Source organism: Amycolatopsis sp. NPDC047767, from assembly GCF_040704195.1.
Classification (GTDB): domain Bacteria; phylum Actinomycetota; class Actinomycetes; order Mycobacteriales; family Pseudonocardiaceae; genus Amycolatopsis.
This window is the reverse complement of the sequence record NZ_JBEYSJ010000016.1, coordinates 1-55,067: the sequence shown is the minus strand read 5'-3', so window position 1 is coordinate 55,067 and position 55,067 is coordinate 1. Positions and strand designations below refer to the sequence as shown.

Sequence of the window (55,067 nt, the reverse complement as noted above, 5' to 3'; positions counted from 1 at the left end):
TTCCCAGTTCGGCAGCGCCTGGGCGGTGCCGCCGAGGCGCCCCGCGCCGGACGTCGTGGTCAGGACGAGCGGCGCCGTCTCGAGGTACGCGCGGCCGCCGTGGTCGAGGTTGTCCGAGTGCTGGTCGTGCGAGAGCAGCACGGCGTCCACCGCGCCGACCTCGGCCGGGCTCGCCACGGGCCCGGTCGTCTTCACGAGCACCCGGTTGCCGATCGGGTACTCCCCCTGCTGGTCGAACGTCGGGTCGGTCAGGAACCGCACCCCGCCGTAGGTGATCAGCGACGTGGGTCCGCCCAGGTGGCGCAGCGAGAAAGTGGTCATGCCGCCATCCTGCCTCGACGGACCGGCGATCGGTGAGTGGCAGTGAAGTCGTTCATCGATGAGATCCTGCCAGCTACTGTGGAGCCGTGCAGAAGATCGCGCTGGTGCTGTTCGACGGGGCTCGGCTGTTCGACACGGCCGTGGTCGACGAGGTGTGGGGCGCGCGCAGCGGGCCGGAAGCCGAGCTGCGCAAGTGCTCGGCCACGAAGGACCCCGTGCGGCTGACGGGCGGCGCCACCATCACCCCGGAACGGACGTTCGCCTGGGTGCGCACGGCGGACGTCGTCGTGGTGCCGGGCCTGGCGAACGTCGATGCGAAGCCCGCACCCGAGCTGCTCGCCGCGTTGCGGGCGGCCCACCGGGCGGGCGCGCAGGTCGCGGGCCTGTGCCTGGGCGCGTTCGTGCTGGGCGCGGCCGGGCTGCTGGACGGGCGACCGGCCGCCACGCACTGGCGGTTCACGAGCGAGCTCGCGCGGCGGCATCCGTCGGCCCAGGTCGACCCCGGCGTGCTGTACGCGGGCGGAGACGGCGTGTGGACGTCGGCCGGGGTCGCCGCCGGGATCGACCTGTGCCTGCACCTCGTGCGGCTCACGCAGGGCGCGGACGTCGCGGCGGGGATCGCGCGGACCATGGTCACGGCGCCGTTCCGCTCGGGTGGGCAAGCGCAGTTCATCACGGTCCCGACGCCGCCCCGCGACGAGGAACCGCTGGCCGCCGTGCGGGAACGCGCGTTGCGGGAACTGCGGCGGCCGCTGACGGTCGCCGAGCTGGCTGCCTGGGCGTCGATGTCCGAGCGCACCTTCGCGCGCCGGTTCGTGGCCGAGACGGGCACCACGCCCGTGCGCTGGCTGCTGGACCAACGCATCGCCCGGGCGCAGCAGCTGCTGGAGAGCTCCGACCTGCCCGTCGCCGAGATCGCCGGCTGTTGCGGGTTCGGGTCACCGGTGTCGTTCCGGCAGCACTTCACCCGCCACGTCGGGGTCGCGCCCAGCCGCTACCGCGCGGACTTCCGGCCCTCGACCACGACGTCGGACCGGCCCGCCCTGGCTTCCGCCGGAAATCGGACGACGTAAATCTTCCCCGGCTCACCCACCTCGGGCGACGTTTCACGAGAAGTGACCACACCGTCACCACAAGTCGCCGAACTGAGGGAATGCCGAACCGGAGGTATGGTCTGCCGGTCGGCGTAGGGAGGTATCGGCCTGGGCTGTGCGACGTAGCACACGGTGGGCTCGCAGCCTGCTGACATACGCCCGCTTGGTCTATACCATTCGAAGGTCAGTGATCCACTACCATGCGGTGGTCCGGGATCACGGCGGCGCAGCCCACGAGGGGGACCCCATGCCCGCCATCAGGCGAAACATCGTGCCGCTCAGGTACTCCGACCCGAGCGTGGTCGCCTACGTCCGCAGCCCGACCGACTGGCTCGTGTCCAACTGCGGCTGGATCCGCGGCCGGTCGGGCGTGCTGCTGGTCGATACGTGCGGCACTGAGCGGGACACGCTCGACCTGGTCAAGGACGTCCGCAAGTACTCGACCGTCGAAATGCCGCTCACGCTCGTGCTCACCCACGCCCACGGCGCGCACCACAACGGCGCCGGCGTGGCGTTGCGCAACGGCGGGCGCATCCTCGCCGCCGAGTCGGCCGTGTCCGCGGTGCGGGCGGGCCCGCAGCGGTACGAGGACACGTTCGACTGCAAGAACTGGGGCACGCTCGAAGCTCCGAAACCCGAGGCCGTGCACGCCGTCACCACGCCGCGCGAGGTCGACCTCGGCGGGGTGGTCGTGGAGGTCGTGCCGTTCCCCGGCGTCGCGCACACCGACGGCGACCTGGTGGTGTTCGAACCGAAGACCGGCACGCTGTTCACCGGCGACCTGCTGTCGGTCGGCTCCACGCCGATGGCGATCCACGGCTCGATCCCCGGCTGGCTCGACGCGCTTTACTGGCTGGACAAGACTTTCCCGACCGTCCGCACGTTCGTGCCCGGCCACGGCGCGCTCAGCCACCCCGGCAGCTTCCCGGTCGCCGTGCTGCGCACGTACCTCAACTGGCTGCTCGACGCGACCACCCCGGAAACCCCCGACTTCGACGAGCTGGCCACGATCGCCCGCCGCCGCTGGCCGAACTGGAGCAATCCCGAGCGCCACGTCGGCAACCTCATGCGCGCCCACGCCGACCAGCACGGCCGCCCGCTCCAGGAGAAGACCGCGCTGCGCGCGATCCTCGACGCCGTGGGCGGCAAGATCGACCTCGACGCGCGACTGGGCCTCTGAGACGACTGGGCCCCTGAGCGCTAAGACCCGGTCATCCTCCGCCGCAGCCCCGAAGGCGTCACCCCGTACTCCGCCCGGAACGCCCGCGAAAGCCACGGCTGGTCCGTGATCCCCCAGCGCGCCGCCACGGCCGCGATGCTGCGCCCCGCCAGCAGCGGGTCGGTGAGATCACGCCGCACGGCCTCGAGCCGCAGCTTGCGGACGGTGCCGCCGAACGTTTCGCCGGAGTCCTCGAACAGGCGGTGCAGCGAGCGCGGCGACATGTGCAGCGCGGCTGCCGCCGTCGCCGGCGACAGGTGCGGGTCGGCCAGGTGCACGCGGACGTGGTCGAGCACGCGCTCGCGCAGCGCCAGGTTCGCGTGGCCCGCCGGGAGGTCGGCGCCGCTGCCGAGCGTGGCCGCGAGCAGCGCCACGGCGGCTTCGCGCAGGCGCACCGGCGAGCCGTCGGACAGCTTCTCGCGCTGGTCGAGCGTGCTGCGCAGGCAGGAGGCGAAGACCTGGCCCACGCCGCTGCCGGTGATGAACCGGCGCTCCATCATCGCTTCGAGCGCGGAGTCGGGCAGGCCGAGCGCGGCGCGCGGGAACGTCATCACCGCGCAGCGGAACGCCCCGCGCATCGTCAGCTGGTACGGCCGCCGCAAGTCGTAGAGGGCGAAGTCACCGACCTCCAGCGGCACCCGCCGCCGGCCCTGCTCCACGAGCGCGCCGCCCCGCTCGATCAGGCAGATCTTCAGCCGCTCGACGTGGTCCGCGCGCACGCCGCGGGCGGTGCGGCGCACGATCTGCGTGGTGCCGCGCACGTCGTAGATCCCGACGTCGCCCAGCTGCATCGCGTCGAGGGTGCCGAGCGGGAGCAGGCCGTCGTGCCGTTCGGCGTGCAACCCGGCGAACGCCCCCGCGAGCTCGTGGCTCCACGCGTCGGCCTGAAGGCTTCGCCCCATCGGCATCTCCCAGGTCGTTCTGGGTGCAGTCGAGCCAGCATACGCCGAGGAACAACAAGTCTGGCGCGCTGCGACAACTGTTGTGTAGAGCTTCGGTCCACCCTGTGTTCGCGCCGCAACTCCGGCGGCGCCCAAGTGGCCGAGGAGTTTTGCAGGTGAAGCACGTACACGACGCGCTGTTCATCGGCGGCGAATGGACCGCACCATCCACCGACGCCACCACCACCGTGCTGTCGGCGAGCACGGAGGAAGCCATCGGGCAGGTTCCGGAAGCGGGACCCGCGGACGTCGACAAGGCCGTGGCCGCCGCTCGAGCGGCGCTGCGCGACCCGCAGGGCTGGGCCCATTGGGAGCCGGCGAAACGCGCCGACGTCCTCGACCGCTTCGCCGCGGTGATGGCGGAGCGCAGCTCGGAGTTCGCGCAGCTGGTGAGCGCCCAGAACGGCATGCCGATCGCGAGCCCCGCGATGCAGGCGGAGACCGGCTACCCGGCCGGGCTCCTGCAGATGTACGGCGGGATCGTCCGCGAGCAGCCCGTCGAAGAGATCCGTCAGGGCGCCTTCGGCGGCAACGTCGTCGTCCGCCGCGAACCGGTCGGGGTCGTCGCGGCGATCGTGCCGTGGAACTTCCCGCAGACGCTGCTGTTCTTCAAGCTTGCGCCGGCGCTGGCGGCCGGCTGCTCGGTCGTCATCAAGCCCTCGCCGGAGACGGTGCTCGACGCCTTCCTGCTCGCCGAGGTCCTCGCGGGCCTGGGCCTGCCGCCGGGGGTCGTGAGCATCGTGCCGGGTGGCCGCGAGCTCGGCGCATACCTGGTGAAGCACCCCGGCGTCGACAAGGTCACGTTCACCGGCTCGACGGTGGCGGGCCGCGCGATCGCGTCGGCCTGCGCGGAGCTGCTGCGCCCGGTCACGCTGGAGCTGGGCGGCAAGTCGGCGGCGATCATCCTCGACGACGCGGACGTCGCCGGGAGCGTCGAAGGCCTGTTCGTGGCCACGATGATGAACAACGGCCAGACCTGTTTCCTCGGCACCCGCGTGCTCGCGCCGCGCAGCCGCTACACCGAGGTCGTGGACGTGCTCACGGACATGGCTTCCGGTGCCGTGGTCGGCGATTCGCTCGACGAAGCCACCACGATCGGCCCGATGGCCAGCTCCGCGCACCGCACCCGCGTGGAGGGCTACATCGCGAAGGGCAAGGCCGAAGGCGGCCGCGTGACCACCGGCGGCGGCCGGCCGAACGGCCGGGACGTCGGCTGGTTCGTGGAGCCGACGATCTTCGCCGACGTGGACAACTCCGCCACGATCTCGCGCGAAGAGATCTTCGGGCCCGTGCTGTCGGTGATCCCTTACGCCGACGAAGCCGACGCCGTGGCCATCGCCAACGACTCCGACTTCGGGCTCGGCGGCACCGTGTGGACCACCGACGCCGAACGCGGCATGGGCGTGGCCCGGCGCGTCGAGACGGGGACGATCGGCGTCAACACCTACCTGCCCGACCCCGTCGCGCCGTTCGGCGGCGTGAAGGCCAGCGGCATCGGCCGCGAGCTGGGCCCGGAGGCGCTGGGCAACTACCAGCAGTTCAAGACGATCTACCGCGCCTGACGCCACCACCGAGCGGGCCTCCCCGGGCGATCCCGGGGAGGCCCTCTCGGCGTCAGTGCGAAACGCGTCAGCCGAGGTACTTCTTCAGGTCGTCGAGCACGTGGTCGGCGCCGATCGGGCCGAGGCCGAGGAACCACACCTCGTCGGAGACGCGGATGGCGTGCTGCGACTTCACCGCGCTCAGGCCGGCCCACAGCCCGCTGCCCGTCACGGCTTTCTCGTCGGCGTTCGGGCCCGCGCCGTAGCTGGAGTAGAAGATCCAGTCGCCGTTGGCCTCGTCGATGCGCTCACGCGAGATCTGCTTGGCCAGCTCGTTGATGTGCTGGTTGTCCGGCCGCTGCAGGCCCACGTCCTTGAAGATCACGCCGATGAACGACAGGTCGCCGTAGATCCGGATGCCCGTGGAGTGGAAGCGCAGCAACGAGATCTTGGGGTTGCCCTTGATCCCGGCCTTCACCTCGTCGGCCTTCTTCTGGTACGCGTTCAGCGCCGCCACGGCCTTGTTCTCCTGGCCCAGCGCCGCGCCGACCAGCAGCAGGTTCTCCTTCCACGGGAAACCCGGGCGGATGCTGAACACCGTCGGCGCGATCTTCGACAGCTGCGGGTACAGGTCGTTGGCGCGCAGCTTGCTGCCCAGGATCAGGTCCGGCTGCAGCGAAGCGATCTTCTCGAGGTTGAGGTTGTCGGTGTTGCCGATCGTCGGGATGCCCTTGGCACGGTCGGCGAGGTAGCTGGGCACCCCGGTCTGGCCGGCGGTGGTGGCCATGCCGACGGGCGTGACGCCCAGCGCCAGCACGTCGTCGAGCTCACCGCTGTCGAGCACGACCACGCGGGCGGGCGCCTTCTCGATCTTCGTCTGGCCCAGGGCGTGGGTGACCGTGCGGGGGAAGACGCCGGGGCCGACGTCGGCCTTCAGCTTGGCGGTCTCGGTGTCGGCGGTGGAGAACAGGCGGCCGCCGGTGGCGACGTCCTTGTCCCCCACGCCCGAGGTGGTCGTGTTGGCGGGCTGGCTGCACGCGCCCAGGAGTGTGGCGGCGGCGAGGACGCCGACGACCTTGGTCCATCTGGCCATCGTGGGGTGTTCCTTCCTAGGGCTGTGTGGTGGGAGCGGCGGCGTGGTGGCGGCCGATCGGGACGACCATGGGGGTGCCGGACACGGGATCGGCGATGATCCGGCAGGGCATGCCGAACACGTCCTCCACGAGCTCGGCGGTGAGGATTTCGCCGGGCGCGCCCTCGGCGGCGATCGACCCGTTTTTCATGGCGATGAGGTGATCGCCGTAGCGGGCCGCGAGGTTGAGGTCGTGCAGCACGATCACGACGGTGGTGCCGTCGTTGTGGTTGAGGTCCGCGAGCAGGTCGAGCACCTCGACCTGGTGGCTGATGTCGAGGAACGTCGTGGGCTCGTCGAGCAGCAGCAACGGAGTGCGCTGGGCGAGCGCCATCGCGATCCACACGCGCTGGCGCTGCCCGCCCGACAGCTCGTCGACGGGCCGGCCGGCCAGCTCCACGGTGTCGGTGGCCAGCATCGCGCGCGCCACGGCGTCGTCGTCCTCGTCGTTCCAGCGGCGGAACACGCCCTGGTGCGGGTAGCGGCCGCGGCCGACGAGGTCGGCGACCGTGATGCCCTCCGGCGCCGTCGGCGACTGCGGCAGCAGGCCGAGCACCCGGGCGACGTCCTTGCTGCGCAACGAAGAAATGCGCTCGCCGTCGAGGTACACCGCGCCGGCCGAGGGGGCGAGCAGGCGAGCCAGGCCGCGCAGCAGCGTCGACTTACCGCACGCGTTGGTCCCCACGATCATGGTGACCTTGCCCTCGGGGATGCGCACCGAGAGGTCCTTCACCACGGTCACGGGCCCGTAGCCGAGCTCGAGACCTTCGGTGTGCAGGGTGGGTGTCGTCGGTTTCACGCGCCTTCTCTCTCAGACTCGGCCGGCCCGGTTCGCCGTGGCGAGGAGGTACAGCAGGTACGGCGCGCCGACGGCCCCGGTCACGACACCCACCGGCAGCTGCGTGCCGAGCAGGTGCTGCGCGACGAAGTCGCCGAGCAACGTCACGAGCGCGCCGGTGAGGGCAGGCGCGACGAGGCCGACGCGAGCGCCGCCCACGAGCCGCGTCGCCACGGGGTTCGCCACGAACGCCACGAAACTCACCGGCCCGGCCGCCGCCGTGGCGAATGCGGCGAGCGCGGTGGCGACGAGGAGCAGCAGCAGGCGCATGCGTTCCACGCGCAGGCCGAGCCCGGCCGCGGTGTCGTCGCCCAGCTGCAGCCCGGTGAGCGCGCGGCTCAGCAGCACGGCGGCCGGGCCGAGCACCGCCAGCGCGATCGCGAGTGGCACCACCTTGTCCCAGCTCGCGCCGTTGAGGTTGCCGGTGAGCCACACCAGGGCCTGCTGCGCCAGCGTCACGTCGGCCCAGGTCATCAGGTACGACACGATGCTGGCGAGCACCGCACCGACCCCGACGCCGATGAGCACGAGGCGGTAGCCGTTGACGCCGCCGCGGCGCGAGAGCACGTAGATGATCACGCCGGTGAGCAGCGCCCCGACGAACGCGGCGGCCGACAGCACCGGACCGGACACGCCGAACAGGACCAGGCAGATCACCGCGGCGGCGCTGGCTCCCTGCGTCACGCCGATCACGTCGGGGCTCGCGAGCGGATTGCGCAGCAGGCGCTGGAAAAGCGCACCGCCGAGTCCGAACGCGACGCCGACGAGCACCGCCGCGACGGCGCGCGGGAGCCGCAGCTGGGTGACCACGTAGGCGCCGCCGCCCGTGCCGTCGCCGAAGAGGATGCCGGGCAGCTGTCCCCAGGGGACGTTGAAGTCACCGACGGCCAGCGACAGCGCGAAAACCAAGACCAGCAGCACGAAAAGCACGATCGACACGAGCCACACCCGCGCCGAGCCCTGGCGGCGGGCGGCCGAGACCGCCTTCAGCGCGTCGGCCAGCTCCAGGGGCGGCTTCACACCTTCACCAGCTTCCGGCGCCGCACCAGGACGATGAACACGGGCGCGCCGATCACGGCGGTCACGATGCCCACCTGCACCTCGGCCGGGCGCGCGATCACGCGGCCGATCACGTCGGCCACGAGCAGCAGCAACGGTGCCAGCAAAGCGGAGTACGGCAGGAGCCAGCGGTGGTCGGGCCCGGTGATCAGGCGCGCGACGTGCGGCACGGTCAGCCCGACGAAGGCGATCGGGCCGGCGATGGCCGTCGCCGATCCACAGAGGACGACCACGGCGAGCGCGCAGATCGCCCGCGCCACGGCGACGTTCTGCCCGAGCGCACGGGCGACGTCCTCGCCCAGCGCCAGCGCGTTGAGCATCCGCGCGGCCACCAGCGCGAGCACCACGCCGACCACGATGAACGGTACGGCCTGCGTGATCGTCGACGCGTCGCGCCCGGTCAGCGAGCCCACCTGCCAGAAGCGGAACTGGTCGAACGTGGTCGTGTCGGTGAGCAGCAGGCCGCTCGTCACCGACTGCAGCGCCGCCGTCACCGCCGCGCCGGCGAGCGCCAGTTTCACCGGCGTGGCACCGACCCGGCCGAGCGCGCTGATCCCGTAGACGACCACCGCGGCGGCGGCCGCACCGGCGAAACCGAACCAGACGTATCCGGTGACGGTGGTGATACCGAGCGTGCTGATGCCCAGCACCACGAACAGCGCGGCGCCCGCGTTCACGCCCAGCAGGCCCGGGTCGGCGAGCGGATTGCGGGTGGCGCCTTGGATCACGGCACCGGACAGTCCCAGTGCGACACCCGCGAGCACACCGACGAGCGTGCGCGGCAGGCGCAGCTCGTGCACCACGAGGTGATCGGGATTCGAGGCGTCGTAGTGGAACAAGGAGTCGAGGACGGTGCCGAACGACAACCCGCGTGATCCGACGGCGATGCTCAGCACGGCGGCAAGCACGAGCGCCACCAGGAGCACCACGAGCCCCGCCGTCAGCGAGAGTGTTCTCGGGCGGGCTCTCTCGGCCACAGTCGGTTACCTTCACTCACAGGACATTTAGGCTTGGCTACCCTACCCCGCGCGCGGCGCCGTCGTCGTGTGGCCATCACCACGGTCCGCGCGTGTCATCCCTGCTACATCGGCCGGTGATTTCGCCGTGCTGGGCGGAACTTCCCCGTGAACGCCGAAAGGGGTCCGTCACGGCGGTGACGGACCCCTTTTCCGGAAGCTCGGCTCAGGCGTTGGCCTTCTTGCGCGGCGCACGCTTGCGGGCCGGCTTGGCGGGAGCCTCTTCGACCTCGTCGATCTCTTCTTCACGCTCTTCGTAGGCCTTCACGATCTCCGCGGGGAGCCGGCCCCGGTCGGACACCTTGAAGCCGTTGGCCTCGGCCCACTCCCGCATGAGGCGGTTGCGCTCCCGATCGGCGGCGGACGACGTCGCCCGCGGCGCCTGCCCGGCGGCCATGCGCACCTTGCGGCCCCCGACGCGGCGGGACGCGGTGACGTAGCGGGCCAGCTCATCACGAAGCGCGGCGGCGTTGTCTTCGGACAGATCGATCTCGTAACTCACACCGTCGAGGCTGAAGGGGACGGTCTGATCGGCAATGCTGCCGTCGATGTCGTCCACCATCTCGACGTGAACCTTCTGCGCCATGGTTCGTCGTTCCTTCACCTTCTACAGGACGTGCCTGGGGGAACCCTATCGTGTCGACTAATGTCGCGCGGTGCTGGACACCCATTCCTCTCTGGACAGCGCGTACTCGACATCGCCGTGTTCCGCGCCTTCCAGGTATTCCGGCCACTCGAGGAAGAACGTGCGCACGAGCCCGAGGCCCGCCTTCTCGAGCACCCGCCGGGAACGGGTGTTGACCGTCATCGTCGTCGCGACGACCCGCTCGGCCCCGAGTTCCGCGAATGCCTTGCCCAGCACCGCTTGCAGCCCTTCCGTCGCGAACCCGCGCCCCCACACGGCGGGCAGCAGGCGGTATCCGACTTCGGGCCCGCCGGCTTCGAGACCGCGGCTCGTGGCCGGCCGCACCGAGAACCACCCGGCGAATTGGTCCGTCCCCGAATTCACGGCGGCGAAACACCCGAACCCCGCGGGCAGATCCCGGTATTCCGCGAGGAAACCCGGAAGTGTCGTGCCCTCGACGACTTCACGCGACACCGGACGGCCGTCGTCGACGAAGCGCATCACCTCGGGATCACCGTGGAGATCGGCGAGTGCGCCGCCGTCGGCGGGCGTGAACCGGCGCAGCCGCAGTCGCGGCGTTTCGGTCCACGTGGCCATGGCGGGGATTGGACCAGTGCGCACTGCCCGAGCGCAAGAGGCATTTCCGAACTGTGGCCGCCCGCGGGAAAATCGCCGCGAAAATGCGCTCAGCGGCGCGTGAAGCCGCCCAGGCGGTGCGGGAAGAAGGTGATCGGCACGCCCGCGCCGGCCAGGTCCCGCAGCATCGTCAGGATCGCCTCGGTCGGCGTGCCGTGGACGCGGATGCTCGTGGTGGCCGTGAGGTTCTCGCGGAACTCCGGGTCGGCGTGCTCGGAGAGCACGCGCAGGTGGTGCTCGAACGAGTCGGTGTCCGGGTGGATCTGCACGAACTCGACCTCGGTGCCGTCGGCGCTCGCGTACTCGTGGAACGCGATCAGCCGCGGCTCGTGGCCGTCGACGAACCGGGCCCAGCCGGGCGCGCGGCTCTTCTCGGCGTCGAACCTGCCGGGGACCACACTGTTGGTGGCGATGAAGACGAACGGTCCGGTCACGGTGACCACCTCCGTCCATTATCCAACCAGTTGGTTACTTATCGCGCCACTGCGACCGCCGTCGCGTCGGACACAGCGGGCGGGCCCGGAAACGGCCGAAGGCCACCGGGTTCGGGAACCCGGTGGCCTTCGGAACTGGGGTACTACTGGTGTTCGGTCCTACGCGGTGTTCAGTGGTGGCCGTTCTTGACGACCGCGCCCGTCTTCGGGTCCAGCGGCAGCTTGCCCGCCTGCGGGTACCAGAAGTTGAACATGTTCCACAGGCCGCCGGCGCGGGAGTCGAACGACGAACCGCCGACCCGGCCGGTGAACCAGTTGTCCTCGATGAACTGGAGAACCGAGGTCTGGTCCGTGCGGGTGTGGTCGACGAAGTTCACCTTGCTGTAGGGCGAGATGACCAGCATCGGCAGGCGCGGGCCGTAACCACAGCGGTCCGCCGTCGTGCCCAGCTTGGTCTTGGTGCCGGTGCAGACCGACGAGTCGTTCGCGGCGTCCTGCGACCCGTTGATGATCGTGGACTTCTGGTGGTCGTACCAGCCGTCCGAGTCGTCGTAGGCGAGAACGATCGCGGTGGACTTCCACTCCGGTGACTGCTGGATCTTGTTGATCTCGGTGGCGACGAACTGCTGCTCGTCCAGCGGGTCGGAGTTGGCCGCGTGGGCGTCCTCGTAGGCCGGGGCCTTGAGGTAGCTCACGGCGGGCATCGAGCCGGCCTTCAGCGAAGCGTCGAAGTCGCTGATGTCGTACTGGTGGTTGGCCTGGTCGGTCTGACCGATGGCCTGCACCGAGGACGGCGGCAGGTGCTTCGGGTTCGAGGTCGACTTGTAGTACGCGAACGGGTTGTGGTGGGGGTTGTAGTCCACCACGGGCATGCCGCCCACGTTGTTGTGCTGCGCACCGCAGACCGCGAACCCGTTCTGGGTGCCGGTCGGCTTGAAACCACCCTGGAACCAGCCCCAGGTCACGTGACGCTGGTTCAGCATGTCACCGATGTTCTTGCCCTGCAGCGAGGCGAGGTTCTCGGTGGCGGTGTGGTTCTTGTCCGAGCAGTCGTCGTACGCCGGGTCCGGGTCGTTGATGACCGTGCCGATCCCGTTCTTGTCCGGGGAAACGACGACGTACGAGTCGGTGGTCGGCTGGTGCGTCACCGAGGTGAGCGCCTGCGCCCCTCCCGTCTGGCCGGAGACCAGGTTGAGCGCACCGGGGGTCGACGGGCCGAAGTTCGTGTTGTAGGAGTTGTCGCTCATCGCATAGTTCTGAGCGTAGTTCCACAGGCCCGTGACGGTGTTGCCGTCGTAGTAGTCCATGACCAGGCCCGGCTCGCCGAAGAGGATCGGCTGCCCCGTGCACTTGTCGGTCTCGGTCTTCTCGACGAACTTGTCCATCTTGCCGCCGTTGAACGCGGCCTGCTCAGCACCGTAAGCGTGGTTCTGGTCGCAGGTCAGCGCCTGGTCGGGGGAAAGACGCTTCGGGTCGTAGGCGTTGGGATTGTTGGTCAGCAGCTTCTTGTCGAGGCCGTTGACCTTCGGGGTCTTCTTCGCGGCCTCGAACGGGGTGCCGTCCTGGTTGGTCGCGTTGGGGTAGGTGCCGAAGTAGTGGTCGAACGAGACGTTCTCGCCGAAGATCACCACGACGTGCTTGATCGGGGTGAGCGTCGGCAGCCACGACGCAGGCAGGGTGTGCAGCGCCTGGGCATCTGCGGTCGACGCCGCGGAGCCGGTGACGATCGCCAGCGCGGCGGCCGATGCGAGCGCTCCCGCGCCGATCAGCCGGCGTGAACGGCGACGCCGTCTGCCGATTCCTTTGTCCACTGGGGAATCCTCCTGATCTCGGTGACCTTGTGGTGGGAATTGCACTTTCGGGAGAACGGTCAGGCGAGCAACACCCGGCCGTAGTGGTCGTCGGGACCGATCACCCCGGGCAGCGCCAGGAAGTACCCGCCGCCGAACGGGGAGATGTAATCGACCAGCGGCTCGTCGACGAGCCGCTTCTGGACCGCCTCGAACTGACGCTCGAGGTCCTGCTGGTAGCAGGTGAAGATCAGGCCCATGTCCAGGTTGCCGTTCGTGTCCACGCCGCGGTCGTAGTTGACCGCGCGGCGCAGGATCCGGCTGGAATCCGTCTCCGGCTTCCGGGGGTTCGCCTTGCGGATGTGGCTCGTGAGCGGGATGACGGTGCCGATGGGGTCGTCGGCGTACTTCGGCACGTCCTGCTCGTCGGCGCCGTCCAGCGGCGCGCCGGTGTCGCGGCGGCGGCCGAACATGTTCTCCTGCTCGGTCAGCGACACGCGATCCCAGAACTCGACGAGCATCCGGATCAGCCGCACGACCTGGTAGGTACCGCCCTTGGTCCACGCGGGCTCGCCGCTGCCGTCGCCGAGCCAGACCAGCTTGTCGTACTCGGCCTCGGTCGGGTTCGCGATGCCGTCCTTGAAACCCATGAGGTTGCGCGGGGTGCCCGAAGGCCGCGGCTGCGAGGAGAAGCCGTTGATCTTCCAGCGCAGCTGCATGCCGCCGCGGGTGGCGCGGGTGATGTCGCGCAGCGCGTGGAGCACGGTGTCGGTGTTGTCGGCCGAAAGCGTGAGCGACAGGTCGCCGTGGCACTGGGCGGCGTCGAGGTCGTCGTTGGGGAACATCGTCATCGGCTTGAGCTTCTTCGGCTTGACCGCCGCGAGGCCGTAGCGCTCGTCGAACAGCGACGAGCCCACGCCGAGCACCACGCCGAGGTTGCCCGCCGGCACGACCGGGCCGAGCACGCCGGAATCGGCGGGCGGCGCGGTGATGCCGAGCGCCGCGGGGGCGCCGCCTGCGGTGAGGAAGCGCGCCCGCTCGGTGATCTGCTTGAACAGGTCCGCCAGCTCGGCCTTGTTGTCGGCGACGACGTCGAACGAGGCCACCACGCTCTGCGCGGGCGGCCGGCGCACGATCGCGGCCTGGCGGTCGCCGTGGAACGCGACGGAACCGGAGCCGGTGTCGGCGGCGCTCGCGGCGACCGAGCCGACCCCCACGCCCGCGGCGGCGGTCAGGCCCGCGCCGACGACGGTGCGGCGCAGGAACGTCCGGCGGGAGGACTCCCCGGGCAGGGCGGGCTTGGCGGGCTTGGCGGTCACGAAACCCTCCTGGGTTCGGCGATGGCCGCGATCGGGGCGAGCCGCTCGGTGAGCTCGCTGACGTCGGCGTTGATCTTCTGGCGTTGCGGTGTGGTGAGCGCCGAGACCGGCGTCCACGAACCGTCGGGCTTGCGGGCGCCGTCGAGAGTGGTTTCGGTGCGCTTCATCCAGCTGTCCACATCGGACAGCTGCGGGTAGCGCGGGGCGAGCACCGGGCGCAGGACGTCGAGCACGGTCTGCACGCCGTCGAGGTTCGCCCGCGCGGTGGCGAGGTTGGTGCCGCTGCCGTAGTCGGTCTTGGCGGTGAGCTCGAACTGCAGGGCGTTCTCCACGATCTCGTGGGCGCGCAGGCCGAGGTCGTTGGGGTCCACCTGGCTCTGCGGGAAGGCCGTGCGCAGGTCCTGGACGTCCGTGGCGAGCTTGTCGACGACGCCGCCGAGCGAGCCCATGTCCTCGTTGTGCCAGAGGCCGTATTCGAGGCGGTGGAAGCCGGTGAAGTCCGGGTCGGAGGTGCCGCCGGGCAGGCCGGCGGTCGTGCCGTTGATGGCGCCGTCGGAGTCGCCGAACGCGTCGTACGCGGCGCCGAGGCGCTCGTAGGTCAGGTGCGCGGTGAGCCAGGTGGACTCGCTCGCGCCGCGGTCGCCGCGGTGCACGGCGTCCTTGAGCGCGCCGACGTCGGTGACCAGCGTGTCGAGGCCCTGGGTCACCTTGGCCTCGTAGACCTTCAGCGGCTGCAGGAGGTCGTTCTGCGTCACCGCCGCGACACCCGGGCCGCGCTCGGCGCCGCCACTGACGGTCGTCGTCGGGCCCACGATCGCGGAGGAGTCCTCCGGAAGGCACCGGAAGGCGTACGATCCGTTACCGAGCGTCACCGACATCGGCCGGGTCGTCCCCGTGCCGAGTCCCTCGACCTCGCCGTAGATCACCCCGGTCTTCGGGTCGATCAGATCGACCTCCGACGTGACGGCACCGGTGTTGTGAAGGTTGAAGATTTGCGGGCCCGGCTTGGGGTCGGTCCAGCCCTGACCACAGGCGGAGCGGGAGATCTGGATCTCCGGATCCTGCGCGGACGCCCCGTCGGGCCAGACCGCGAAGGCGATTCCCACGGCAGCAGCGACGACCACGACACCCGCGGCCCCCACCACCCAACGGGCACGTACAGACCCCGGCACGCGCACACTCCTGCCACTCGTTCGGACTACCGGGAGGGAATTATGCGTGCGGAACGTGAAGAAACAGGGGGTCGAGACCACCTCCCGCCCGGGAATTCACCAGGACTTCAACCAAAAACCGATGAAATCGGATATAAGGATCAAAGCACCAGGCTGCGTTAAGCCCTTTCTGTCTTGTTTGGCGGTTTTCTCGGGCGGGCGCGGCGGGAAGGTCGAGCTTGGCCACGAGACGGGCGGCGGCGGTCGTCGCCGGAGTGGGGCGGGCGGGCCTCGCGGTGGCAAATCTGCTGTGTGAGGACGGAATCGGCGTGGTGATGCCGGTGGAGCGCGAGTTCATCGGATAGCGCCCCGCGTGCCGGGTTCTGTGTCTTTGGCCCGGGCTGTGTCTTTGGCCCGGGCTGTGTCTTTGGCCCGGGCTGTGTCTTTTGGTCCCCGGCTCTGCCGGGGCGGCGAGATCGCCTTTGAGCCGACTGCCGGATTGTGCAGTCGGATCGGCCGGGCCGATCGCACAATCCGAAACCGGCGCGAACTCGCGGGTGGGTTGGCAGGGGGCGTGCTTGGCAGTTCTGGCTGCGGCACTCGGAGATCTTCCGCAACACCGCCGCCAGCCGTTCCTGGCCCGCAGGGCCGAGGCGGCGGGGCCAGAGCATTCGTGGAGCTGTTCAGGGGCAACGGCGCGGACTACTGAAACTCGTTGCGCGCCCGTCGCCAACGCGGTTGGCTCGGGGGATGACTCCTCCGCCCGGCTTGCCGTCCGTGATCCCGCGCATGATCGTCGAGGATCCGGCCGCCGCGGTGGAGTTCCTGGTCACGGTCTTCGCGGCCACCACCACGCCCACGTCCGGGCCGGCGGAGGTGCGGCTCGGCGACGCGCTCGTGCTGGTCTCCGGCGTTTCGGCGGAGCGGGAGGCGTTCCCGGCGTTCTTGTGCGTGTACGTGGCCGACGTCGCCGGCACGTACGCCCGGGCGCTGGCCGCGGGAGCCAGGTCGCTGGAGGAGCCTCGCGAGACCCCGTACGGCGATTTCCGTGCCATGGTGCGGGATCCGTCCGGTAACGTCTTCCAGCTCGCTGCGAGAAAGGCCTGAGGAAGATGAAGAACGACGAGCTGCGGCGCCGCTTCGAGACGCTGACCACCGCGCACCTCACGGACGGCTGCATCCGCGCGCGGCTGCAAGTGCGGTGCGCGCCGGCGGGGACGCGGGCCGCCGTCGGTGGGCGGGTGGCCGGGCGGGTGTTGCCGGCGCGGCACGCGGGCAGCGTCGACGTGTTCCTGGAGGCGCTGATGAGCGCCGAGGAGGGCGACGTGCTGGTGGTGGACAACGGCGGGCGCCTCGACGAGAGCTGCGTCGGCGACCTCGTGGCGATCGAAGCCGCGACAGCGGGCGCGTCCGGCATCGTCATCTGGGGCCTGCACCGCGACACGGCCGACCTGCGGGCGATCGGACTGCCCGTGTTCAGCCTCGGCTCCCTGCCGACCGGACCGCTCACGCTCACCGACCGCGCCGCGAACGCGCTGGAGTCCGCCCGCGTCGGCGAGTGGGAGGTGACGACGGACGACCTGGTCTTCGGCGACGACGACGGCGTGGTCTTCGTGCCCGCCGCCGAGGCCGACGACGTGTTCCGCCTCGCGGAGTCCATTCGCGACACCGAGCGCCGCCAGGCCGAGCTCATCCGCGGTGGCAAGACGTTGCGCGAGCAGGTGCGCTTCGCCGAGTTCCTGCGCGCCCGCGAGGCCAACCCCGCGTTGACCTTCCGCGAACACCTGCGCGCCGTCGGCGGGGCCATTGAGGAGTGAGCGCCCGGTCGCCCTGGTCACCGGCGTCGGCCGACGCGCGGGCATCGGGGCGGCCATCGCCGAACGCCTCTCCGCCGACGGCTGGCTCGTCGCATCCACGCACTGGCAGCCCTACGACGCCCGCATGCCGTGGGGCCCGGACCCTGTTGCTCTGGGGGATTTCTCGGTCGAAGCGGACCTGGCCGATCCGTCGGCCCCGGCTTTGTTGTTCGACCACGTGGTTTCTGCTGTCGGCAACGTGACGGCCTTGGTCCTGGCGCACTGCGAATCCGTCGACTCCAGTCTCCTCGACACTTCTCTGGACAGCTTCGACCGGCACTTCGCGGTGAACACCCGCGCGAACTGGCTGCTGATGCGCGAGTTCGCCCTGCGGTTCGCCGGCCCCCACGGCACCGGCCGTATCGTCGCCCTGACCAGCGACGCCGTGGTCGGCAACGTTCCCTACGGCGCCAGCAAAGGCGCCCTCGACCGCCTGGTCGTGGCCGCCGCGGCGGAACTCGGCCCCCGTGGCATCACCGCCAACGCCGTCAACCCCGGCCCCACCGACACCGGCTGGATGGACGGCCCCCTCCAGACGACCATCCGCACCCGCACCCCCCTCGGCCGCCTCGGCACCCCACGCGACTGCGCCAACCTGGTGTCCTTCCTGTGCGGCCCCGACGGCGCCTGGGTCACCGGCCAGCTCCTCACCTCCCACGGCGGCCTCTCCTGACCACCAAGCCCCTCACCTCCCACGGCGGCATCTTGTGACCACCAAGCCCCTCACCTCCCACGGCGGCCTCTCATGACCACCAAACTCCTCGCCTACGCCTGGCTCCCCCGCGGCGCCATGGTCCTGCTCCTACGCCGCACCCCCGGCACCTTCCTCGGCGAACACTGGGAACTCCCCGGCGGCACCGCCGAACCCGGCGAACCCCCGGAGACCACCGCCGTCCGCGAGGTCGCCGAAGAAACGGGCCTCCACGTCCACCTCCTCGGCCAACGCGCCCACCTCACCTGGCCCGACCTCGACGGCCGCCCCCTCACGATCCACGCCCACATCTACGACGCCACCGAACCCACCCCCGGCGCGGTCACCCTCAACCCCACCGAACACGACGCCTTCACCTGGGCCACCCCGGACACAGCCGCGGACCTGCTCCTCTCACCCCACGTCCGACGCCTGTTCGGCTGAGCCACAGCGCCCCAACGCCCCAATGCGGCGTTCGGTGCGTTGACCGCAACCAACGCCGCATTGGGGCGCTGGCCGGCCGAGCAGGACCACGCCGGAAACCGCCGCGGACCTTCGTCTCTCACCGCACGTCCGCCCCCTGCTCGGCTGGGCCACAGCGCCCCGCCGGCCCCCAATGTGGCATTCGGTGCGCTGGACGCACCCAAAGCGGCGTTCGGTGCGTTGAGCGCAACCAACGCCGCATTGGGGCGCTGGCGGGCGGAGCTGGGCCACGCCGGAAATCGCCGCGGAACTGCGCCTCTCATCGCACGTCCGGCGTCTGCTCGGCCAGGCCGCGCCCAAGCGCCCCAATGTGGCGTTCGGTGCGCTGAGCGCAACCAACGCCGCATTGGGGTGCGTTGGGGCGGCGGAGCTAGGCGGCTGCGGTGTGGGTGCGGGCCAGGTGTTCGGCGAGGCGGCGCAGCAAAGGCGCCGCGTTCGTCATGCAGCTTGCCGGGTCCGGTTCGAGGTCGGTGAGGGTGTGGACGGCGGTGAAGCCGGCGGCGCGCCATTCGGCTGGGGGGAGGAGGCAGCGACCGGCCACGGCGATGGTGGGGACGCCGGCGGCTGTGGCGGCGCGAAGGACGCCGATGGGGGCCTTGCCGTGCAGGGACTGGGTGTCCAGGGAGCCCTCGCCGGTGATGACGAGGCGGGCGTCGCGGACCGCGTCGGAAAAGCCCAGGAGGTCGAGCAGTAGCGAGATGCCCGGGCGCATGCGGGCGCCCAGTGCGGCCAAGGCCGCGAAGCCCACCCCGCCCGCCGCGCCGGCGCCAGCGGCCGAGGCGGAGCCGCCGGAGGCGGAGCCAGGCCCGGAGCCGGCGGAGCCGGCGGAGGCGGCGGAGGCGGCGGAGGCGGCGGAGGCGGAGGCGGAAGAAGGGCCCAGCACCGAAGCCCAGTGGCGCAATCCGGCTTCCAGCACGGCGACGTCCGAAGGGCTTGCACCCTTTTGCGGCCCGTAAACCGCCGCCGCGCCCAAAGGGCCCAGCAGTGGGTTGTCCACATCGCAAGCCAGCTCGAGGTCCACAGCAGACACGCCAGACAGGTCCACAGTAGACACCGAGGACAACCCGATTCCGCCCGGAGGCACCGGGGCGCCGGAAGAATCCAGCACCCGAGCCCCCAGCGCGGTCAGCATGCCGGCGCCGCCATCGGTGCACGCGCTCCCGCCGACGCCCAGCACGATCCGCGAAGCGCCGGCCGCCCGTGCTGCCGCGATCAGTTCGCCCGTGCCGTAGCTCGACGCCGTCAGCGGTGCCGGCAGCCCGCCCGGCAGCCGGTGCAGGCCGGAGGCCTCCGCCAGCTCCACCACGGCAACCTCGCCCCGCAGCGCGAAGAACGCCGTGATGCGCCGCCCCGTCGGTCCGGACACGCGGACCGGCACCCGGCGGAAGCCGGCGGCGACGGCGGCGGCCACCGTGCCCTCGCCGCCGTCCGCGACCGGGAGCTCGACCACGGGCTCGTCGCGGGACACCGCGAGCAAGCCGGCAGCGACCGCCGACGCGACCTGCGCCGCCGTGAGCGAGCCCTTGAACTTGTCGGGCGCGACCAGCACCGTCATGACTGCGACCGGAACGCCCGCCAGTCACCGATCTCGGTGATGTCGCGCAGCTGCACGTGGGAAGTCTGCGGCCGGCGCAGCAGCATCGCGAACGCCGAGCTCCCGTCAGCCAGCTCGATCACGCCTAGCTCCAGCTCGGGCGGTTCCGCCGGCAGCACGCGATCCCGCAGCGCGTCCAGCGACACCTCGTACACCTCACCCGCCACCGCCCCGCCGCCGTGAGCGACCGGCACCAGCGCCGGACACTGGCCGCCCACGGAGTAGAAGCGGTACTTCGGCGCGGTGGTCGTCGAGGCCACCAGCGGGGCGCCGTCGAGCAGGTGGTGCAGCGGCTCGCCGCGCATGGCGCCGCCGTTGAGGAACATCAGGGTCACAGCAAGTCCTTTCCCGACAACTACAGCACAGCCTTGACGACGTCGATTCCGAAGTAGACGGTGAACACCAGCGCCAGCACCGTCAGGATCCAGCCGGCCTCGCGCCACTTGCCCTTGCACGTCTTGATGAGCACGAACGCGATCAGGCCCGCGCCGACACCGTTGGTGATGGAGTAGGTGAACGGGATCAGCGCGACCGTGAGGAACACCGGGATCGTGTAATCACTGTCCTGCCAAGGGATGTTGCGGCACTGCGCCACCATCATCCCGCCGATCACCACGAGCGCCGGCGCCGCGGCCTGCGCCGGGACGATGCCCGCGATCGGCGTGAACAGCAGCGTCGCCGCGAACAACGCGCCGGTCACCACGCTCGCGAGCCCCGTCCGCGCGCCCTCGCCCACGCCGGCCGCCGATTCGAGGAACACGGTGTTGGGCGACGAACCCGAGAACCCGCCGGCGATCGCGCCCGCGCCGTCCACGAACAGGATCCGGCCCATCCGCGGCACGCGGCCGTCCTTCGCCAGCCCGGCCTCGGCCGACACGCTGGTGATCGTGCCCATCGCGTCGAAGAAGCCCGACAACACGAGAGTGAACAGGAAAATCGTCGCGGTCAACGCACCGGCCGAAGCGAAGCCGCCGAACAGGTCGATGTGGCCCAGCAGCCCGAAATCGGGTACCGCCACCACGTGGCTCGGCAGCGTCGGGGTGGTCAGACCCCAGTTGCCGACGTGGAAACCGTCGTGCAACACCACGGCGAGCACAGTGGACACCGCGATGCTGATCAGCACCGCGCCCGGCACCTTCCGCGACATCAGCACCGTCATCAGCAGCAGACCGAAGCAGAACACCGCGATCGGCCAGCCGTCGAGGTGCCCGTCGAAACCGAGCCGAACGGGCACAGTGGACTCGGCCGAGTCCGGCGTCCGCGTGACGAACCCGGCGCTGACCAGGCCGACGAGCGCGATGTAGAGCCCGATGCCGACGGTGATCGCCATCTTGAGCGGTGCCGGGATCGCGTTCATGATCCGTTCGCGGATCCCGCTCACGGCCATCAGCACGATGCAGACGCCTTCGAGCACCACGAGCCCGAAGGCCTGCGGCCACGTCATCGCCGGCGCCATCTGGAACGCGACGATGCCGTTGATCCCGAGACCCGCGGCCAGCGCGAGCGGCGCGTTGCCGACGAGTCCCATGAGGATGGTCATCACCGCGGCCGCCAGCGCGGTGGCCGTGGTGACCTGGGCGGCGCTGAGTTTCGCGCCGGTGATGTCGGCGGAGGCGCCGAGGATGAGCGGGTTGAGCAGCACGATGTAGGCCATCGCGACGAACGTGGTGATACCGCCGCGCACCTCGCGGCCCACGGTTGTGCGGCGGGCCGTGATGTCGAACAGTCTGTCCATTACGGACTTGCGAGCCGGTCCTGGCGCCGGGGTCACAGCGTCGTCGATGTGTACCTGGGTCATGCGTCGTCCCCTTGCCGGTGGGTGTGCTTCTTCACGCCGCTCGGACGAGGGCGTGAAGAAGCCTGACGATTGGGCTTTTCTGGTGCTCCGGTCAGCACCGGGATGGGCCCGGGTACGGGCTTCCGGTGTCGGGCGCGAATCGGGGCCGGACCGGGGAGAACCGCCGGCCCCGCGCGCCTAGTAGTCGACGCGGTCCGGCCGGTCCAGCCAGGCGTCGAACGGGGCGAAACCGTCCTTGAGCGACAGCCGGGAAACGGGTACTTCCCAGGTTTCGCGGGACTTTTCGAACAGTTCGTAGAACGCGCGGTCGTCGAACCCGGCCTTGGCCGCGTCGTGGCGATCGGCCGCGAAGACCACGCGGTCCACCCGCGCCCACAGCGCCGAGGCCAGGCACATCGGGCACGGCTCGCACGAGGACACGAGCACACAGCCCTCGAGCTTGAACGTGCCGAGCGCCTGGCAGGCCGCGCGGATCGCGACCACCTCGGCGTGGGCGGTCGGGTCGAGCGAGGGCGTGACGCGGTTGACCCCGGTCGCAATGATGTGGCCGTCCTTGGCGACCAGCGCCCCGAACGGGCCGCCGCCGTCGGCGACGTTGCGGGTCGCGATGCGGACGCTCTCCAGAAGCCACTCGCGTTCGGCGTCGATGGACAGAGTCATTTCGCCAGTTCTCCCAACGTGTTCAGGTTCCGGTGATGTGCTCGGGCCGGATCGGGACCCGGGGCAGTTCGAGGCCCGTCGCCGCGCGGATGGCGTTGGCGACCGCCGGCGTCGAGGAGATCGTGGGTGGTTCGCCGACACCGCGCACGCCGTAGGGCGCGTGCGGGTCGGGCCGCTCCAGCACGTCGATGCGCATCGGCGGCATGTCCAGCACGGTCGGGATGAGGTAGTCGGTGAACGACGGGTTGCGCACCTTCCCGTCCACCACCTGGATCTCCTCCATCACGGCCAGGCCGAGGCCCTGCGCCGAACCGCCCTGGATCTGGCCGATCACGGCGTCGGGGTTCATGGCCTTGCCCACGTCCTGCGCGCAGTCGAGCTGCACGACCTTGACCAGGCCCAGCTCCACGTCGACGTCCACCACGGCGCGGTGCGCGGAGAAGCCGTACTGCACGTGGGCGTCGCCCTGGCCGGTCTCCGGGTCGAGCGGGTACGTCTTGCGGTGGTGGAACTCCCGCGTCTCCTCGACGATCTCCTCGCCGAGAATGTCCACCAGGGACGCCACGACCTCGCCGTCGCCGGCCACGATCTTGCCGCCGGACAGCGACATGCCGGTCGCGTCACGGCCCAGCCGGCGTTCGGCCAGCGCGTACACCGCGTCGGCCACCGCCCGGCACGCGTTGCGCACGGCACCGCCGGTGACGTACGTCTGCCGCGAAGCCGAGCTCGACCCCGCGTCGCCGACGCTCGTGTCGGCCGGGTGCACGGTCACGCGTGGCAGGCCGAGCTCCGTGCGCGCGATCTGCTGCTGCAGTGTCACAAGCCCCTGGCCTACCTCGGCCGCGGCTGTGTGCACCATCGCCACCGGCTCGCCGCCGATCACCTGCAGCCGCACGCGGGCGGTCGAGTAGTCGTCGAGTCCCTCGGCGTAGGAGATGTTCTTGATGGTCACGCCGTAACCGACCCCGCGCACCACGCCTTCGCCGTGGGTCACATTGGACGCTCCGCCGGGCAGGTCGCGGATGTCCACAGTGCCCGAACGTTCCGGCGGCAACGGCATGTCCTTCAGCCGCTGGATCAGCTCGGCCACGGGAGCCGGGAAGTCGACGAGCTGACCGGTGACGTTGGTGGATCCCTCGCTCATCGCGTTGCGGATCCGCAGGTCCGCGGGGTCCATGCCGAGCGCCGTGGCGAGTTTGTCCATTTGGGACTCGTACGCGTACGTCGGCTGCACCGCGCCGAGGCCGCGCATCGCGCCGCACGTCGGGTTGTTGCTGTACACGCCCCAGCCCTCGATCTTCGCGTTGGGCACGTTGTACGGGCCGACGGACAACGTGGTGCCGTTGCCGACCACCACCGGTGTCTTGGACGCGTAGGCGCCGCCGTCGAAGTACATCCGGGCGCGCACGTAGACCAGATCGCCTTCGCGAGTGGCCCCGTGCTCGTAGTACATCTTCGCCGGGTGCCGGTGCACGTGGCCGAAGAACGACTCCTCCCGGTTGTAGACCATCTTCACGGGCCGGCCGGTGCGCAGCGCGAGCAGGCACGAGTGGATCTGCATCGACAGGTCCTCGCGCCCGCCGAACGCGCCGCCGACGCCGCTGAGCGTCAACCGCACCTTCTCCGGCGGCAGGCCGAGGGCCCGCGCGGTCTGCTTCTGGTCCACGTGCAGCCACTGCGTGGCGAGGTAGAGGTCCACGCCGCCGTCGTCGTCGGGCACGGCGAGGCCGGACTCCGGGCCGAGGAAGGCCTGGTCCTGCATGCCGATCTCGTACACCCCGGACACGACCACGTCGGCCTGCGCGGCCGGATCGCCCTTGACGATCCGTTGGTAGCGCACGAGGTTCCCGCCGGGGTGCAGCTTCGGCAGGGTCTCGTCGTGGGCCGCGCGCTCGGGGTCGGTGACGGGTTCGAGCACCTCGTACTCGACCACGATCTGCTTGAGCGCCTGCCGCGCGATCTCCGGGTGGTCGGCCGCGAGGATCGCCACCGGCTCGCCCTGGTAGCGCACGCGGTCCTCGGCCAGCACCGGCGTGTCCTGGTACTTGAGGCCGTAGAGGTTCTCACCGGGCACGTCCTCGTGCGTCAGCACCGCGTGGACGCCGGGCTGCGCCAACGCGCGGGAGACGTCGAGGCGCACGATCCGCGCGTGCGGGTGCGGGCTGCGCAGCGTGGCGCCCCACAGCATGTCCTCGTGCCACAGGTCGGAGGAGTACGCGAACTCGCCGCGCACCTTGAGCGTGCCGTCGGGCCGCAGCGGGCTCGTGCCGATGCCGCCGCTGACGGTGTCGGCCAGCTCCTGCGGCGACCGGGCGGGGGCCGGGCGCGTCATGCGTGCTCCTTCCGCGCGGCCGCGAGCCGGACCGCGTCGAGGATCTTCTCGTACCCGGTGCAGCGGCACAGGTTCCCGGCCAGGGCTTCGCGGATCTCGGCGTCGCTCGGGTTTTCGGTGCGCGCCACGAGATCGTGGGCGGTCACCAGGAGCCCGGGCGTGCAGAAGCCACATTGGACGGCCCCACACTCCACGAAGGACTCCTGGATCGGGTCCAGGTTGTCCCCGTCGGCGAGGCCTTCGACGGTGCGCACCTCGCGGCCCTCGGCCTGCCCGGCCGCGACCAGGCAGGCGCACGCCGGAACGCCGTCGAGGTACACCGTGCACGAGCCGCACTCGCCCTGCTCGCACGCGTTCTTCGAGCCGGCGAGGCCGAGCCGTTCACGCAGCACGTAGAGCAGGCTTTCGCCTTCCCAGACGTTGTCCGCCTGGCGCCGCTCGCCGTTGACGATCACGTTCACGCGCATTCTGTGCGCCTCCCTCCGCAGTATTCGGTCCAGGCCCAGCCGAGCGTCCGGCGCGCCAGCACCGACAGCGCGTGCCGGCGGTAGTCGGCGCTGCCGCGCACGTCGTCGATCGGCGCGGCCGCGGCGGCCACCAGCTCGCCGAACCGGCGTTTCACCGAGTCGGCGAGCGCGCGCGGACGATCCCACTGGTCGTCGGCCGCCAGCTCGCCCGCGAGGAACTCCTCGGCGTCGAACGCGCGGCGCGGCGTCGGGGCGGCCGAGCCGACGCCCGTGCCCACGCGGCGTTCGGCCGGGTGCACCGCGAGGCCGAACGCGCAGACCGCGATCACCATCGCGTTGCGGGTCCCGACCTTGCTGAACTGCTGCGGCCCGCTCGCGGGTGCCAAGTGGACGGCCGTGATCAGCTCGTCGGGTTCGAGCACATTCCGCTTCACACCGACGTAGAAGTCCTTCGCCGCCACCCGCCGGGTGCCCCGCGTGGACGCGATCTCGACCTCCGCGTCGGCCGCGAGCAGCGCCGGGTGCGAGTCACCGGCGGGCGACGCGGCGCCGAGGTTGCCGCCGACGCTGCCGCGGTTGCGGATCTGCGGCGAGCCGACCGTGCGCGCCGCCATCGCGAGGCCGGGCAGCCGGTCGCCCAGCTCCGCGATGATCCGCGTGTACGGCGTCGCGGCGGCGATCCGGATGCGGCCTTCCTCGACGTCGTAGCCGTAGAGCTCGCTCACGCCGTTGAGGTCGAGCAGAGCCGGAGGGCGGCGGTGGTCGAAGTTGATCTCCACCATCACGTCGGTGCCGCCCGCGATGGGCACGGCGTCGGGGTGCGCCGCCTTGGCCTCGAGGGCCTCGGCGAGCGTGGTCGGGCGCAGGAACTCCACGGTGAGCCTCCGTCTCAGGACCAGGCCGGCCCGGCGGGCGGCGCGTCGTCGCGCAGCACGGTGCCCTCGATCAGCCCGTAGGGCCGGTCGGCGGCGTGGAAGACCTCACCGGGGTTGTCGAGGCCGAACGGCGACAGGTCGGTGAGGAAGTGGTGCTTGTTCGGCAGCGACAGCCGTACCTCCACGATCTCGGGCACGGTCTCGAGCACGCGCGACCCCATCGCGTAGAGCGTCTGCTGCAGCGACTGGCTGTGCGTTCCGCCGAAAGCGTCGAGCAGCGAGGCCAGGGCCGTGTCGTACGCGCCGGCCCAGTCCACGTCTTCGCCGGCGAAGCGCCAGCTCGCGTTGACGGCCGTGGCGAGGATGCGGTCCTTGGTCTCCGGCAGCGTCGTGTAGCTGTCACGCGGGAAGCCCCAGAACTCCGAGCCGGTGGTGTTGAGCACCGTGAGGTCCTCGACACCGCCGAGCACCCAGGCCCGCTCGCCGTCGTAGTGCACGGTCGTGGTGCGCGTGCCGCCGCCCGAGCGCGCGAACGAGTGGTGGGCGGGCTGCCCGGCGACCGTCAGCCGCTGCCACGGGTACGACTCCACGCGTACGCGGGCGCCGTGGATGCTCTCCTGCGTGGAGACGAAGTGGCGCGCGAGGCGCAGCGCGTAGTCCTCGATCTCGCCGACGCCGTCGCGGGCGAACGCGAACACGGTGTTCTTCTGCGTGTCGGTGGCCAGCACCTTGTCGTTGGCGCCGGTGAGGTGGGTGTCGCTCATGTCGCCGGACAGCGAAACGCTGACGTTGAGGTCGGTGATCCGGTGCTCGTCGCCGTCGCGGTCGACGCGCACGACCCGGTTCTCCGCCTTTCCGTAGCGGTTGTCGCCCAGAACGATCGCCATGGTGTTCCTTCCCTTCGCTCGTCGGCCAGTACACACGCCGTGACGTGGCGCGGACCACGGCAGATCCACCGAAACCGGGTGGGCGTCGAGGGTGGTTTTTCGTAGGTTCCTCCAAACGACGGCGGCCCCGGCGTGTGCGCTACTTGAGCCGGGAAGGAGGTGCCGCGTGCGGCTGGGTGCGCTGCTGGACACGCCGGAGCTCGGGCTGACCCTGCTCACCGGCGAGTCGGCGCTGGACCGCGAGTTCGGGCGCGTTTTCCAGGCGACGCTGCAGGACCCGACGCGTTACCTCAGCGGCGGCGAGATCGTGCTGTGCGGCATGCGCTGGCTGCCCGGGCCCGCCGAGGCCGAGGAGTTCGTCGGCGTGCTCGCGGCGGCCGGCGTGGTCGCGCTGGGTGCCGGGACGGCGGAGGTCGGCGGGCCCGTGCCCGAGCACCTCGTTGAGTCGTGCCGGCGGGTCGGGCTGCCGCTGTTCGAAGTGCCGCTGTCGGTGTCCTTCGCGACAGTGACCGAGCGCGTGATCCTGGGCCTGGCCGCCGAACGCTCCGCGCCCGCACACGACTCGCACCGGCGCCTCGTCGCAGCCGTGACCAGCGGTGACGGGCTGCCGGCGTTGGTTTCCGCGGGCGCTGCCGAGCTCGGCGTGGACTGCTGGGTGCTGAGCGCGACCGGGCGGCTGATCGCCGGCACGGGTTCGACGCCCTCCGACGCGCGCCGGGCCGCCTTGGCCCGCCGGTTCCTGCGCGCGGAACGCCTCCCGCTGACCGTGCCCGGCGACGACGGTCCCGTCACGCTCCTGGCCGCCGCCAGCCGCTCAGGCCACCGCGTGGCGAGCTGGTTCCTGGTGGCTTCCGGCGATATCGGCCGTTGGGCTCCTGCGCGACGTGACCTCGCTTTGGAACTGGCGCCGTTGATCGGGCTGGAGCGTTCCCGCGTCGACGAGGCCAAACGCATCGAGAACCGGGCGGCCGAGCCGCTGCTGCGCTTGGCCCTCTCCGACGACGCTTCTCCGGCTTCGCTGTCCGCGCGGCTCGCGGCGCTGGAGTTCCCCCCGTCCGCCCAGGTCGTGACCCTCTCGGCCGCAGTCGACGGCGGCGGCCCGGGCCTCACCCAGGTGCTCGTGGAGGAGCTGCTGGCTTCGGTCCCCGCCCCCACGCTGGTGGCCACCGTCGACGGCGAGACCTTCGGCCTGTTCCCGGCGCACGACCGCCTCGGGCGCCTCGCCGAGACGCTGCGCGAGTCCGTCCGCGCGGTCGAACCGGCGCTGGGCTCCGCCCGCCTGTCCGTGGGCCTCAGCCGCGCGCCCGACGCGGGCGGCCTGCGCTCTGGCCTCCAGGAGGCGCGCCACGCCCGCACGCTGGCCGCCCTCTCGCCGGGCCGCGCCGCCGTACTGGCGGGCGACGAGGTGGCGTCACACCTCCTGCTGCTCGCCGCCGTGCCCGATGACCTGCGGCGCTCTTTCGGCGAGAAGGTGCTGGGCCCGGTGCTGGCGTACGACGCCGCCCACGGCTCGGAACTTCTGGCGACGTTGAAGGCTTTTCTGGAGCATTCCGGCTCGTGGACCCAGACCTCCGGGGCGCTGCACCTGCACGTGAACACGCTGCGGTACCGGATCTCGCGCATTTCGGAACTGACCGGGCGGGATCTGGGGCGGTTCGCGGACCGGGTGGATCTTTATCTGGCGGGCTGCTTCACGCAGGACTGGGGTTGGTCGTGATCAGCACTTCCCTCTCCCAGACGCGCTGGGTGTGCAGCCGCCAGTAGTGCTCGGCGACGACGTCCGGATCGAAGGCCGTGCCCTTCGCCACGGTGCCGCCGACGGTGACCGTGGCGAAGTGCAGCGTGGGGTACTGCCCGGCGAACAGCGCCGTCACCGCGCGGAGGCCGGCTTTGCCCAGCGAGAGGCTGGTGTAGGCCGCTTTCGGCTCGGGCATGCCGCCGGTGGTGAGGAACGTTCCGTGGCCGCGCGCGGCCATCTTCGGCGCGAGGTGGGCGGCGGCGGTGTAGGCGCCGACGACGTTGACTCGCCACAGCCCGAGGTGCTCCTCCGCGTCGAGCTCCCCCGGCGTGTCCCTGCGGATGGCCGCGGCGTTGTAGACCACGACGTCGGGCAGCCCCTGGTCCTCGGTCACCGCGTCGAGCGCGTGGCGCAGGGACTCCTCGTCCCCCACGTCGGCCAGGTGGGTCACGGCGTCGATCCCCAGGTCCTTGCGCCGCCGCGCCACCGCCGCCACGGCGAACCCCTCCCGCGCGAACCGCCGCGCGACCGCCGCCCCGATTCCCGGCCCCGCCCCGATCACGACGATTCCTGCCATGAGTCGACGGTAGCGCGTGACATGGCCGACCAACTCCCAACCCACCGACCAGTTGGTTGGTATCCTCGCCGGATGGCGCGCGACGCGGAACAGACCAAGCAACGGCTGCTCGAAGCCGCCATCGGCGAGTTCGCGCAGTACGGGATCGCGGGGGCGCGGGTGGACCGGATCGCCGCCGCGGCCGGGTGCAACAAGGCGATGATCTACTCGTACTTCGGCAGCAAGGAGGGACTGTTCGACGCCGCGTTCGACGAGCGGACGGGAGCGTTCTTCGAGGCGGTGCCGTTCGACGCCGGGGATCTCGCGGGGTACACCGGGCGGGCGTTCGACTACTTTGACGAGCATCCGGAGACGTTGCGGCTCTCGACCTGGTACCGGCTCGAGCGGTCGGAGGCCGAGCACCTCGCGGCCATCACCGAGGCCAACGACGTCCGGCTGGGGGAAATCGGGCGGGCGCAACGCGAAGGCGAGATCCCCGGGCATTTTTCGCCCGTGCAGCTGCTCGTGCTGATCCAAGCGCTTTCCGCGGCGTGGCACAGCACCAACCCGGAACTCGGGCCGCACCTGCCGAGCGCCCGCGCGGGGAGGCGGCGGACGCTCGTCGACGCGGTTCAGGGATTACTCGCACTGAAATAGCCGGCAGTGCTTTTCGCGCGAATTAACGAAAAAACAACGCTGCCGACCAGAACGAGAGAGGCCGAGGCCGAGAGCGCCAGTAAGAACCAAGGCGCACCGAAGGGCGGAATTCCCGCGAAGGCCTCGATGCCGATCACCGCGGTGAGCACGGCGTCGGCGGCCACGGCGAGCCAGACGACGCGCAGGCGAGCCGCCTCGGGCAACGCGGTGAAGCGCAGCAGCCACGCCAGCCCGGGCAGCACGAGGATCGCGTGCATCGCCACGGCGTGCAGGGGTTTCAGGGAACCCGCGGTCGTGTAGGCCAGCTCGGGTGACCCGCCCCTGGCCTCGACGACGCCGCGGGCGATCATCACCGCGCCGGTGGCGAGGGCGACCATCAGCACCAGCAGGCCGAAGCGCACGGCGACCAGCATGCTCGGCGCCATGCTGCCCGGCGAACGGAAAGCAGCGGCCGTGAAGCCCAGCGCCGTCAGCACGATCACGCCGCCGCCGGCCGCGAGCGACATCGACACCACCGTGTCGAAGCCGGTCTCGAAGTTGAAGTGCGACGGGACCCCTCGCCACGCCTGCATGGTCACGAGCACGACCTCCGCCACGCACGCCACGAGGAACGCGCCCAGCAAGCCGGCCCGCGCCCGCGGCCGCAGCGTGAGGTACGACGTCGCCCACGCCACCGACGCCAGCGTGAGACCGAACGACAACCCGAACGTGACCGCCTTGCGCAGCGACACCGGCCCGAGCCACGTGCCGCCGCTGGCGAGCAGCACCACCGCGTTCACGACGCCACTCGCGAAGAGCGCCGCCCCCACCACGTACGCGACGCGTTCCACGCGCCTGCCGTCCCGCCAGATGCGGCTCACTGCGTCCATCACCGGCTGAGTCATGACGTCAGTTTGGTGCTGTGACAACGTTTCGTCGTCGGCTCGGTGTCGACACCCGCGTACGCAGATTTACGTACGCCGTCCACTGGGAAAACGCGAAAAAAGAGCACGTAAAGAACCCATTGCAATTCCGGGATAACGCGTGGGCGTCGCCACTCGGCAGGAGGATGCGATTGCCCTGGGTGAGTTCTACCCTGAAGACATGTACATAGCCTTGCTCGCCTACACGGCGCCTCGAAACGAAGTCGACTACGCGCTGGCAGAACACGCGGAGTGGTTGCGCACGCACTTCTCCCGCGGATTGTTCCTGGTTTCCGGAAAAGGGGACACCGAGCACGACCAGGTCATCCTGACCCGCCCGTGCGTGCGCGGCAAGCTGGACGCCGTGCTCGCCACCGACCCGCTCGTCGTCCAGCACCTCGCGCATTACACCGTGATCGAATTCTCCGCCACTCGCACCTCCCACGAATTCCACGCCATCAACGAGGCGCTCGCCTCCTGAAGTCGCCGGCCCGGGAGCAGGTGGCCTTCGGCGGTGTTGCCCGCCACCTGCCCGCCGTATCACCGTCGTGCGCTCGCCTATGATCGCGGCAACCGACGTTCCGGTACGGGAGAAGCCATGCACACGCCCGACCTCGTCTTCCGAGGCCGCCGCCTCACCAGCGATCGCGCGCTGGTGATGGCCATCGTCAACCGCACCCCCGATTCGTTCTACGACAACGGTGCGACCTACCTCGAGACCCGCGCGCAGGACGCCATCCGCCGCGCGTGCGCCGAGGGCGCGGACCTCATCGACATCGGCGGCGTGCCGGCCGGCAAGGGCCCCGAGGTCACCACGGCGGAGGAGATCGCCCGCGTGGTGCCGACCGTCGAGTGGGCGCGCGAGACCTTCCCGGACCTCGTGATCAGTGTCGACACCTATCGCGCCGAGGTCGCGGACGCCGTCTGCCGCGCCGGCGCCGACATCGTGAACGACAACTGGGCGGCCTTCGAGCCCGAGATCCTCGACGTCGCGGCCCAGCACGGCGCGGGGTACATCTGCTCCCACACCAACGGCCTCACGCCACGCACCGAAGCCGCGAAGCCGCACTACGACGACGTGGTGGGCGCCGTGATCGACGGCACCACGGACCTCGCGAAGCGCGCGCTGGAGCGCGGGGTGCCGCGCGAGGGGATCATGATCGACCCCTGCATCGACTTCGGCAAGAACTCCTACCAGTCGCTGGAGCTGATGCGGCACACGCAGGCGCTCGTGGACACGGGCTGGCCGGTGCTGATGGCGCTGTCGAACAAGGACGTGATCGGCGAGACGCTCGACGTGCCCGTCGGCGAGCGCGTGATCGGCACGCTCGCGGCCACGGCCGTCGCGGCGCTGCACGGGGCCGCGATGTTCCGGGCCCACCAGGTCACGGAGACACGGCAGGTGGCGGAGATGGTGGCCAGCATCGTGGGCACGCGCCCGCCCGCGCACGTGGTGCGGTCGGTTTGATGCGCGAGATCTTCCCGGGCGTGCGCGACCTGGCCGAGGCCGACCTGGAGGCGCTGTACGCGTACCCGGCGCCCGGCAAGTGGCTCGCGGTGAACTTCGTGTCGAGCGCCGACGGTGCCGTGACCGTCGAAGGTCGTTCGGCCTCCCTGTCCACGCCCGCCGACCGCGTGATCTACCGCCTCGGCAACGACCTCGCCGATGTCGTCCTCGTCGGCGCGGGCACCGCCCTGATCGAGGGCTTTCAGGGCTTGCGCCCCGACGAGCACTCCGCCGACCGGCGCCGCCGCCACGGCCTCGCGCCGATCCCGCCGATCGCCGTCGTCACCGGCGGCGGCTCGCTGCGCCCGGACGCCCCGGTGATCACCCAAGCGCTCGTGCCCACCATCGTCATCACGCACGCCGGCACCGACCCCGACCTGCGCGCCGCCTGGACCGCCGCGGGCGCCGACGTGCTCGTCGCCGGCACGGACGCCGTCGACCTCGATGCCGCCGTCGCCACCCTCGCTTCCCGCGGGCTGACCCGCATCGACTGCGAGGGCGGCCCGCGCCTCTTCGCGTCCCTCCTGGCCGCCGACGCCGTCGACGAGCTCCGCCTGACGATCTCCCCCTTTCTCGTCGCGGGCCACGCCACCCGCGCGGCCTTCGGCGACACCATCGACCCCGCGCGGCTCCGGCTGGCCTCGGTCCTGGAGGACGACGGGACGTTGATGCTGCGGTATCTGCTCCACTGAATCAGTCCACAGTGGAGCGTTCGCTTCACGTCAGCAATTCGAAATCCGCCTTTCCCAACGAGGTTCCGTTCACCTGGATCTCCAGCGCGTGCGGGCCCGGGTGGTAGACGCGGGTGGTGATGACGCGGAACGAGTGGGTGCGGTCCAGGAGCAGCTCGGCACCCGGGTCGAGGACGCGGGTGGTGAGCTTGAAGACCTTCGGCGTGGTGGTGCCGTTGGCTTTGCGGTGGTGCACGACGTAGTCGACGACCAGGTTCGCCGGTGAGTCGCCGGTGTTGCGCAGGGTGGCGGTGAAGCCCAGTTCGTCGCCGATGGACACCGAGGGCGCCGACAGCAGCGGGCCTTCGAAGGTGATGCCGTCAGGAGGACCGAAGCCGAGGAGCGCCAGCGCACCCGGGTCGCCCTGTTTGATCAGGGTGCGCAGGCCGTGGCGGACGAGCTGCTGCGTCTGCTTGCCACCGGAATCGCCCAGCCACCGGCCCGCGGCCGCCACCGCGACCTCGGGGCGCGCGCGGCTCACGTCGTTGAGGTGGTTGGCGACCGAGCGCCGCACGTACGCCGACGAGTCGCCTTGCAGCGCGTCGAGGATCGGCGCCGTGACGCCCGGCCGAGCGGTGATCGCCCCCACCCGGCGCGCCCACGGCAGCAGCGGCCGCGTGCCCTCCGACGCCAGGCGGCGGACGTGCTCGGACGGGTCGGAGGTCCAGGCCAGCACCTTCGGCAGGGCGCGGTCGAGATCGGCGTCGAGCAGCGGGCGGATGGCGAACTCCGCCGTGAGCCGTGGTGTCAGGGCCGCGAGCAGATCCAGCGCGGCGTCGAAGGCTTCCGGCCCACCGTCCTGCAGAGCCCGCGCCGAAGCCGCCTCCGAGACGGGCCAGATCATCCAGCCGGAGAAGGACTCGTCAGCCAGCGCCCGCTGCACGACGTCTTCGAGCTCGGGGTAGCCGCCCGGCAGGTCGGCCAGCAGTGCGTCGCGCACGGCGTCCGTGCGCTGCCGCAGCCCGAGCCCACCCAGGCGGACCCGGCGAAGCTCCCCGAAGGCGACACCGGGCGCCGCCGCCTCCATCGAGGCGACCAACCCCCTGACGACGCCGTCGTTGAGCATCTCGTCGGCCAGCGGCATCCGCTTCTCCCCTTCGTCAAGCGCTACATTCGTTACATGCCCATCCAGAACACCAGCGCCAAGGACCGGCTGCTCCTGGCAGCGGCCCAGCTGCTCGACGCGGCGGCCGTCGGACCGGTGTCGACCCGCGCGATCTGCGAGCGGGCCGGCGTGCAGGCGCCGACCCTGTACCACCACTTCGGCAGCAAGCAGGGACTGCTCGACGCGGTGGTCAACTTCGGCTTCACCCAGTATGTGGAGAGCACCGACAAAAACCGCGCGGACGCCGATCCGGTCGAGCAGATCCGCGAGGGCTGGGACCGCCATGTGGATTACGGCCTCGCCCACCCCGCCTTCTACGTGCTGCTCTACGGCCAGATCGAGCCCGGTGTCCCCTGCACCCTCACCTCCAGCGCCGAGGCGATGCTGCTGGAGCTGCTCACGCGCGCCGCCCGCCAGGGCCGCCTGCGCGTGGCCCCCGCCGAGGCCGCGCAGCAGATCGCGGCCGCCAACTCCGGCGTCACGCTCAGCCTCATCGCCCAGCCCGAAGACGCCCGCGACCTGGAGATGTCCCACCAAGTCCGCGAAGCCCTGCTGGCCAGGCTGATCACCGACGCGCCCGCCGACGCGGGGTCGAGTGTCGGTGTGCTGGCCGTCGCTCTCTCGACGGCGCTGGACGAGCAGAGCGACCAGCTGACGCCTGTCGAGCAGACCATGCTGCGTGAGTGGCTGGGCCGCCTGGCGTCCTGAGATCGCTATATTTGCTACAGTCCTCTACATAACAAACGTAGAGGAGGATCCGGCATGCCCGCAGCACTCGGCAGGTACGGCGCGTGGATGAGCCCCGCCACCGACGACGAGACCCGCAAGAAACTGGCCGTGGAAGCCGAAAAACTGGGCTACACCACGGTGTGGTTCGGCATCGGCGCGAGCTCCGTCGAGGACTTGGCCTATTTCGAGGAAGTCCTGGATGCCACCGACCGGATCACCGTCGCCACCGCGATCGTGAACATGTGGACCAACGACGCCGGCCGTATCGCCGAGTCCTACCACCGCCTCGCCGAACGCCATGGGGAGCGGTTCCTGCTCGGCGTCGGAGTCGGGCACCCCGAGTCGATCACGACGTACCAGAGCCCGCACCAGAAGATGATCACTTATCTCGACCGGCTCGACGCCGAGGGTGTGCCCGCCGAAGCCCGCGTGCTCGCGGCGTTGGGGGACCGTTCGCTCGAACTCGCCGCCACGCGCACGCGCGGCGCGCACCCGTACCTCGTCGTGCCCCAGCACACCGAGCACGCGCGGGCGATCCTCGGCCCGAACGCACTGCTGGCACCCGAGCACAAGGTCGTGGTCGACGACGACACCGTGGCGGCGCGCGCGGTCGGGCGCCCGTTCGTGCACAAGCCCTACCTCGGCCTGCGCAACTACGTGAACAACCTGCGCCGCCTCGGCTACACCGACGCCGACGTGGCCGGCGAGGGCAGCGACCGCCTCATCGACGACCTCGTCCTCCACGGCACCCCCGCCGCCATCCACACCCGGCTGGCCGAACACCTCCACGCCGGCGCCGACCACGTCGGGGTCCACGTGCTGGGGCCTGACCCGTTGACTGGCTACCGGCGGCTCGCCGAAGTGCTCTTGTGAGTGAACTGCTGCACGGCCTCGTCGGCCTTGTCGAAGGCGGCGCGGGCGGCCGTGAGGTCGGCGGCGGCGCGGGCGGCGCGGTCTTCGGCGTCGGCCAGGCGGGCGCGTAGTTCGGACAGGCGGGCGTCGGCCTGTTCGGCGATGCGTTCGGTGCGGACGAGGGTGCGGGAGGCTTCGGCGCGTTCGCGGGTGGCGGCGGAGGCCTTGCGTTGCCATTCTTCGCGGGCGGCGCGTTCGCGTTCCTGCGTGGCGCGGTCCTTTTCGGACTTTTCGCGGGCGGCCTTTTCGTCGGCCTGTTTGCGGCGGGGGTTTTCCTTTGCCGGAGCGGGTTTTTTCGCGCGAGACGGAGACGGAGCCGGAACCAGCGCCGCAGCGGGCTTCTTCTTCGCCGAGGCCGACGAAGAAGCCGGCAACGACAGCCACTGGTCCGCATCCTGGTGCGCCACCGACGTCAGCCGTCCGGCGAGGACGAGCCGTGCGACGGCCGGGTCCGCCACGACCGTCTCCAGGGTCTCCTCGACCTCGCGCGCGACGGAGTCGCTCAGGTCCGGCGCGTCGCGCAGCACGGAGCGCACCAGTTCGGCCCGCCGTTGCGCCAGCTCGCGCAGCTGGTCGCCGGCGAGGCTTGCGTGGGCGGCGCGCAGCCGGTCGCCCAGGTCGGACAGCTCGGCAAGCGCCGGAGAGCCGTCGCGGGCCAAGCGGTTGACGAAGAAGGCGGCGGTCGTCGGCTTGCGCAGCGCCTGGATGCGGCGGGCGAGCTCGGCGTCGCCCTCGCTCTTGGCCGCCCGGGCCGCGGCGGTGCGGGACGCGACGAAGGACGCGGGCTCGCCCGCGTAGAGGTCATCGGCGACGGTGTCGAAATCCACCGCACCACGGAACCACACCGGTAGTCCGAACGCGACGCATCACGTACGGTGGACGCCTCGGCAAAGCCGAAAGCCGCAGGTCACGCGAGACAGGTCCAGGGACGGTGCCCATGACGCCATCGGGCAGGCTCGCGCTGGCGGCCAGTCCCCTGGTCGCCGGCGCACTGCAGGCGCTCCAGCGCGTGACCGGGCTGCCGGTCACGATGGGCGGGCCCGTGTCGGCGGGGTCGCGGACGCTCGTGATCGACCAGCTGCGCGGCACGGCCACGGGCTCGCTGCAGCACCTGCGCGTCGACACCGGCGCCGGGCTGGGCGGCAAGGCCGTGGCGCTCGGGCGGCCGTCGACGGTCATCGACTACCTCAACGCGCAGGGCATCACGCACAAGTACGACCGCGCCGTCGCGCCGGAGCAGCTGCGGGCGATGGTCGCGCTGCCGGTGCGCGTGGGCGCGTCGACACGCGCGGTGCTGTACGCGGCGACGCGCGACTCGATCACCTTCGGCGACCGGATCCTGCGCGCGGCGAGCGCCGTCGTCGCGCGGCTGGAGCGGGACATTGAGGTGGAGGAGGAAGTCCGGCGCCGTGTTGCGACGCCGCAGGCGGGCGAGCACCACGACCTGCACGCCGAGCTCCTCGCGATCGCCGGTTCGATGCACGACGACGAGGCCCGCGCGCGGCTGCTCGAAGTGTGCGAACGCCTGCGTCCGGCCGAAGCACCGCCGGGGATCACGCTGTCGCCGCGCGAGCTCGACGTGCTGCGGCTCGTGGCCGAAGGCTGCACCAACGACGAGATCTCCGAGCGGCTCGGGCTGCTGCCCAACACGGTCAAGTCGTACCTCAAGCACGCCATGCGCAAGCTCGACGTCAGCAACCGGATCCAGGCGGTGAACCGGGCCCGCGCGGCCGGCCTGCTCGGCTGAGCACCCTCTTTGTGGGGTGGCCGGGTGGTCACCGCGAAGGCATCATCGCCGCACGGGCAGCGCTGCCCGTTCGACGCGAAGGGATCGGCACGTGTTCTACGACCTCGCTGTCCGCGATTTCCTCGACCGCGCGGAAACGGTGTACCCGGACCGGATCGCGGTGGTGGACGAACCCGACCAGCCCGCGGCCTCGTGGGGCGCGATCACCTACCGCGAGCTGGCCCGCCGCGCCCGTGCGCAGGCCGCGAACCTCGACGCGCTCGGCGTGCCCGTCGGCGGCCGGGTCGCGATCGTCTCGCACAACTCGGCGCGGCTGCTCACGTCGTTCTTCGGGGTTTCCGGCTGGGGCCGCATCCTGGTGCCGGTGAACTTCCGCCTCGCGCCGGCGGAGGTGCGCTACATCGTGGAGCACTCGGGCGCCGACGTCGTGATAATCGACCCGGAGCTCAAACCGCTGCTGGACTCCGTCACCGCGAAGCACGTGTTCGTGCTCGGCGAGCACGACGAGCAGATCTTCGGCGGCGACGGCGAACCGCGGCCGTGGACACCCGACGAATCGGCCACCGCCACGCTCAACTACACCTCGGGCACCACGGCGCGGCCCAAGGGCGTGCAGCTGACCCACCGCAACCTCTGGCTCAACGCCACCACGTTCGCCTTGCACACCACGCTGAACGACAACGACGTGCTGCTGCACACCCTCCCGATGTTCCACGCCAACGGCTGGGGCATGCCCTACGGAGTCACCGGCCTCGGCGCGCGCCACATCGTGCTGCGCAAGGTCGACGGCACCGAGATCCTCCGCCGCGTCGAGGAACACGGCGTCACGATCATGTGCGCCGCCCCCGCCGTGGTCACTGCGGCGCTCGACGGCGCCGCGAAGTGGGACGGCGAGATCCCCGGCCGCGACCGCGTGCGGATCGTCGTGGCGGGCGCGCCGCCGCCCACCCGCACGATCGAACGCGTGCGCGCCGAGCTGGGCTGGGAGTTCATCCAGATCTACGGCCTCACCGAGACGTCGCCGCTGCTCACGGTCAACCGCTTCCGCTCCGAGTGGGCGGACCTCGACGCCCACGAGCAGGCCAAGCTCCTGGGCCGCGCGGGCGCGCCGGCGCTGGGCGTGCGCGTGTCGATCGACACCGACGGCGAGGTGCTCGTCCAGTCGAACATGAACCTCGACGGCTACTGGGAGAACCCGGACGAAACCGCCCGCGTGCAGGAGGGCAACTGGTTCCACACCGGCGACGGCGGCCGCTTCGAAGACGGTTACCTCTCCATCGCCGACCGCAAGAAGGACGTGATCATCACCGGCGGCGAGAACGTGTCGTCCATCGAGGTGGAAGACGCCCTGAACTCCCACCCGGCCGTGCGCGAGGCCGCCGTGATCGGCATCCCGGACACGAAGTGGGGCGAGCTCGTCACGGCCCTCGTCGTCACCGACGGCACCCCCGTGACCGCCGAGGACCTGATCACGCACTGCCGCGGGCACCTGGCCGGTTACAAATGCCCGAAGCGCGTGGACTTCCTCGACGAGCTCCCCCGCACCGCGACGGGCAAGATCCAGAAGTTCAAGCTGCGCAAGCCGTTCTGGGAAGGCCAGGACCGCCAGGTGAACTAGCCGCGGGGCTCGGCAGGACGGTAGACGAGCTGCACCACCCCGTTGCCGAACACCTTCGACCGTTCCAGCGCGAAGTCCAGGCGCGGGCCGTCGGCCGGGAACAGCCGGCGGCCGGCGCCGACGACGACGGGGTGTTGCAGCAGGACCAGCTCGTCGACGAGGCCGCGCGTGAGCAGCCAGCGCACGAGTGTCGCGCTGCCGCTGGTGAGGATGGTGCCGCCGGTGCCGGCTTTGAGGTCGCGGAGCGCGGGTTCGAGGTCGCGTGGCAGGAGCGTGCTGTGCTGCCAGCCGACGGCGGTGAGGGTGGTGGACGCGACGTATTTGCGGACGTTGTTCATGAACTCCGCGCCCGGGTCGTCCGTGCGGCCGGGCCACGCTTCGGCGAAGCCCTCGTAGGTCACGCGGCCCAGCAGCATCGCGTCGGCGTCGGACAGGCCGGCACCGACGACGCGTTCGAGCTCGGGTGTCCAGTGCGACAGCGACCAGCGGTCCGGCGCCTCGACGACGCCGTCGAGTGACACGAACAACGTGGACACGATCTTGCGCATCGGAGGGCTCCTCGTTCGGGGAGCCCCACTATCCCGGAGACGGCCGGGGTCGCGCAGACGAACCGGACGATCAACCCACTTGCCGCACCAGGTCCAGCGCACGGCCGAGCGTCGACAACCGAGCGTCGAGCGAATCGCCTGACGGGTAGAGGCGGACCGTGTCGACGCCGGCGTCGCGCCAGACGCGCAGCCGGGCGCGGACCATGTCCTCGGTGCCGATGAGCGTGGTGCCCAGCACCATCTCGTCCGTCACCAGGGACGCGGCGCCGTCGCGGTCGCCCGCCTGCCAGCGGTCGCGGACCTCCGCGGCGACGTCGGCCCAACCCTGGCGGCTGTAGGCGTCGTTGTAGAAGTTGGTGCTCGCGGAACCCATGCCGCCCAAGGAAAACGCGAGTTCCTTCTTCCGAGAGCCCACCATCGTGCGCAGCTCGTCCTCGTCGGAAGCGAACGCGACTTCCGCACCCTGGCACACGTCGAGGTCACCGCGCACGCGGCCGGACTTCGCGAGACCGGCATCGAGGTGGCTGAAGTACGCCGAAGCACCTTCGGGCACGAAGCTGGTGCCGAGCCAGCCGTCGGCGACTTCGCCGGTGAGCTCCAGCATCTTCGGCGACAGCGTCGCCAGGTGGATGGGGATGTCCTCGTTGGGCTTGGACGACAGCCGCATCGGCCGCGCCTCGCCCGGCAGCGGGATCTCGAAAGCCTTGCCGGAGAACGAAATCTTCTCCCCCGCGAACGCGCTGCGCACGATTTCCACCGTCTCGCGCATCCGCGTGAGCGGTTTCGCGAACGGCACGCCGTGCAGCCCCTCCATCACCTGCGGCCCGCTGGGGCCGAGGCCGAGGGAGAACCGGCCGCCGGACATGTCGGCGAGCGTCAGCGCCGCCTGCGCCACCGCGACGGGCGTGCGCACGCCGACCTGCATGATCCCGGAGCCGAGCTGCAGCCGCGAAGTGCGCCCGGCAAGGAAGCCGAGCACCGACGGCGCGTCGGAACCCCACGCTTCCGCGACCCAGCACACGTCGAGGCCGAGTTTTTCAGCCTCCAGCACGAACTCCAGCGTCTCCGCCCAGCCGCCGGAGCCTTCGATCGTGGTCGCGGTGCGCATCAGCGCGCCGCCTCGACGCGGTCCTTGATCGCCGCGACGGTGGCGATCATCGCGTTCTCGAACTCGCGCATGCGCACGAAAACGATCTTCTGCTCCTTGTCCGGCATGCGGTCGATGGCGAACGACAGGCCCGACCGCGCCGGCCCCATCTGCATCCACTGCGTGAGCTTCGTGCCGCCGTTCTCGGGTTCGAGCGTGAAGCGCCAGGTCGCCGTGGGCGTCTCCGGGTCCGCCACCGCCCACGCGAACACGCGTGGCTCCTCGTACTCGACGATGAACGACGTCGTCGACCACTCGCCGAGCGCGTCGTGCTTGCTGTAGCCGACGAAGGAGCCGCCGAGCTTCGGGCCGGTCGCCCCGCCGCACCACTCGACGCGCTGGAGCTCCGAGCTCATCTCGGGCATGCGCTGCACGTCGGACACGAACGGCCACACCGCCTCGGGAGTGCCGTCGATCCACGTGGCCGCCTCGGCCGTGGGCTTGTCCGCGTACCGCGCGCCGGTCCACTCCATCGTGGTGCGCCTCCTCAGCTTCGACCGTCAAGGTGCCTCTGACCACGATAGTTTCGTAGTGAGACCCTTGTGTCAACGCGAGGGGCGCGTCAGCCCGCGGCTTCCTGCTTCGCGAAGCGCGCCTCGACGTCGGGCCGGTGCGCGATCTTCTCGGGGAAGCCGGGGCCGCGGCGCATCCGCGTTTCCTCGGCCGTGAGCGGCTCGCCGCAGTGCGCGCAGACGACCTCGGCGTGCGTGTCGTGGCCGCACTTCTCGTGGTGCGTCGTGATCGGCGGGCCGGCCTCACCGGCGAGCCAGCGGTCCCCCCACGCCGTCATCGCGATGAGGACCCCGAAGAAGTCCTTGCCCTTGTCGGTGAGCACGTAGTCGTAGCGCACCGGCTCGGTCTGGTAGGCCACCTTCTCCAGCAGGCCCTCGTCGACCAGCCGGCGCAGCCGGTCGGCGAGGGTGTTGCGCGCGATGCCGAGCGCCTGCTGGAACTCGTCGAAGCGCGTGACGCCGTAGAACGCGTCGCGCAGCACGAGCGGCGTCCACCAGTCCCCGAGCAGATCCATGGTCCGCGCGATGGAGCACGGCCACTGCGCGAAGGAAGTCCGTTTCATGGACGGGAGAGTACGCCGTCTCAGTCTGAAACTCAGCTGTTGGAAGCTGTGATCAGGCGATTTCCACGCGGTGGCCGACGGTCACGTCCACATGGGCGGGCACCTCGTCGTGCTCGTCGCCGACCGAGAGCGTGCCCGCGGGCTCCACCAGCAGCACGGCCGCGCCCTCCTTCGAAGACGGCTTGTGGAACGTCCCGCGCGGCACCACGAACACCTCGCCCCGGCCCAGCGTGACCACGCGCTCGCCGGCGGGTTCGCGCAGGCCGATCGCGATCTCGCCGTCGAGGACCAGGAAGAACTCGTCGGTGTTCTCGTGGACGTGCCACACGTGCTCGCCGGAGAAGCGGGCGAGGCGGACGTCGTAGTCGTTGATGTTCGCGACGATGCGCGGGCTCCACACGGCGTCGAAGCCGTCGAGCACGGTCTGCAGATCGATGGGCTGGTTCATGCGATCGATCGTCGTCCTGTCGCCCGGCCGCCGGGAGTGCTAGGAATAGCACATGTCGCAAGGATCCTCGCACCGTGTGGTGATGGTCGTGGACGACGGCTCGAACCCGTTCGAGATGGGCGTCGCGACGGAGCTGTTCGGCCTGCGCCGCCCGGAGCTCGGGCGGGAGTGGTACGAGTTCGCGCTCGCCTCGGCGCACGAGCGCGTGGGCATGCACCTGGGGATGTTCACGCTCTCGGGCGTCGCGGGGCTCGCCGCGGTCGACGAGGCGAACACGGTGATCGTGCCGAACCGGCCGGACCCGCACGTGCCGGCGGACGCCGCGGTGCTGTCCGCGATCCGGCGGGCGCACGCGCGCCGGGCACGGCTGATGAGCTTCTGCACGGGCGCGTTCACGCTGGCCGAGGCGGGCGTGCTCGACGGGCTGCGCGCGACGACGCACTGGCGCTGGGCGGCCGAGTTCACCGCGCGCTACCCCGACGTGCGGCTGGAGCCCGACGTCCTGTTCGTCGACGAAGGCACGGTTCTGACCGCGGCGGGCAGCGCGGCGGCGATGGACCTGGGCCTGTACGTGATCCAGCGCGACCACGGCGCCGAGATCGCCAACGCCGTCAGCCGGCGGCTCGTCTTCCCCGGCCACCGCGACGGCGGCCAGCAGCAGTTCGTGGAACGGCCGGTGCCCGTCGTGCCGGACGCCTCGCTCGCGCCGGTGCTGGAGTGGGCCCGCGGGAACCTCGACCGGGCCCTGACCGTCGCGGACCTGGCCGCACACGCCGCGACCAGCCAGGCGACACTGCACCGACGATTCCGCGGCGAACTGGGCACGACACCCCTGGCCTGGCTGACGACGGAGCGCGTGAGCCTCGCCTGCCGCCTGCTCGAACGCGGCGAACTGCGCCTCGACCGCGTCGCCACCGACTGCGGCTTCGGCACGGCCGCCAACCTGCGAGCCCAGCTGCGGCGCCACACGGGACTGAGCCCGTCGGAATACCGACGGCGATTCGGGCCGGCGGCCTGACCCGCTGGTTTCCGACTCGCGCAACGCGGCAGCGGCTCGGCCTGGCAGCCTCACCCCTGTGCCGGCTCGGCCCGCGGCCTGATCAGTGATCGCGCTCGCGCAGCGCGGCGGCGGGTCGAGCGGGCGGCCTCACCCCGGCGCCGACTCGGCTGAGCGGCTGACCAGCAATTTCCAGCACACGAAACACGGCGGTGGTTCGAACCCGCAGCCTCGCGCAACCCGGCAACGGCAATGTCCATGGCCTGATCGGTTTTCGAGCTCGCGCGGCGCGGTGGTGATTCGAGCGGGTGGCCGCATCCAACCCGGCAGCGGTTCGGACCCCCAACCCCACGCAGCTCGGGCCGACGGCCTGACCAGCCGGCTTCCAGCTCGCGCAACGCGGCGGCGGCTCGGCCCGCGCCCCGGTCAGTTGTCGAGCTCGCGCAGTGCGGCGGCGATCGCGTCGCGGTGGATCGCCGGTGGGTAGGTGGTGGGGTCGGCGGCAGTGAGGGCGTTGAGGCCTTCGACCAGGGCGATGAGGCGTTTCGCGGTGCGTTCGCGGCGGGGGTGGGCCCAGCGGGGGCGGCAGGCGCCCACGAGGCGCGTCACGCGGGTGACGAACGAGCGGTTGTGCGCGCGGTGGCGGTCGGCCAGTTCGGGGTCGGCCAGGGCGGCGGCGAGGAAGCCGACCCAGACGCGGGCCTCGTCGGCGGCTTCGTCGGTGAGGGTGGCGGCGTGGCAGAGGACGTCGCGCAGCACCGAGGTGGGTGGGCCGCCGGTGGCTTCGGTGGCGTCGGCGCGTTCGGCGGTGCGCTGGTGCAGCAGGTCGCGGGCGTGCAGGAGCAGGGCGCGCTTGGTCGGGAACGCGTGCATGACCAGGCCCGTGGTGCAGCCCGCGCGCTCGGCGACGGCGCGCACGGTGAGGCCGGGCAGCCCGTCGGCGGCCAGCACCTGCCACACCGCGCCGGAGAGCAGCTCGCGCTGGGCATCGACGTCACGCTGTCTTGGCACGCGGGCCTCCTTTCCGTAACATCGGTTACGGTAACACTTGTTCCGAAACCACGCGTGAAATTTTGGGGGTGCCGGTGATCGAGATCCTGCGTTCGGAGTGGGACGCGCCGGAGGCGGTGGCGCTGCGGGCGGCACAACGGGCCGAATTGGACACCCGGTACGCGACCAGCGACCACGAAGCCGGTCCGGCGCCCACCGCCGAAAGTATGGCCGTTTTTGTCATCGCGTGGTCCGACCGCACCGCGGTCGGCTGCGGTGGCCTGCGGCTACTCGGGCCGGACGAGGCGGAGATCAAACGGATGTACGTGGTGCCGGCCTCGCGCGGCACCGGCGTGTCGACGGCGTTGTTACGGGCGCTCGAAGAGGAGGCCGTGTCGCGCGGCATCACGCGGCTGCTGCTGGAAACCGGTGTCCGCCAGCCGGACGCGATCCGTTTCTACCAGCGGGAAGGCTACGAACCGATCCCGGCATTCGGCGCGTACAGCAGTGATCCACTGGCCCGGTGCTTCGCGCGATTACTCCATTCGGCGCAGTCGGCAAAAAACCGATCCGCACCTCCTGTTAAACCCCGGTGAAAATGTCCGATCGGCCAACTACGGATTTAGTGTGGGTGGACAAGACCTCGCCGTCCCGACAGATTTGGCGCAGGCACTCACAAAAGGCGGCCGTCTTCGACTAGCTTGACGGAAGAGAGGGTCCGAAAGGCGATACGGGGAGCGACGATGGCGAAACACCGGCCACGCCGGAAGTCTGTGCGCGGCAAGGCGGCGGCCGCCCTCGCGGGTGGCGCGCTCGTGGTGCTGCCGACGATGGCCGCGTCGGGTCTGCCCACTCCGCTCGCCGCCGCCCCGGCTCCCACGGCCGAGGGCACCTCGCTGCCGCCGGTGGCCTCGCCCTGGCTCCCGCCGAACATCGTGCTCCCGCCGGTCGCCGTGGACGGCAGCCTGCCGCAGCCGCCGACCCCGATGCCGCTGACCGTGCCGGGCTTCCACGTGAGCACGGGTTCGGCCACGCCGTCCGGTCCACTGGGGATTCCGGGCAGCATGCTCAAGGCGTACCAGAACGCGGCCGACATCATGTCCCGCGAGCAGCCCGGCTGCCACCTCGACTGGCAGCTCATCGCGGCCATCGGGCGCATCGAGTCCAACCACGCGCGCGGCGGTTACGTCGACGCGCAGGGCAATACGCTCGAGCCGATCCTCGGCCCGGTGCTCGACGGTTCCGGCCCGTTCGCCGCCATCCGCGACACCGACGGCGGCAGGTACGACGGCAACGCGCTGTGGGACCGCGCCGTGGGCGCCACGCAGTTCATCCCGTCGACCTGGGCGGGCTACGCCTCAGACGGCAACGGCGACGGCGTGTCCAACCCGAACAACATCTACGACGAAACCCTCGCCACGGCGCGCTACCTGTGCTCCGGCGGCCTGGACCTCTCCAGCGACGCGATGCAGCGCGTGGCCGTGCGGCGCTACAACAACTCACAGTCCTATGTGGACACGGTCATGGCCTACGCGGCCGCCTACCGCGGCGGCGTGTCGCCACTGCCGGACAGCCAGGTCCCCATCGGCGCACCCCCGGGCCCGGGCGCCATCGCGGCCGCCGCCGGAAGCCCCCTCGGCGACCCGGTCCCGCCGCCGCCCCCGGTGGTCACCCCGCCGGGCTCCCCCTCGCAGCTCCCGCCGTCCACGACGCCGGGCTCCCCCACGACGACTCCGCCGGCCACCAGCACCACGTCGCCGTCGGACTCCAGCCAGACACCACCGGCCAACAGCTCCACCCCGCCGTCTTCGGACAGCTCCACCCCGCCGTCCAGCAGCTCGACACCTCCGGCCGACTCGACCCCCCCGTCCAGCTCGACGACGACCACCACCACCACGCCGTCGCCCTCGTCCTCGGACTCGTCCGCCTCGACGGGCTCGGACACCACCACCACGCCGCCCCCGGAGACGACGAGCACCACGCCGACCAGCTGACTCTCGCCGCCTGAGCGCCGGGGCCAAGCTCCGGCACTCACGAGCCAGGACGCGCAGACAACCCGGAGCCGCGTCGCGTGAAGCGGCCTCGCGACGCCGACCCTCCGCCGGGCAGGTCCTCATGCCCGAGATACGCGAGCAATCCGGCGCGCGGTGGCCTTCCGACACCCGCAACAGCTCACGCCCCTGCTCAATGGCTGAACGCACCCAGCCGACCTGCGCACCGCCACACCTCGGTGAAGGGGCCGTTCGCCCGGCCAAGTCCTCACGCGCCACGAAGGGCGGGCGACTCGGCGCCGCGCGGTGGTCTCCTCCACGCCGCCGCAGCGCACCGCGCCCGCGCAATGACTGAGCGCGCCAAGCCTGCATGCAACTCGCGCCCCCAGACCTCGGCGAGCGGACCACTCGCCGGGCTAGTCCTCACGCGCCACGAAGCGCGGGCGACTCGGCACCACGTGGTGGTCTCCCAGCGCCGCAGCAACTCACCACACCAGCGCGGTGGCTGAGCGCACCCAGCCGGCCAGCGCGCAGCTCGCACCGTTGCGCCCCGGCGAAGCGACCGTTCGCCGCGCGAGTCCTCACGCGTCAAGAAATGCGGGTAACCCTGCCCCGCGCGCTAGCCTCCCAATACCGCAGCAGCACACCGCACCAGCGCAGTGGCTGAGGGCACCCAGCCGGCCGGCGCGCAGCTCACACCGCCGCACCTCGGCGAGCCGACCGGTCGCCGCGTGGGTCAGGAAGCGCGGGCCTCGTCGTAGGCGTCGCGGGCGTCCGTGACGGCCGGGAGCCGGCGTTCGACCCAGCGGGCCAGGCTGCGGACCTGTTCGGCGGCCTCGTGGCCCATCGGGGTGAGGGAGTAGTCGACGCGGGGTGGGATGACGGGCTTGGCGTCGCGGTTGAGGAAGCCGTCGCGTTCGAGGGTTTGGAGGGTCTGGGCGAGCATTTTTTCACTCACGCCGCCGATTTCGCGGCGGAGCTCGCTGAAGCGGTACGAGCGTTCGAGAAGGGCGCCGAGCACGAGGATGCCCCAGCGGCTCGTCACGTGTTCCAGCACGATGCGCGACGGGCAGGTCGCGCGGTTGACGTTGGGCGCCTCGGGCAGTGCTTCGGTCATGTCACCCTCCTGGTTACTCGAACACCAGTACCTTACTCTGAAGTGGGTACTTTCCGTGAGAGAGTAACGGTCCTACGGTGAGCGGCGGAAGTTCCACCGACCCGAAGGAAGAACATGAGCATCGTCATCACCGGCGCCACCGGGCTGCTGGGCCGTCAGGTCGTCGCCGACCTCCTCGCGGCCGGTGTGCCCGCGGGTGAGATCACGGCCGTGGCGCGCAGCGCGGAGAAGGCGGCCGACCTGGGTGTGCGGGTGCACGTCGGCGACTACGACCGGCCCGAGACGCTGGCCGGGGCGTTCGGCGCCGGGGACCGCGTGCTGCTGGTGTCCGGCACGGAGCTGGGCAAGCGCGTCGGCCAGCACGCTGCCGTCATCGAGGCCGCGAAGGCCGCCGACGTCGCGCAGATCGCGTACACGGGTGTCTTCGGCGGCCCGGACGCCGACTTCACCCTCGCCGACGACCACCGCGCGACCGAGCAGCGCATCCTCGACTCGGGGCTGCCGTACACGTTCCTGCGCAACAACTGGTACTCCGAGATGGCGGTCCCCGACGTCGCCGGCTCGCTCGCCCGTGGCGCCGTGGCGAACAGCGTCCCCGCCGACGGGCGCATCGCCACCGCGGCCCGCGAGGACTACGCCGGGGCCGCCGCCGCGGTCCTGAGCACCGACGGCCACCTCGGTGCTGCCTACGAGCTCAGCGGCGACACCGCGTGGAGCTACGGCGAGTTCGCCGCAGAGCTCGCGCGGCTCGGCGGCCGCCCGGTGGTCCATACCACCGTCCCCGGTGGGGAGTTCGAAGCGATCCTCACCGGCGCCGGCGTGCCGGCGTTCCTGGCGACGATCCTGGTCGACGTCGACGCCGCCATCACCCGCGGCCGCCTCGCCGGCACCCCGGGCGACCTGGCGAAGCTCCTGGGCCGCCCGACGACACCGATCACCGAGACGATCGCGAAGCTCCTCGGCTGAGTACCGTTCGGTTCGGCGGCGATCCCGGCGCCGCACAGACGGGCGATCGGATGCCGGGCACCGGGAGTTCCCGGCATCCGCGCCCGTACCAAGCCCGGCCACGCAGCTCTCGGACCCGATCAACCGGGCTAAGCTGCACGCGGCCCGAGCCCGAGGAGCGAACGTGTCCTGGAACCCCCAAGCGCTGCCCGATCTGTCCGGTCGCACCTATGCCGTGACAGGCGGGAACGCGGGGATCGGCTACTTCATCTCCGAACAGCTCGCCGGCGCCGGCGCGCACGTCGTGATCCTCGGCCGCACCCCGGCGCGGCTGGCAACGGCGGCCGAGGCGATCAAGAACCACCACGCCCACGCCGAAATCAGCACGATCCGCCTGGATCTGGCCGACCTGGAGTCCGTCGCGGAGGCCGCCGAGGAACTCAACCGGCTGGGCCGCGTGGACGGGCTGATCGAGAACGCCGGCTCCACCTCCCCCGGCCGCAAACGCCGGACGACGCGACAGGGCTTCGAACTCGCGGTCGGCACCAACCACCTCGGCCACTTCGCCCTCACCGCGCTCGCGATGCCGGTGCTCACGGCGTCCGGCGCCCGCGTCGTCCCGATGGGCAGCCTGATCACCCGGCTGCAGCCGTTCGACCTCGACGACCTGCAGACCGAACGCAAGTACTCCGAGTTCCGCGCCTACGCCCAGTCCAAGCACGCCGTGCAGTCCTTCGGCTTCGAATTCGACCGCCGGCTGCGCGCCGCCGGTTCGAAGGTCTCCTGCGTGCTGGCCCACCCCGGCTTCAGCCTCGGCAGCGCCAGCCCGCGCCGCGACGGCATCACCGACCCGAAGCCCCTGATGCGCCTGTTCGCCCCCATCACCCAGGGCAAGGACCGCGGCGCCTGGCCCGCCGTCCGCGCCGCCGTCGACCCGCAAGCCACCGGCGGCCAGTTCTACGGCCCCTCCCGCGGCGGCGTCGGCCGCCCCGTGCCGAAGACGGCCGTCAAGGTCGACCGGGACCCCGAACGCGCGGCCAAACTGTGGACGTGGTCGGAAAAACTGACGGGCACGACCTTCGACGTCGGCTGATCAACGGGGCCGCTCAAGCCTCGGCACCGACATCCACCACCTGGCGCGGCATTGCGAACGGTCTCGGATCGCCGGCCTGACCGGTCCTGCGGCGCGCAGGCGCATCACCGTTGGCCCAGCAACAAAGGGTCGGGCCGGAGAAACCCCGGCCCCGGCTGATCAACGCGGCGGTTCGAGGCCCGAGGCCAGCGCGTCCATCGCCTGGTTCAGCAGCGCCACCAGGTCCGGGTCGCTCCCCGGGTACCAGCATTTGAACGCCGCCCGGTTCGCCGCGAACGCGGTCTCCACCGTGAGCCGCACGTAGAGGTCGTCGGCGGGCAGGCCCGTGCGCGAGGCGATGGACTCGAGGGCAGCTTGCTCGACGAGCTTGTTGACGTGCGCCAGCCGGCCCCACAGCTCCGGGTATTCGCGCAGCATCAGAGCCCGCTCGCCGAAGGTGGGGTCGGCGGTGGCCTCGGTGAAGCGTTCCGTGAAGACCGCGCGCAGGGTCGTGAGTGGACGTTCCGAGGCGGGGCGTGCGGCGACGCCCGAGCGGACACCGTCGGGGGTGAGCGCCAGGGAGAAGACCGCGGCTTCCTTGCTGTCGAAGTAGTTGAAGAACGTGCGCGCCGAGACGCCGGCCTTGGTGCAGATCTGGTCGACGGTCACCTCGTGCGGCCCGCGCGAGCGGTACAGCGCGACGGCCGCCGCGCGGATCGCCTGACGTGTTGCTTCCTTCTTGCGCTCGCGGAGTCCCGCCTCTGTCATCTTTCTTACACTACTGCACTTTTGCAGTACTGCAAGATAACGTACCGGCCATGGCGGAAGAACTGGCCAAACCCTCGATCACCCGCACCCTCGCCGAGAACCTTTGGTTCCCCGTTGTCCTTTTTCTCGGTTTTGCCGTGGTCTACCTGGCCGCCTTCCACCGGCCACAGCCGCACGAGGTGCCGGTGGCCGTCGCCGGCCCACCCGCCGCGACTCGGGTCCAAAGCCAGCTCGACAAGATGAGTCCCGGCGGGTTCCACGTCGTCGCGGTCCCGGACGCGCAGGCGGCCCGCCGAGCCGTGCTCGACCGCGCCACGAGCGGGGCCTTCGCGCCGGACCCACAGCACCCCGTGCTCTACGTCGCCAAAGCCAACGGCTTCACCCTCCAGTCCCTGCTGACCCAGACCTTCACCCCGCTGACCGGCGGAAAGCTCGCCGTCGTCGACCTCGCCCCCACCGTGGCCGGCGACCCGCTGGGCAACGGGCTGTTCTACCTGCTGATCGCGTGGGGCCTGCCGAGCTACTTCGTCGTCATGATGCTGCTGCGGGCGGTCGGGCTCAGCCGTCGCGCACGGATGGCGACGTTCGTCGGCTGGGCCGCGTTCCTGTCGGTGGCGGGTTTCCTCATCGCCCGCGCCATGGACGTGATCCCGGGCGACCCGGTCGCGATTCCGCTCGCGTTCCTGTCGAGTCTCGTGGTTTCCCTCGTCTCCCAAGGACTTGTGCCGATCTTCAAGCAGTTCTTCCCCGGCGTGGCGGTCACGCTGTTCGTCATCCTGAGTTCGGCGTCCAGCGGCGGCATCATCCCGCCGCAGATGCAGCCCGCGCTGTACCGCGCGCTGCACCCGATCCTGCCGATGGGCAATCTCAACGACGCACTGCGCGGCGTCTTCTACTTCCACGGCGCCGGCGTCGCCGGGCACGTCCTGGTGCTGTGCGCCTGGCTCGCGCTCGGCATCGCCCTCAACGTGGGCCACGCGCTGTGGGTGCGGCAAAAGACCAGGCAGGAAACCCAGCCACCCGTGGAGGATCCCGTGCTCGAGATGCCGCAGCCCACGGCCCTCCCGACCCACGGCCACCGCTTCGGTGAGCTCGTGCCCATGCTGATCGGCACCGTCCGCTCCACCACCGGAGAACGCGTCGGCGGCGCGATCCTCACCGTCACCGACGGAAAAGGCCGCCAGCTCGTGCGGACCACCGCCGACGACGAGGGTGCCTTCGCCGTCGGCGGGCTGCCGGAGCAGTTCGTGGACCTCGTGGTGACCGCGCCCGGCCGCCAGCCCACCGCACGCCGGACCTTCTTCCGAGAGGGCGTCTTCCGCCGCGAAGACTTCGTGCTCGCCCCGGAACCGGCGCTTATGCCGTCCAGCCACCGTCCACGGTGAGCGTCGAGCCGGTCGTGTACGAAGAAGCGTCTGACGCCAGATACACCGCCGCACCACCGAGTTCCGGCGGCGAGGCCACGCGGTTCTGCGGGATGTTCGCCAGGATCCGCTCGCCCCACTTGCTCGTGACGAGCCCCTCCGACAGATCGGTGTGGAAGTAACCCGGCGCCAGCACGTTCACCCGGACACCCTTCGGCGCCCACTCCACGGCGAGCACGCGCGACAACGCCTCGACTCCACCTTTGCTCGCGGCATACGCGGCGATGCGGTCGAACCCGGTGCGCGCGTGCACCGACGACACCGTGATGATCGAACCCGCCCCCTGCGTGAGCATCTGCCGTCCGGCCGCGCGGGCGCAGTAGTAGGTGCCCGACAGGTTCACGTCGAGCACGCGCGCCCAGTCGTCGTCGCTGCCCTGCTCGCTGCGCCGGAACGTCGGGCTGATCCCGGCCGCAGTCACGCAGACGTCCAACCGCCCGTGGCCGGAGACGATCCGCGAGACCGCACTGTCCGCAAAGGACGGATCCGACACCGAACCCGGCAGCACCAGCGCGCCACCGATCTCCGCCGCCAGCGATGTCAGGTCGTCCTCGGTCCGCGACGTCACGGCCAGCGTCGCCCCGGCCGCGGCCAACGCCACCGCGATGGCCCGGCCCAGCCCCTTGCCCGCGCCCGTGACCCAGGCGACCTTGCCCGTCAGGTCGAACTCGTTCATCCGCGCAGATCCCTCTTCAGCACCTTGCCCGACGGCGTCCGCGGCAGCTCGTCCAGGAACACCAGCTCCGCCGGCACCTTGAACTTCGCCAGCCGCTCGCGGCAGAACGCCACCAAGGCGGCCGAGTCCCGGACCGCACCCGGGCGCAGCACGACGAACGCCTGCGGCACCTCACCCCACCGCGGGTGGCCCATGCCGACCACCGCGGCCTCGACGACGTCCGGGTGCTCGTACAGCACCCGCTCCACCTCGGGCGTCGCGATGTTCTCGCCGCCGGACACGATCATGTCCTTCTTGCGGTCCTCGACGTACAGGTAGCCGTCCTCGTCGAGCCGCCCGACGTCGCCCGTGTGGAACCAGCCGTCGCGGAACGCCTTGGCCGTCGCAGCCTCGTCGCGCCAGTACCCGATGCTCACCTTGGGCCCGCGCAACGCGATCTCCCCCATCGAGCCGATCGGCAGCGGCGCACCGGCCTCGTCGACGATCCGGACCTCCAGGTGCACCACCGGCTGTCCGACCGAACCGACCTTCGCCAGCATGTGCTCGGGGTCGTTGAAGGTGTCGCCCGACACGGTCTCGGTGAGGCCGTACGCGTCGGAGAACCACGCTTTCGGGAACGCGGCGAGGATCTTCTCCACCAGCGGCACCGGCATCTTCTCCCCGCCGCCGATGATGAACCGGATCGACGACGTGTCACGTTCCAGAATGTCGGGCAGCTGCAGGATCGCGTTCATCATCGACGGCGCCAGCCAGATGTTGGTCGGACGCTCGCGTTCGATCGTGTCCACGACCTCGGCCGCGTCGAACTTCCGCAGCACGATCAGCGAACCGCCCGCGTGCAGCGTGCCGACGCCGGGCAGGTCGAACCCGCCGACGTGGTAGAGCGGCCCGCACACCAGCGTCACGTCGTCGGCGGTGATGCCGAACTCGACGAGGTGGCCGAGGTTCTTCCACGCCAGGTTCCCGTGCGTGATCTGCACGCCCTTGGGGCGCGAGGTCGTGCCGGACGTGTACATCAGCCGCTGCAGGTCGCCGGCGCCGACCGACGCCGGCGTCACCGTGCGGCCGAGGTGCGAGCCCACGAGATCGTCGTACGACGTCCAGCCCGAAGCACTGCCGCCGAGCAGCAGCCGCTGTTTCAGGCCGGGCAACGGCAGAGTGTCCACAGCAGACTGGAACTCCGGCTCCGTCAGCAGCGCCACCGCACCCGAGTGCTCCAGGATGTAGCGCCACTCCTCGGGCGAGAGCCGGTAGTTGAGCGGGAGGAACGCCGCCCCGATCCGGTTCACCGCGAACACCGCCTCCAGGAACTCGAGGTGGTTGTAGAGCAGCAGCCCGACGATGTCCCCGCGGCCGATGCCCAGCTCCGTGAGGCCGGCCGCCAGCGCGTCGACCCGGGTGAGCAGCTCGCGGTTGGTCAAGGACCGCGAACCCTGGCTGAGCACCACTTTGTCCGGGTAGCGGCCGGTGTTGTGGTCGAGGATCGTGGCGAAGTTCGACATCAGCGCTCCTGTGCGTGGAAGCTGTGCAGCTCGCCCCCGGCCGATCCCCAGTGGATGGTGCTGATCATGCCGCCGTCGGCGACCAGGTCGGTGCCCGTGACGTAGTCGGCGCCCGGCCCGGCCAGGAACGCCACCACGCGCGCGATGTCGTCCGGCTCGCCGATGCGGCCCAGCGGCGTGTTGGCCACCGTGGCCGCGCGGATGTTCTCGTTGCCCAGCGTGTCCCGGTTCAGTCCGCTGTGGACGACGCCGGGGCTCACGGAGTTGATGCGGATCCCGTCCGCGGCCAGCTCGGCGGCCAGCTGTTTCGTCAACGCCAGGACCCCGCCTTTCGCCGCCGTGTAGGACGAAAAGCCGTACCCGGTGTGCCCGGCGATCGACGCGATCTGCACGATCGAGCCGCCGCCCCCCGCGGCCATCGCCGGGATCACCTGCTTGAGCAGGATGAAGTACCCGGTGAGGTTCACGTCGAGCACCCGCCGCCACTCGCCCACAGTGGACTCCAGCAGCTTCTTGCGGATGATGATCCCCGCCGCGTTCACCAGCACCTTCGGCGGGCCGAACCGGTCGACGGCCTGGCGCACCGCGTCGGCCACGGCCTCCTCGTCGGTGACGTCGACCGCGAACGCGGCCGCAGGAACGGAGAGTTCCTTGGCCGTGCGCTCGGCCGCCGTGCCGTCGGAGTCGAGCAGCACGAGCGCGCGGCCGTCCTCGGCCAGGCGCAGCGCGCAGGCGCGGCCGATCCCGGAGCCCGCCCCGGTGACGACCGCGCAGCCTGTCTTGTCCACAGTGGACCTCCTTCCGCGGGGCGTCAGCCCATCGCGTAACCCCCGTTGACGTCGACCACCGCACCCGTCATGTAGCTCGCCGCCGGCGAAGCCAGGAAGGCCGCGACGCGCGCGATCTCCTCGGGCCGGGCGAGCCGGCCGAGCGGGTTGTAGTCGTCGGAATACCCCTTGCCCACGATCATGTCCGTGTCCACCACGCCCGGCGCCACGGCGTTGGCGACGATCCCGTTGCGGGCCTCGGTTTTCGCGAGCCACTTCACCACCGCGTGGACGGCGCCCTTGCTGGCCACGTAGTGCGGGCCGGCGAGCACGCCGCCGACCTTGCCCGCCACGGACCCGATGCAGACGACCCGCGCGTCGTGGCCCCGCAGGAACGGCAGCGCGCCGCCGATGCACCACAGCGTGCCCTTGACGTTCACGCCGAGCACCGCGTCCACTTCGGACTCCGGCAGCTCGTCGAGGCGCATCGTCTCGCCGTAGATGGCCGCGCACGTCACCAGCGCGTCGAGCCGTTGGCCCGGCCCCGGGGGCCCCGCCCGAGGCGGCGGGGCGGGGGGGGGGGGGGGGGCGGCGGGCCCCACGCCCGCGGCCGCCACCCCCCCCCCCCGGTTATTCGCC

General features: G+C 71.0%; 59 protein-coding genes (1 of these 59 running past the window's edge). 23 read left to right on the top strand and 36 right to left on the bottom strand.

Going from position 1 to position 55,067, the window contains the following annotated elements:
• Positions 1–321 carry the start of an MBL fold metallo-hydrolase gene (locus AB0878_RS27065; RefSeq protein WP_366583050.1) on the bottom strand. 429 nt of this gene lie to the left of the window's left edge, so 321 of the gene's 750 nt are visible here — the first part of the coding sequence; the start codon lies at positions 319–321; its stop codon lies beyond the left edge, outside the window.
• Between the two features lie 86 nt (positions 322–407).
• Here AB0878_RS27065 and AB0878_RS27060 point away from each other — a divergent pair, with 86 nt between their 5' ends.
• Both AB0878_RS27060 and AB0878_RS27055 read left to right on the top strand, forming a co-directional pair.
• Positions 408–1,394, top strand: coding sequence for a helix-turn-helix domain-containing protein (locus AB0878_RS27060; protein WP_366583049.1), 987 nt, complete (start codon positions 408–410; stop codon positions 1,392–1,394).
• A gap of 268 nt (positions 1,395–1,662) precedes the next feature.
• Positions 1,663–2,595 (top strand): MBL fold metallo-hydrolase, encoded by a 933-nt coding sequence (locus tag AB0878_RS27055; RefSeq protein WP_366583048.1) that lies wholly within the window; start codon positions 1,663–1,665, stop codon positions 2,593–2,595.
• A gap of 20 nt (positions 2,596–2,615) precedes the next feature.
• Here the strand turns inward: AB0878_RS27055 and AB0878_RS27050 are convergent, their stop codons facing one another.
• Positions 2,616–3,536: a helix-turn-helix domain-containing protein gene (locus AB0878_RS27050; protein ID WP_366583047.1), complete on the bottom strand. Its 921-nt coding sequence runs from the start codon at positions 3,534–3,536 to the stop codon at positions 2,616–2,618.
• A gap of 155 nt (positions 3,537–3,691) precedes the next feature.
• Here AB0878_RS27050 and AB0878_RS27045 point away from each other — a divergent pair, with 155 nt between their 5' ends.
• Positions 3,692–5,137: an aldehyde dehydrogenase gene (locus AB0878_RS27045; protein ID WP_366583046.1), complete on the top strand. Its 1,446-nt coding sequence runs from the start codon at positions 3,692–3,694 to the stop codon at positions 5,135–5,137.
• A 67-nt stretch (positions 5,138–5,204) separates the two neighbouring features.
• Here the strand turns inward: AB0878_RS27045 and AB0878_RS27040 are convergent, their stop codons facing one another.
• The 10 genes from AB0878_RS27040 to AB0878_RS26995 all read right to left on the bottom strand — a co-directional run bounded on the left by AB0878_RS27040 (position 5,205) and on the right by AB0878_RS26995 (position 15,137).
• Entirely contained in the window at positions 5,205–6,209 is a 1,005-nt protein-coding gene (locus AB0878_RS27040; protein ID WP_366583045.1) for an iron-siderophore ABC transporter substrate-binding protein, read from the bottom strand.
• 16 nt (positions 6,210–6,225) lie between these two features.
• The gene (locus tag AB0878_RS27035) at positions 6,226–7,047 is read right to left on the bottom strand and encodes an ABC transporter ATP-binding protein (RefSeq protein WP_366583044.1); all 822 of its coding nucleotides are present in this window, start codon (positions 7,045–7,047) and stop codon (positions 6,226–6,228) included.
• Between the two features lie 12 nt (positions 7,048–7,059).
• Complete coding sequence (locus tag AB0878_RS27030) at positions 7,060–8,106, bottom strand: iron chelate uptake ABC transporter family permease subunit (protein WP_366583043.1); 1,047 nt, start codon at positions 8,104–8,106, stop codon at positions 7,060–7,062.
• Positions 8,103–9,122, bottom strand: a complete 1,020-nt coding sequence (locus tag AB0878_RS27025) for an iron chelate uptake ABC transporter family permease subunit (protein WP_366583042.1) — start codon at positions 9,120–9,122, stop codon at positions 8,103–8,105. Before AB0878_RS27025 ends, AB0878_RS27030 begins: the two co-directional genes overlap by 4 nt.
• Positions 9,123–9,327: 205 nt before the next feature.
• On the bottom strand, positions 9,328–9,747 hold the full coding sequence (locus tag AB0878_RS27020; RefSeq protein ID WP_366583041.1) for an Lsr2 family protein: 420 nt from the start codon (positions 9,745–9,747) through the stop codon (positions 9,328–9,330).
• A 57-nt stretch (positions 9,748–9,804) separates the two neighbouring features.
• Entirely contained in the window at positions 9,805–10,383 is a 579-nt protein-coding gene (locus tag AB0878_RS27015) for a GNAT family N-acetyltransferase (protein WP_366583040.1), read from the bottom strand.
• Positions 10,384–10,472: 89 nt separating this feature from the next.
• Positions 10,473–10,856: a hypothetical protein gene (locus AB0878_RS27010; protein ID WP_366583039.1), complete on the bottom strand. Its 384-nt coding sequence runs from the start codon at positions 10,854–10,856 to the stop codon at positions 10,473–10,475.
• 170 nt (positions 10,857–11,026) lie between these two features.
• The gene (locus tag AB0878_RS27005; RefSeq protein WP_366583038.1) at positions 11,027–12,667 is read right to left on the bottom strand and encodes an alkaline phosphatase family protein; all 1,641 of its coding nucleotides are present in this window, start codon (positions 12,665–12,667) and stop codon (positions 11,027–11,029) included.
• Between the two features lie 59 nt (positions 12,668–12,726).
• On the bottom strand, positions 12,727–13,965 hold the full coding sequence (locus tag AB0878_RS27000; RefSeq protein WP_366583037.1) for a Dyp-type peroxidase: 1,239 nt from the start codon (positions 13,963–13,965) through the stop codon (positions 12,727–12,729).
• On the bottom strand, positions 13,962–15,137 hold the full coding sequence (locus tag AB0878_RS26995; RefSeq protein ID WP_366583036.1) for an EfeM/EfeO family lipoprotein: 1,176 nt from the start codon (positions 15,135–15,137) through the stop codon (positions 13,962–13,964). The genes AB0878_RS27000 and AB0878_RS26995 overlap by 4 nt, the downstream gene beginning before the upstream one ends.
• Before the next feature lie 218 nt (positions 15,138–15,355).
• Here AB0878_RS26995 and AB0878_RS26990 point away from each other — a divergent pair, with 218 nt between their 5' ends.
• The 5 genes from AB0878_RS26990 (at position 15,356) to AB0878_RS26970 (ending at position 18,107) form a co-directional block, all read left to right on the top strand.
• Entirely contained in the window at positions 15,356–15,481 is a 126-nt protein-coding gene (locus AB0878_RS26990; RefSeq protein WP_366583035.1) for a hypothetical protein, read from the top strand.
• A 385-nt stretch (positions 15,482–15,866) separates the two neighbouring features.
• Positions 15,867–16,223, top strand: a complete 357-nt coding sequence (locus tag AB0878_RS26985; protein ID WP_366583034.1) for a VOC family protein — start codon at positions 15,867–15,869, stop codon at positions 16,221–16,223.
• A gap of 5 nt (positions 16,224–16,228) precedes the next feature.
• Entirely contained in the window at positions 16,229–16,933 is a 705-nt protein-coding gene (locus AB0878_RS26980; protein ID WP_366583033.1) for an RraA family protein, read from the top strand.
• Positions 16,923–17,645 (top strand): SDR family oxidoreductase, encoded by a 723-nt coding sequence (locus tag AB0878_RS26975; protein WP_366583032.1) that lies wholly within the window; start codon positions 16,923–16,925, stop codon positions 17,643–17,645. The genes AB0878_RS26980 and AB0878_RS26975 overlap by 11 nt, the downstream gene beginning before the upstream one ends.
• A gap of 72 nt (positions 17,646–17,717) precedes the next feature.
• Positions 17,718–18,107 carry an NUDIX hydrolase gene (locus AB0878_RS26970; protein WP_366583031.1) on the top strand — a complete coding sequence of 130 codons (390 nt, stop codon included), beginning with the start codon at positions 17,718–17,720 and terminating at the stop codon, positions 18,105–18,107.
• 409 nt (positions 18,108–18,516) lie between these two features.
• On the opposite strand, the gene AB0878_RS26965 is transcribed toward AB0878_RS26970, so the two are convergent.
• The 8 genes from AB0878_RS26965 to pucL all read right to left on the bottom strand — a co-directional run bounded on the left by AB0878_RS26965 (position 18,517) and on the right by pucL (position 26,759).
• Positions 18,517–19,701 (bottom strand): glycerate kinase, encoded by a 1,185-nt coding sequence (locus AB0878_RS26965; protein WP_366583030.1) that lies wholly within the window; start codon positions 19,699–19,701, stop codon positions 18,517–18,519.
• On the bottom strand, positions 19,698–20,075 hold the full coding sequence (locus tag AB0878_RS26960; RefSeq protein WP_364184480.1) for a gamma-glutamylcyclotransferase: 378 nt from the start codon (positions 20,073–20,075) through the stop codon (positions 19,698–19,700). Before AB0878_RS26960 ends, AB0878_RS26965 begins: the two co-directional genes overlap by 4 nt.
• Positions 20,076–20,095: 20 nt before the next feature.
• Positions 20,096–21,538 (bottom strand): NCS2 family permease, encoded by a 1,443-nt coding sequence (locus tag AB0878_RS26955; protein WP_366583029.1) that lies wholly within the window; start codon positions 21,536–21,538, stop codon positions 20,096–20,098.
• 177 nt (positions 21,539–21,715) lie between these two features.
• On the bottom strand, positions 21,716–22,198 hold the full coding sequence (locus AB0878_RS26950; RefSeq protein ID WP_366583028.1) for a nucleoside deaminase: 483 nt from the start codon (positions 22,196–22,198) through the stop codon (positions 21,716–21,718).
• Between the two features lie 22 nt (positions 22,199–22,220).
• A complete protein-coding gene (gene pucD / locus AB0878_RS26945; protein WP_366583027.1) occupies positions 22,221–24,530 on the bottom strand; it encodes a xanthine dehydrogenase subunit D in 2,310 nt (769 codons plus the stop codon).
• On the bottom strand, positions 24,527–24,997 hold the full coding sequence (locus AB0878_RS26940) for a (2Fe-2S)-binding protein (RefSeq protein WP_366583026.1): 471 nt from the start codon (positions 24,995–24,997) through the stop codon (positions 24,527–24,529). Before AB0878_RS26940 ends, pucD begins: the two co-directional genes overlap by 4 nt.
• Positions 24,988–25,872, bottom strand: a complete 885-nt coding sequence (locus AB0878_RS26935; protein ID WP_366583025.1) for an FAD binding domain-containing protein — start codon at positions 25,870–25,872, stop codon at positions 24,988–24,990. Before AB0878_RS26935 ends, AB0878_RS26940 begins: the two co-directional genes overlap by 10 nt.
• Positions 25,873–25,886: 14 nt before the next feature.
• On the bottom strand, positions 25,887–26,759 hold the full coding sequence (gene pucL, locus AB0878_RS26930) for a factor-independent urate hydroxylase (protein WP_366583024.1): 873 nt from the start codon (positions 26,757–26,759) through the stop codon (positions 25,887–25,889).
• A 166-nt stretch (positions 26,760–26,925) separates the two neighbouring features.
• Here pucL and AB0878_RS26925 point away from each other — a divergent pair, with 166 nt between their 5' ends.
• On the top strand, positions 26,926–28,476 hold the full coding sequence (locus AB0878_RS26925) for a helix-turn-helix domain-containing protein (protein WP_366583023.1): 1,551 nt from the start codon (positions 26,926–26,928) through the stop codon (positions 28,474–28,476).
• On the opposite strand, the gene AB0878_RS26920 is transcribed toward AB0878_RS26925, so the two are convergent.
• Positions 28,451–29,074, bottom strand: coding sequence for an SDR family NAD(P)-dependent oxidoreductase (locus AB0878_RS26920; protein ID WP_366583022.1), 624 nt, complete (start codon positions 29,072–29,074; stop codon positions 28,451–28,453). The genes AB0878_RS26925 and AB0878_RS26920 overlap by 26 nt on opposite strands.
• A 72-nt stretch (positions 29,075–29,146) precedes the next feature.
• Between AB0878_RS26920 and AB0878_RS26915 the strand changes: the two genes are divergently transcribed.
• Positions 29,147–29,710 (top strand): TetR family transcriptional regulator, encoded by a 564-nt coding sequence (locus AB0878_RS26915; protein WP_366583021.1) that lies wholly within the window; start codon positions 29,147–29,149, stop codon positions 29,708–29,710.
• On the opposite strand, the gene AB0878_RS26910 is transcribed toward AB0878_RS26915, so the two are convergent.
• Positions 29,686–30,579 (bottom strand): hypothetical protein, encoded by an 894-nt coding sequence (locus tag AB0878_RS26910; RefSeq protein WP_366583177.1) that lies wholly within the window; start codon positions 30,577–30,579, stop codon positions 29,686–29,688. The genes AB0878_RS26915 and AB0878_RS26910 overlap by 25 nt on opposite strands.
• A gap of 214 nt (positions 30,580–30,793) precedes the next feature.
• On the opposite strand from AB0878_RS26910, the gene AB0878_RS26905 reads away from it, so the two are divergent.
• The 3 genes from AB0878_RS26905 (at position 30,794) to AB0878_RS26895 (ending at position 32,811) form a co-directional block, all read left to right on the top strand.
• Positions 30,794–31,093 (top strand): hypothetical protein, encoded by a 300-nt coding sequence (locus AB0878_RS26905; protein WP_366583020.1) that lies wholly within the window; start codon positions 30,794–30,796, stop codon positions 31,091–31,093.
• A 117-nt stretch (positions 31,094–31,210) separates the two neighbouring features.
• Positions 31,211–32,080: a dihydropteroate synthase gene (gene folP, locus AB0878_RS26900; RefSeq protein WP_366583019.1), complete on the top strand. Its 870-nt coding sequence runs from the start codon at positions 31,211–31,213 to the stop codon at positions 32,078–32,080.
• Positions 32,080–32,811, top strand: a complete 732-nt coding sequence (locus AB0878_RS26895; protein WP_366583018.1) for a pyrimidine reductase family protein — start codon at positions 32,080–32,082, stop codon at positions 32,809–32,811. The genes folP and AB0878_RS26895 overlap by 1 nt, the downstream gene beginning before the upstream one ends.
• 25 nt (positions 32,812–32,836) lie before the next feature.
• Here the strand turns inward: AB0878_RS26895 and AB0878_RS26890 are convergent, their stop codons facing one another.
• Entirely contained in the window at positions 32,837–33,934 is a 1,098-nt protein-coding gene (locus AB0878_RS26890) for a DNA alkylation repair protein (RefSeq protein ID WP_366583017.1), read from the bottom strand.
• 36 nt (positions 33,935–33,970) lie between these two features.
• On the opposite strand from AB0878_RS26890, the gene AB0878_RS26885 reads away from it, so the two are divergent.
• A complete protein-coding gene (locus AB0878_RS26885) occupies positions 33,971–34,663 on the top strand; it encodes a TetR/AcrR family transcriptional regulator (RefSeq protein WP_366583016.1) in 693 nt (230 codons plus the stop codon).
• Positions 34,664–34,717: 54 nt separating this feature from the next.
• Entirely contained in the window at positions 34,718–35,557 is an 840-nt protein-coding gene (locus AB0878_RS26880) for an LLM class F420-dependent oxidoreductase (RefSeq protein WP_366583015.1), read from the top strand.
• Here AB0878_RS26880 and AB0878_RS26875 read toward each other — a convergent pair.
• Positions 35,527–36,423, bottom strand: a complete 897-nt coding sequence (locus AB0878_RS26875; RefSeq protein ID WP_366583014.1) for a hypothetical protein — start codon at positions 36,421–36,423, stop codon at positions 35,527–35,529. The two genes, AB0878_RS26880 and AB0878_RS26875, sit on opposite strands and share 31 nt — an antisense overlap.
• 110 nt (positions 36,424–36,533) lie before the next feature.
• Between AB0878_RS26875 and AB0878_RS26870 the strand changes: the two genes are divergently transcribed.
• Complete coding sequence (locus tag AB0878_RS26870; RefSeq protein WP_366583013.1) at positions 36,534–37,343, top strand: helix-turn-helix transcriptional regulator; 810 nt, start codon at positions 36,534–36,536, stop codon at positions 37,341–37,343.
• 91 nt (positions 37,344–37,434) lie between these two features.
• Positions 37,435–38,961, top strand: a complete 1,527-nt coding sequence (locus AB0878_RS26865; RefSeq protein ID WP_366583012.1) for an AMP-binding protein — start codon at positions 37,435–37,437, stop codon at positions 38,959–38,961.
• Here AB0878_RS26865 and AB0878_RS26860 read toward each other — a convergent pair.
• From AB0878_RS26860 to AB0878_RS26840, 5 genes are all read right to left on the bottom strand, one after another.
• Complete coding sequence (locus AB0878_RS26860; RefSeq protein WP_366583011.1) at positions 38,958–39,509, bottom strand: dihydrofolate reductase family protein; 552 nt, start codon at positions 39,507–39,509, stop codon at positions 38,958–38,960. The genes AB0878_RS26865 and AB0878_RS26860 overlap by 4 nt on opposite strands.
• A 70-nt stretch (positions 39,510–39,579) precedes the next feature.
• Complete coding sequence (locus tag AB0878_RS26855; RefSeq protein ID WP_366583010.1) at positions 39,580–40,617, bottom strand: LLM class flavin-dependent oxidoreductase; 1,038 nt, start codon at positions 40,615–40,617, stop codon at positions 39,580–39,582.
• Positions 40,617–41,129: an SRPBCC family protein gene (locus AB0878_RS26850; RefSeq protein WP_366583009.1), complete on the bottom strand. Its 513-nt coding sequence runs from the start codon at positions 41,127–41,129 to the stop codon at positions 40,617–40,619. The genes AB0878_RS26855 and AB0878_RS26850 overlap by 1 nt, the downstream gene beginning before the upstream one ends.
• Before the next feature lie 89 nt (positions 41,130–41,218).
• Positions 41,219–41,731 (bottom strand): helix-turn-helix domain-containing protein, encoded by a 513-nt coding sequence (locus tag AB0878_RS26845; protein ID WP_366583008.1) that lies wholly within the window; start codon positions 41,729–41,731, stop codon positions 41,219–41,221.
• Between the two features lie 52 nt (positions 41,732–41,783).
• A complete protein-coding gene (locus AB0878_RS26840) occupies positions 41,784–42,179 on the bottom strand; it encodes a cupin domain-containing protein (protein ID WP_366583007.1) in 396 nt (131 codons plus the stop codon).
• Positions 42,180–42,231: 52 nt separating this feature from the next.
• Between AB0878_RS26840 and AB0878_RS26835 the strand changes: the two genes are divergently transcribed.
• Complete coding sequence (locus AB0878_RS26835) at positions 42,232–43,197, top strand: helix-turn-helix domain-containing protein (protein WP_366583006.1); 966 nt, start codon at positions 42,232–42,234, stop codon at positions 43,195–43,197.
• A 405-nt stretch (positions 43,198–43,602) separates the two neighbouring features.
• Here the strand turns inward: AB0878_RS26835 and AB0878_RS26830 are convergent, their stop codons facing one another.
• Positions 43,603–44,187: a TetR/AcrR family transcriptional regulator gene (locus AB0878_RS26830; protein WP_366583005.1), complete on the bottom strand. Its 585-nt coding sequence runs from the start codon at positions 44,185–44,187 to the stop codon at positions 43,603–43,605.
• Between the two features lie 68 nt (positions 44,188–44,255).
• Between AB0878_RS26830 and AB0878_RS26825 the strand changes: the two genes are divergently transcribed.
• Both AB0878_RS26825 and AB0878_RS26820 read left to right on the top strand, forming a co-directional pair.
• Positions 44,256–44,762, top strand: coding sequence for a GNAT family N-acetyltransferase (locus AB0878_RS26825; RefSeq protein WP_366583004.1), 507 nt, complete (start codon positions 44,256–44,258; stop codon positions 44,760–44,762).
• A 147-nt stretch (positions 44,763–44,909) separates the two neighbouring features.
• Positions 44,910–46,160, top strand: coding sequence for a lytic murein transglycosylase (locus tag AB0878_RS26820; protein ID WP_366583003.1), 1,251 nt, complete (start codon positions 44,910–44,912; stop codon positions 46,158–46,160).
• 733 nt (positions 46,161–46,893) lie between these two features.
• Here AB0878_RS26820 and AB0878_RS26815 read toward each other — a convergent pair.
• Positions 46,894–47,274, bottom strand: a complete 381-nt coding sequence (locus AB0878_RS26815; RefSeq protein ID WP_366583002.1) for a helix-turn-helix domain-containing protein — start codon at positions 47,272–47,274, stop codon at positions 46,894–46,896.
• Between the two features lie 114 nt (positions 47,275–47,388).
• On the opposite strand from AB0878_RS26815, the gene AB0878_RS26810 reads away from it, so the two are divergent.
• Complete coding sequence (locus AB0878_RS26810) at positions 47,389–48,240, top strand: NAD(P)H-binding protein (RefSeq protein WP_366583001.1); 852 nt, start codon at positions 47,389–47,391, stop codon at positions 48,238–48,240.
• 163 nt (positions 48,241–48,403) lie between these two features.
• Complete coding sequence (locus AB0878_RS26805; protein ID WP_366583000.1) at positions 48,404–49,312, top strand: SDR family NAD(P)-dependent oxidoreductase; 909 nt, start codon at positions 48,404–48,406, stop codon at positions 49,310–49,312.
• Positions 49,313–49,471: 159 nt separating this feature from the next.
• Here the strand turns inward: AB0878_RS26805 and AB0878_RS26800 are convergent, their stop codons facing one another.
• Entirely contained in the window at positions 49,472–50,059 is a 588-nt protein-coding gene (locus AB0878_RS26800) for a TetR family transcriptional regulator (RefSeq protein ID WP_366582999.1), read from the bottom strand.
• A 50-nt stretch (positions 50,060–50,109) separates the two neighbouring features.
• On the opposite strand from AB0878_RS26800, the gene AB0878_RS26795 reads away from it, so the two are divergent.
• Entirely contained in the window at positions 50,110–51,444 is a 1,335-nt protein-coding gene (locus AB0878_RS26795) for a carboxypeptidase regulatory-like domain-containing protein (RefSeq protein ID WP_366582998.1), read from the top strand.
• On the opposite strand, the gene AB0878_RS26790 is transcribed toward AB0878_RS26795, so the two are convergent.
• From AB0878_RS26790 to AB0878_RS26775, 4 genes are read right to left on the bottom strand one after another with little or no spacing between them, the layout of a single operon-like run.
• The gene (locus AB0878_RS26790) at positions 51,416–52,159 is read right to left on the bottom strand and encodes an SDR family oxidoreductase (protein ID WP_366582997.1); all 744 of its coding nucleotides are present in this window, start codon (positions 52,157–52,159) and stop codon (positions 51,416–51,418) included. The two genes, AB0878_RS26795 and AB0878_RS26790, sit on opposite strands and share 29 nt — an antisense overlap.
• On the bottom strand, positions 52,156–53,661 hold the full coding sequence (locus AB0878_RS26785; protein ID WP_366582996.1) for a long-chain fatty acid--CoA ligase: 1,506 nt from the start codon (positions 53,659–53,661) through the stop codon (positions 52,156–52,158). The genes AB0878_RS26790 and AB0878_RS26785 overlap by 4 nt, the downstream gene beginning before the upstream one ends.
• Positions 53,661–54,449, bottom strand: a complete 789-nt coding sequence (locus tag AB0878_RS26780; protein WP_366582995.1) for an SDR family NAD(P)-dependent oxidoreductase — start codon at positions 54,447–54,449, stop codon at positions 53,661–53,663. The genes AB0878_RS26785 and AB0878_RS26780 overlap by 1 nt, the downstream gene beginning before the upstream one ends.
• A gap of 23 nt (positions 54,450–54,472) precedes the next feature.
• Positions 54,473–55,030, bottom strand: a complete 558-nt coding sequence (locus AB0878_RS26775; RefSeq protein WP_366582994.1) for an SDR family oxidoreductase — start codon at positions 55,028–55,030, stop codon at positions 54,473–54,475.
• Positions 55,031–55,067 lie beyond the last annotated feature (37 nt).

What these genes read in the sequence shown, in the direction of transcription:
- AB0878_RS27055 (WP_366583048.1), top strand. Translation starts at nt 1,663, where the DNA reads ATGCCCGCCATCAGGCGAAACATCGTGCCGCTCAGGTACTCCGACCCG.
- AB0878_RS27050 (WP_366583047.1), bottom strand. Translation starts at nt 3,536, where the DNA reads ATGGGGCGAAGCCTTCAGGCCGACGCGTGGAGCCACGAGCTCGCGGGG.
- AB0878_RS27040 (WP_366583045.1), bottom strand. Translation starts at nt 6,209, where the DNA reads ATGGCCAGATGGACCAAGGTCGTCGGCGTCCTCGCCGCCGCCACACTC.
- AB0878_RS27020 (WP_366583041.1), bottom strand. Translation starts at nt 9,747, where the DNA reads ATGGCGCAGAAGGTTCACGTCGAGATGGTGGACGACATCGACGGCAGC.
- AB0878_RS27015 (WP_366583040.1), bottom strand. Translation starts at nt 10,383, where the DNA reads ATGGCCACGTGGACCGAAACGCCGCGACTGCGGCTGCGCCGGTTCACG.
- AB0878_RS26985 (WP_366583034.1), top strand. Translation starts at nt 15,867, where the DNA reads ATGACTCCTCCGCCCGGCTTGCCGTCCGTGATCCCGCGCATGATCGTC.
- AB0878_RS26980 (WP_366583033.1), top strand. Translation starts at nt 16,229, where the DNA reads ATGAAGAACGACGAGCTGCGGCGCCGCTTCGAGACGCTGACCACCGCG.
- AB0878_RS26970 (WP_366583031.1), top strand. Translation starts at nt 17,718, where the DNA reads ATGACCACCAAACTCCTCGCCTACGCCTGGCTCCCCCGCGGCGCCATG.
- AB0878_RS26965 (WP_366583030.1), bottom strand. Translation starts at nt 19,701, where the DNA reads ATGACGGTGCTGGTCGCGCCCGACAAGTTCAAGGGCTCGCTCACGGCG.
- AB0878_RS26955 (WP_366583029.1), bottom strand. Translation starts at nt 21,538, where the DNA reads ATGACCCAGGTACACATCGACGACGCTGTGACCCCGGCGCCAGGACCG.
- AB0878_RS26950 (WP_366583028.1), bottom strand. Translation starts at nt 22,198, where the DNA reads ATGACTCTGTCCATCGACGCCGAACGCGAGTGGCTTCTGGAGAGCGTC.
- pucD (WP_366583027.1), bottom strand. Translation starts at nt 24,530, where the DNA reads ATGACGCGCCCGGCCCCCGCCCGGTCGCCGCAGGAGCTGGCCGACACC.
- AB0878_RS26940 (WP_366583026.1), bottom strand. Translation starts at nt 24,997, where the DNA reads ATGCGCGTGAACGTGATCGTCAACGGCGAGCGGCGCCAGGCGGACAAC.
- pucL (WP_366583024.1), bottom strand. Translation starts at nt 26,759, where the DNA reads ATGGCGATCGTTCTGGGCGACAACCGCTACGGAAAGGCGGAGAACCGG.
- AB0878_RS26920 (WP_366583022.1), bottom strand. Translation starts at nt 29,074, where the DNA reads ATGGCAGGAATCGTCGTGATCGGGGCGGGGCCGGGAATCGGGGCGGCG.
- AB0878_RS26915 (WP_366583021.1), top strand. Translation starts at nt 29,147, where the DNA reads ATGGCGCGCGACGCGGAACAGACCAAGCAACGGCTGCTCGAAGCCGCC.
- AB0878_RS26910 (WP_366583177.1), bottom strand. Translation starts at nt 30,579, where the DNA reads ATGGACGCAGTGAGCCGCATCTGGCGGGACGGCAGGCGCGTGGAACGC.
- AB0878_RS26905 (WP_366583020.1), top strand. Translation starts at nt 30,794, where the DNA reads ATGTACATAGCCTTGCTCGCCTACACGGCGCCTCGAAACGAAGTCGAC.
- folP (WP_366583019.1), top strand. Translation starts at nt 31,211, where the DNA reads ATGCACACGCCCGACCTCGTCTTCCGAGGCCGCCGCCTCACCAGCGAT.
- AB0878_RS26895 (WP_366583018.1), top strand. Translation starts at nt 32,080, where the DNA reads ATGCGCGAGATCTTCCCGGGCGTGCGCGACCTGGCCGAGGCCGACCTG.
- AB0878_RS26890 (WP_366583017.1), bottom strand. Translation starts at nt 33,934, where the DNA reads ATGCCGCTGGCCGACGAGATGCTCAACGACGGCGTCGTCAGGGGGTTG.
- AB0878_RS26885 (WP_366583016.1), top strand. Translation starts at nt 33,971, where the DNA reads ATGCCCATCCAGAACACCAGCGCCAAGGACCGGCTGCTCCTGGCAGCG.
- AB0878_RS26880 (WP_366583015.1), top strand. Translation starts at nt 34,718, where the DNA reads ATGCCCGCAGCACTCGGCAGGTACGGCGCGTGGATGAGCCCCGCCACC.
- AB0878_RS26870 (WP_366583013.1), top strand. Translation starts at nt 36,534, where the DNA reads ATGACGCCATCGGGCAGGCTCGCGCTGGCGGCCAGTCCCCTGGTCGCC.
- AB0878_RS26860 (WP_366583011.1), bottom strand. Translation starts at nt 39,509, where the DNA reads ATGCGCAAGATCGTGTCCACGTTGTTCGTGTCACTCGACGGCGTCGTC.
- AB0878_RS26855 (WP_366583010.1), bottom strand. Translation starts at nt 40,617, where the DNA reads ATGCGCACCGCGACCACGATCGAAGGCTCCGGCGGCTGGGCGGAGACG.
- AB0878_RS26850 (WP_366583009.1), bottom strand. Translation starts at nt 41,129, where the DNA reads ATGGAGTGGACCGGCGCGCGGTACGCGGACAAGCCCACGGCCGAGGCG.
- AB0878_RS26845 (WP_366583008.1), bottom strand. Translation starts at nt 41,731, where the DNA reads ATGAAACGGACTTCCTTCGCGCAGTGGCCGTGCTCCATCGCGCGGACC.
- AB0878_RS26840 (WP_366583007.1), bottom strand. Translation starts at nt 42,179, where the DNA reads ATGAACCAGCCCATCGATCTGCAGACCGTGCTCGACGGCTTCGACGCC.
- AB0878_RS26835 (WP_366583006.1), top strand. Translation starts at nt 42,232, where the DNA reads ATGTCGCAAGGATCCTCGCACCGTGTGGTGATGGTCGTGGACGACGGC.
- AB0878_RS26820 (WP_366583003.1), top strand. Translation starts at nt 44,910, where the DNA reads ATGGCGAAACACCGGCCACGCCGGAAGTCTGTGCGCGGCAAGGCGGCG.
- AB0878_RS26815 (WP_366583002.1), bottom strand. Translation starts at nt 47,274, where the DNA reads ATGACCGAAGCACTGCCCGAGGCGCCCAACGTCAACCGCGCGACCTGC.
- AB0878_RS26810 (WP_366583001.1), top strand. Translation starts at nt 47,389, where the DNA reads ATGAGCATCGTCATCACCGGCGCCACCGGGCTGCTGGGCCGTCAGGTC.
- AB0878_RS26800 (WP_366582999.1), bottom strand. Translation starts at nt 50,059, where the DNA reads ATGACAGAGGCGGGACTCCGCGAGCGCAAGAAGGAAGCAACACGTCAG.
- AB0878_RS26795 (WP_366582998.1), top strand. Translation starts at nt 50,110, where the DNA reads ATGGCGGAAGAACTGGCCAAACCCTCGATCACCCGCACCCTCGCCGAG.
- AB0878_RS26790 (WP_366582997.1), bottom strand. Translation starts at nt 52,159, where the DNA reads ATGAACGAGTTCGACCTGACGGGCAAGGTCGCCTGGGTCACGGGCGCG.
- AB0878_RS26785 (WP_366582996.1), bottom strand. Translation starts at nt 53,661, where the DNA reads ATGTCGAACTTCGCCACGATCCTCGACCACAACACCGGCCGCTACCCG.